Consider the following 53,730-nt stretch of genomic DNA (forward strand, 5'->3'; position numbering starts at 1 on the left):
TGCTTGGGTCGCCCCCGATCACATCGCGCAGCCAGTCGTCGAACGCGACCGACGGTTCGGCCGCGCCGGAGGTACGATAGGCGCGCATATTGTGGAAGCTCATCCCCGCGCCGAGGATCAGCACGCCCTCGTCGCGCAGCGGCCGCAGCGCGCGCCCGACCCGCCAGGCGAGGCCGGGATCGAGCTGGCGGTCGAGCGACATTTCGACCACCGGGACATCGGCATCCGGGAAGGCGACCTTGAGCGGCACGAAAACGCCATGATCAAGCCCACGCTCGGCATCGAGCCCCGCTTCGATCCCGGCATCGCGCAACAGCGCGGCGGCGCGATCGGCCAGCGCGGGATCGCCGGGGGCCGGATAGGTCAGTTCATAGGTGTGCGGCGGAAAGCCGTAATAGTCGAAGACCAGCGGGGGTTTGGACGCGGCGGTGAAGGCAAAACCCTCGGTCTCCCAATGGCCCGAGACGATCAGGATCGCCTTGGGCGCTTCGGGCAAGAGGCTGGGCAGCCCGCGCAGGAATCGCTCCATGCCGGTCCACGTCCCCGCCGGGTCCTCCATGAAGAAGCAGGGACCGCCGCCATGCGGAATGTAGAAGCTGGGTTGTCTGGTCATGATCGCTAGATCGGCCCGTGCCGCTGCGCTTTCAATCGCGCAAATCGAAACACACTGTTCGGCGGCGCAGCATAGCCTTTCCCCGCCGCCCGGCCTCCGATAAGGACCGACGCCAACATAGGAGAGACCCCCATCATGCTCGACCAGCTCGCCCCCATCGCGGCGGACATCGGCGCGGCGCTCAAGGCGCGCGGACAGAAGATCGCGGTCGCGGACGGCGCGACCGGCGGGCTGATCTCGGCCGGGCTGCTGACCGTTCCGGGCGCGACCGGCTTCTGCGTCGGCGGCGGCGTCGTCTATTCGTTGCAGGGTCGCGACATCCTGCTCGGGCTGAGCCGGGAAGAGCTCAGGGGCGCCGAATCGGTGACCGAATCCTATGCTGCGCTCCAGGCACGCGCGATCCGCGACCGGTTCGGTGCGGAGTGGGGGATCGCCGAAAGCGGCTCGGCGGGCCCCGGCCTGCATCCGCGCGGCGCGCCGACCGGACGAAGCTGGATCGCGATCGCCGGGCCCGGCGTTGACGTCGCGACGATGGTCGAGACCGGCAGCGAGGACCGGATCGCCAATATGCAGGCCTTCGCCCTCGCCGCGCTCACCTTCCTGCGCGACGTGCTGGACGGAAAAGCCGGGGGTTAACCCCCTATAGCGTCGCTGATCAGCTTCTTCGCCGGCGCGCCGTTCCAGTCCATCATGCCATAGACGCGCCACAGCTCCTTGCCCTGCGCGTCGTAGAAGACCGTCGTCGGCAGCGTCTCGGTGCCCAGCTCGGCCATCAGCACATTCTGCTGGTCGGCATATTGGGTCAGCGCCTTGAAGCCCTTCTCCTTGAAGAAGGGCGCGATCACCTTGGCGCCTTCAAGGTCCTGGCTGACGGTGATCAGGCGGAAGCGTTCATCCTCCTGCGCCATCTTCTCCAAGGTCGGCATCTCGGCGACGCACGGCGCGCACCAGGTCGCCCACAGGTTGACCATCAGCGGCTTGCCCCGAAACTGGGTCAAGGTCGCCGGGCCGCCCCCCGGCGCGGTGAACGGAATCGCGGGCATTTGCTTGCCGCGTTGCGAAATATCGACCCGGCCGACCGATTCGGCGGGCACGCCGCCTTGCGGCGCATCCTTGGGTTTACTATCGCAGGCGGCCAGCGCCAGCATGAGGAGACAGGCGATCAACGGCCGCACGGATAACTCCAACAAGATGTGGGGAGGGCGCTTCGCTGAAGGGCCCGCCGCGGTGATGCGTGAAATCAACGCCTCGTTACCCTTCGACAAGCGGCTCTGGCAACAGGACATCGCCGGATCGAAAGCGCATGTCGCGATGCTGGCCACGCAGAAGATCGTCACCGAGGCCGACGCCGCCGCGATCAGAGAGGGGCTCGACACGATCGCCGGGGAATATCGCACGCAGGGCGTGCCGATCGACCTCGCGCTCGAGGATATTCACATGGCGACCGAGGGCCGGCTCGCCGAGCTGATCGGCGCGCCCGCAGGACGGCTGCACACCGCGCGCTCGCGCAACGATCAGGTCGCGACCGACTTCAAGCTGTGGGTGCGCGACGCGATCGACGCGGTCGACGCCGGGCTCGCCGCCTTCCAGGCTGCGCTCGTCACCCGCGCGGGCGAACATGCCGCCAGCGTTATGCCGGGCTTCACCCATCTTCAGGTCGCCCAGCCGGTCACCCTCGGCCATCATCTGATGGCCTATTATGAGATGGTCTCGCGCGACCGCAGCCGCTTCGCCGACGCACGCGCGCGGCTCAACCTGTCGCCGCTCGGATCGGCGGCGCTCGCGGGCACCGGCTTCCCCATCGACCGGGACATGACCGCGCAGGCGCTCGGCTTCGACGGGCCGACCCGCAATTCGCTCGATTCGGTGTCCGATCGCGATTTCGCGCTCGATTATCTGATGGCCGCGACCCAGCTCAGCCTGCACCTGTCGCGCCTCGCCGAAGAGTTTATTATATGGGCGAGCCAGCCATACAATTTCGTCAAACTGCCCGACAGCTATTCGACCGGCTCGTCGATCATGCCGCAAAAACGCAACCCCGACGCCGCCGAGCTGGTGCGCGGCCATGCCGGGCGGATCGCCGGCTGCATGACCGCGCTGGTGATGACGATGAAGGGCCTGCCGCTCGCCTATTCGAAGGACATGCAGGACGACAAGCCGCCGGTGTTCGAAGCGCATGACCTGCTCGCTTTGTCGATCGCAGCGATGACCGGGATGGTCGAGAGCTGCGATTTCGTCGCGCCCCGGCTGCGCCAGGCCGCCGAAGCGGGCTTCTCGACCGCGACCGACCTTGCCGACTGGCTGGTCCGCGTCGCCGACATCCCGTTCCGCGAGGCGCACCACATCACCGGCACCGCGGTGAAGCTGGCCGAGCGCGAGGGGCTGGCGCTCGACAAGCTGCCGATCGACGCGCTCAAGGCGATCGACGAACGGATCGACGAGCGGGTCTATGCCGCGTTGTCGGTCGACGCCTCGGTCGCCAGCCGCGCCAGCTTCGGCGGCACCGCACCTGATCAGGTCCGCGCCCGCATCGCCGAGGCGCGGGCGGCCTTGGGATTGGAAGAGTGATGAAGACCCGCACGCTCCTCGCCGCCTGCGCGCTGCTCGCGCTCGCCGCCTGCGGCAAGCGCGACGCGCTGCGCCCGGCGGAGGGGCATAGCCTCCCGCCCAAGCCCGCGACCGCTGCGGCCCAGCCTAATGTCGACACGCTACTGACTCCGCCGATCGAAACCCGCCCCAATCGCAGCGACGACGTGCTGCGCCGGTCCGAAGAACGCCCGGACGACCGTTTCAACCTGCCGCCGCCGGGCTGAGGCACCTTCCCTCGCTTCGTCGTCATGCGGACACTGGGTGCGTCGTCCATCAACCCAGACTTCGTCACCCCGGACTTGATCCGGGGTCCCGCTTCTTCCCTCCGCCGCAGCCAAGAAAAGCGGGATCCCGGATCAAGCCCGGGATGACGGCCGATATATGCCGCCGGGTTGAGTGTTTCGGCCCGATAGTCCATGGGCAATCCCCGGAACGGTTGGGGGAAACGACCGCCAGGGCGCCGGTGGGGGCCGAGCCCGCGATTTCGGGGAAGACATGGATCATTTCGAGCTCAAGGACGGCGTCCTCCACGCCGAGGATGTGGCCCTGCCCGCGATCGCCGAGGCGGTGGGCACCCCGGTCTATGTCTATTCGACCGCCACGATCGAGCGGCATGTCGCGGTATTCAAGGTCGCGCTGGCCGATGTCGAATCGGGACCTGAAGGCCCGCTGATCGCCTTCGCGGTGAAGGCCAACCCCAATCGCGGCGTGCTGGCGACGCTGGCCAAGGCCGGGCTCGGCGCCGATGTCGTCTCGGGCGGCGAGTTGCTGCGCGCGCGCGCAGCGGGCATCCCCGCCGACCGGATCGTATTCTCGGGTGTCGGCAAGACCGCCGAGGAAATGCGTCTCGCGCTGTCCGAAGGCATCTTCCAGTTCAACATCGAATCCGAGCCCGAAGCCGAGATGCTGTCGGAGGTCGCAGTGGCGATGGGGCTGCGCGCGCCGGTCGCCTTCCGGATCAACCCCAATGTCGTCGCCGGCACCCATGCCAAGATCTCGACCGGCGGGTCGGAGGACAAATTCGGCGTCGCCTATGATCGCGCGCTCGCGGCCTATGCGCGCGCTGCCGACCTGCCCGGCCTCGATGTCCGGGGCGTCGCGGTCCACATCGGCAGCCAGCTGACCGACCTCGGCCCGTCGCGCGCGGCGTTCGGGAAGATCGGCGCGCTGATCGCCGATCTGCGCGCCGCCGGGCACGACATCGTCACCGCCGATCTCGGCGGCGGCCTCGGCGTGCCCTATGATCCCGCCAAGCCCATCCCGCCGCTTCCCGCCGATTATGGCGCGATGGTGCGCGAGGTGACGCAGGGCTGGAACGTGCGGCTGCTGTTCGAGCCGGGCCGGGTGATCGTCGGCAATGCCGGGGTGCTGCTCAGCCGGGTGATCCGGGTCAAGCAGGGCGTGACCGATCCCTTCGTCATCGTCGATGCGGCGATGAACGATCTGATGCGCCCCAGCCTGTACGACGCCTGGCACGACATCCGTAGCGTTTCGCCGGACGGTGCCGTAATGACGGCCAATATCGTCGGCCCCATCTGTGAAAGCGGCGATACATTCGCCAAGAAGAGGGTCATGGATGCTGTCGGCCCCGGCGATCTCGTCACCTTCATGACGGCGGGCGCCTATGGGGCGACGATGGCAAACACCTATAATTCGCGCGCGCTGACGCCCGAAGTGCTGGTGAGCGGGGACCAGTGGGCGGTCGTGCGGGAAAGGCAGCCGATCGAGGCGCTGATCGCGGCGGACAAGCTGCCGCCGTGGATATAGACCGGAATACCCATCGGGGGCGGCAAAATCGCTAGAAGGATGTTTTCTGCATGAAGCCTGTCCGCAAGGCCATCTTTCCCGTCGCCGGTTTCGGCACCCGGTTCCTTCCCGCCACCAAGGCCGTCCCCAAGGAGATGCTGCCCGTCGTCGACCGGCCGCTGATCCAATATGCCGTCGACGAGGCGCGCGCCGCCGGGATCGAGCAGATGATCTTCGTCACCGGCCGCAACAAATATGCAATCGAGGATTATTTCGATAGCGCGTTCGAGATCGAGAGCGATCTGTCCGCCAAGAACAAGACGAGTTTCCTCGACATCCTCGACAAGACCCGGCTTGCCCCCGGCAAGGCCGCCTTCGTCCGCCAGCAGCAGATGCTGGGCCTCGGCCATGCCGTCGCCTGCGCGCGCGATCTGGTCGGCGACGAGCCCTTCGCGGTGCTGCTGCCCGACGAACTGCTGTGGAATCCGGCGTCGCCCTGCCTCAAGCAGATGGCGGAGACCTATGATGCCAAGGGCGGCAATGTTGTCGCGGTGCTCGAAGTGCCCGAGGACCAGACCCACAAATATGGCATCGTCGATCCCGGCGCATCGGAGGGAGCGGTGACCGAGATCCGGCGCATGGTCGAGAAGCCCGCCGCCGGCAGTGCGCCGTCACGGCTCGCCATCGTCGGCCGCTATATCCTCCAGCCCGAGATCTTCGACCTGCTCGACAAGGGCGAGCGCGGCGCGGGCGGCGAAATCCAGCTGACCGACGCGATGGCCAAGCTGGTCGGCGTCCAGCCTTTCCACGCGCAGACCTTCGACGGCGAGCGGCATGACTGCGGCGACAATGCCGGCTTCATCCAGGCCAATATCGCACTCGCGCTCGAACGGCCCGAAATCGCCGGTTCAATTCGGGCATTCATCAAGACCCTGAAATAGGCCGGGGCCCGTGTTCTAAACGAACTCCTCGGTGGTCACGCTTGACTGGGCCGCGGCGTTGTAACGGCTGCCCGACACGGTGCGCCGGTTGATCAGCGCATCGGCGGCGGCGGCCTGCTCGGCGGTCAGCCTTATCTCCCCGGCCGCAATATTCTCTTCGAGATGGGCGATGTTCGCGGTGCCCGGGATCGTCACCAGATCGGGGTCGCGGTGGAGCAGCCAGGCGAGCGCGAGCTGGGCCGGGGTGCAGCCGATCTCAGCCGCCAGGGCATGATAACCGTCGAGCAACGCGAGGTTCGCCGTCACGTCGGGTTCGATGAAGCGCGGCATGCCGGTACGGATATCGCCCTCGGCATATTGATGGCCCGGGCCGATCGCCCCCGCCAGGAAGCCGCGCGCGACCGGCGAGAAGGCGACGAAGGCTATGCCCAGTTCGCGGCAGGCGTCGAGCACGGCGATCTCGGGGTTGCGGGTCCACAGTGAATATTCGGTCTGCAACGCGGTGATCGGATGGACGGCGTGAGCCCTGCGCAATTGGTCGGCCGAGATTTCCGACAAGCCGATCGTGCCGATCTTGCCCGCCTCCACCGCGCGGGCGAGCGCGCCGACCGACTCCTCGATCGGTACGCGCGGATCGGGCCGGTGGAGATAATAGAGATCGATATGATCGGTCTCGAGCCTTTGCAGGCTGAGGTCGAGCACCTCGGCTATGGCGGCCGGCGATCCGTCGATCACGCGCCCGCCCCCCGCCGCCGCAAAGCCGCATTTCGATGCCAGGACATATTCGGACCGGCGTCCCTTGATCCCGGCCAGAAGCGATTCGTTGCGCCCCGATCCGTAGAGCGCGGCGGTATCGAGGAAGTCATAGCCGATATCGAGCGCGCGGTTGAGCAGCCGCAGGCCCTCCGCAGCATCGACCGGGGGACCATAGGCATGGCTCAGACTCATACAGCCCAGACCAATGGGATTGACCGAAAACGGACCGACCTTGCGCTTGGAAACCACGGCTTTCTCCTTCTATCTGCTCCTGTGCCATGCGAAGGCGCTTGGCAAAAGCCCGGTCAGGGCCGACAAGGTCGGCCGATGCACAGCCTGCCGATCTTCCTCGACCTGAGCGGCCACACGGTCGTCCTGATCGGCGATGGTCCGGCAGCGGCGGCGAAGCGCCGCCTGATCGAGCGCGCGGGCGCCGCCGCCGTCGGCGAGGATGATCCGGGCGCGCGAATCGGCTTCATCGCCGTCGAGGATGAGGCCGAGGCCGAAGCGGCGGCGGCGCGGCTGCGCGCGCGCGGCCTGCTGATCAACGTCGCCGATCGCCCCGCCCTGTGCGACTTCACCCTGCCCGCGATCGTCGACCGCGACCCGGTGCTGATCGCGATCGGCACCGGCGGGCGTTCGGCGGGACTGGCCAAGGCGCTCCGTCAGCGGCTGGAGGTGCTGCTGCCGGGCGGGCTGGGGGCGCTCGCCAATGGCTTGTTCGCCGCACGCGATACGCTGCGCGCCCGCTTCGCCGATGCCGATGGCCGCCGCCGCGCGATCGACGCGGGGCTGGCCGAGGGCGGACCGCTCGATCCGCTGCGCGAGGGTAGCGCGGCCGCACTTCCGGCGTGGCTGGACGCGGCAGAAGCGGACGCGCCCGACCGGCTCGTCCCGATCCGCCTGCGCTCGCCCGACCCCGACGACCTCACCCTCGCCGAGGCGCGGCTGCTCGGCCAGGCGGACCGCGTCTTCCATCGCCCCGGCGTGCCCGCCGGCATTCTGGTCCGCGCGCGCGCCGATGCCGAGCGCATCGCCTGCACGGCTCCGCCTGCGGTGCCGGGCCCCGGCCTCTCGATCGATCTGGAGTGATCATGACACCGAGCTGGACCATCGGTGACAAACCCGAATCGCCCTTCCGCTGGATTCACATCGATGGCCGCGACGTCGAGGCGATGCACTGGCTCGACGGTGACGCACACGGCCTGCCCGAAACCGCGCGCTTCAACCTGACGACTGCGGAGACGCGGCCACGCTGCCAGCCGCTCGGCGACGGGGTGATCATCAACCTGCGCGGGCCCCGCAAGGACCAGAATGAGGATGGCGACGCGCTGGTGTCGATCCGCATCTGGGCCGAGCGCGGCCGGCTGGTTTCGGTGTCCTACCGCCGCATGGCAGGGCTCGGCGCACTGCGCCAGCGGATGGAGAAAGGCGAGTTCCTCGACCCCGGCGACCTGATCGCGGCGCTGTCGATGCAGATCGCCCAGCATCTCGATCCCGTCGTCGCCGATCTCGGCGACCAGGTCGACGATTGCGAACTCGCGCTCTCGGGCGACAATTATGCGCTGCGCCGTGAGATCGCCAAGGCGCGCTCGACGGCTATCAGCTATCGCCGCTTCGTCGTCCCGCAGCGCCAGGCACTCGAGGCAATGGCCCAGCTTCAATATGACTGGATCGAGGACGAGGACCGCATCCATCTCCGCGAAGCCGCCGACCGCTTCGCGCGCATGGCCGAGGAGCTCGAGGCGGTCCGCGAGCGGTCCGCGCTGCTCCACGAACAGATCACCGACCTGCGCGCCGAAAAGATCGACGGCCGTTCGCTGATCGTCGCGGTGGTCGCGCTGATCTTCCTGCCGCTGACTTTCGTCACCGGGCTTTTCGGAATGAATGTCGACGGCATCCCCTATCAGCACCACCCGCTATCCTTCTGGGCGGTGACCGGCTTCAGCGTCCTCGTCGGACTGCTGGTGGCGGGCTATTTCGTCGTGACCAACTGGTTCCGGAATTAGAGCAGATCGACATTCGGTTCAGGCCGAGCCGAAAATGATGGTTTTCTGCGACCCGGCGCCCAGCGTACTCAAATGTAGGCGAGCACCGGAAACAGGGGAAATTGCAACTTGCAGGTCGGAACGGGCTTAATGTCGATCTGCCCCAGGGTGGTTCAGTCGGGAAAATGCTCGACATGCGTTTCCCCGGTCCGGCCCCAGTAGAGAGCCCGGCGGCCCGAAAAGGATACCAGATACCCCGCACATCCCGCTGTCATCGCCTTCATGCTGAACCTGGCATAGCTATAGTCGGGGCCGTTGGCCTGAGCCTCGGTGATAGCGGCCCGCAAGGCGATGACGTCCAGACGCTCGCCGATCACCGCGTCGATGCGGTTCGCGGATAGTTCGACACTCTCGCCCGACGGCAGATAATAGAAGGCGGTCGCGCGCGCATAATCGATCGCATAACGCTCGAAGCCTGCTGCCAGCAGGCGTCCGACCCCATCGGGAAAGGCGATGCTGTCGTCCTCGGCCCCGCGTAAACAGGCGAGCGCAACGGCTTTCTGCTCCTCGGTCATCCTCGCGATCCAAACAGCGCCGTCCCTACCCGGACATGCGTCGCGCCCAGCATCACCGCGGTCTCGAAATCGGTCGACATGCCCATGCTGAGCCCGGCCAGCCCGTGCCGCTTCGCCAGCTTGGCGAGCAGCGCGAAATAAGGCGCGGCTTCCACATCGAGGGGCGGAACCGCCATCAGCCCGGCAACCGGCAGACCGGCATCCTGCGCCCGCTTCAATATCGCGGGCAGGTCGGCGATCGCGCAGCCGCCCTTCTGATCCTCCTCGCCGATATTGACCTGGATGAAGCAATCGGGCCGCTTGCCCGCCGCATCGATCGCCTTCGCCAGCGCGTCGATCAGCGATGGCCTGTCGACCGAATGGATTGCATCGAACAGCGCTACCGCTTCGCGCGCCTTGTTCGACTGCAACTGACCAACGAGATGGAGCTTCACGGGCTTTTCGGCGAGCAGCGCCGGCCACTTGCCCTCGGCCTCCTGAACCCGGTTCTCGCCGAAGCTCGCCTGCCCCGCCGCGATCAGTGGCGCGATGGCGGCGGCGTCATGGGTCTTGGAGATCGCGATCAGTTCGACCTCGCCCGCCTTTCGCCCGGCTAGCCCCGCCGCATGGGCGATACGGGCATTGATGTCGGCCAGGCGGGCGGCGGCTGCGGTGTCGATATCGGACATGGGCTTCGCTATAGGTGCAGCGATGCCGCCCCGCCACCCCGAGCTTCCGCACCTGTGGATGATGACCGACGAGCGGCAGGGCGAGCGGCTATGGGCCGCGATCCGCAACCTCCCCCCCGGATCGGGAATCGTCTTCCGCCACAAGGCGACGGACAAGGCCGAACGGCGGCGGTTGTTCGACCGGGTCCGCCGGATCGCTCATGCCCGCGGACTCGTCGTCCTGCTCGCGGGCAAGGACCGCAAGGCGCGCCGCTGGGACGCCGATGGCGCGCATCATCGCCGTCCGCATGCGCCGCGCTACGGCACCGCACCGGCGCACGACCTGCGCGAGCTTCGCGCCGCCGAACGCTCGGGCGCGGCGGCGATCTTCCTGTCGCCGCTCCACCCGACCCGCTCGCATCCCGGCGCTCCCGCGCTCGGCCGGATGCGCTTCGCCGCGCTCGCACGCGCCACCCGCCTCCCCGTGATCGCGCTGGGTGGGATGGATCGAACGCGCGGTTATCAGGCGATGTTGATCGGTGCTTATGGCTGGGCCGCTATCGATGCGTGGAACGCCTAGCCAAGCACGAAAGACTGGCCGGGGATTTGGCTCAGGCTGTGGCGAAAATGGTGATTTCTGAGAACCGGAGCGCAGCGTACTTCAGTACGTGAGCACCGGAAGCGGAAGAAAGCGCCATTTGCAGCCCAGTCTGGGCCAAATCCCCGGCCAGTCTTAGAAGCGGAAGGCGGTTCCGATGTAGATCGCCTGGCTATCCCGGCGCTGATCGCTCTGCATGTCGAGGCGCTCGCGCTGCGACTTGTAGCGCAGGCCGCCCGACAGTTCGAGGTTCCGGGTGAGCGAATAGGAGCCGCCGAGGTCGACCGACAGCGCCTCGTCGGGACCGCCGATATTGCTCTGGCCGGTCGCGCGCTCGGCACCGAACAGCAGGCGGGTGCTCCACTTCGAGCCCGAATAGCTCACGCCGATATCGGCGAGTTCGCGGTTATCCGGCACCACGCCGCCATCGATCTTCGAGAAATCACCCGACAGCGCGAAATGCTTCCAGCCGAGCGACGCGCCCAGGCTATAGGCCGATGGCGCGAGGCCCGCATAGATGGTCGAGGGGTTGACCGCGACCATCGCCGCCGGGGCATTTCCGCCACGGTTGGCGCGCGCGCGGATCGCCACGGTGACGGCGCGCTTGCTGACGCCGCCGGAGGGCGTGAAGCGGAAGCTGGGTTCGGCAAAGCTGCCGCCGACGCGATCGAACAGCGCGGCCTGGCGCGGATCGGCGGCGACGGGCGCGAAGAAGCCGATCCCCTTAGCTTTCTTGCGGTCGATCTTGACCTTCGCCGCAGGTGCGGGCTTCGCGGCCAGGGTAGGCGAGACGAGCAGAAGCGATGCTGCAAGCGCAGCACCGATCAGCCTGATCTGAACCCCCTTAACCATCATCCTGCGTAACTCATTCTATTCTATGTAGTTGCCCGTAGCACCGCCGGTGAGTCGTTGCCATAGGCCTTTCGGCGAAAAACCGCGGTTGTTGCCCAAAACCCACAGGACTCACCAGGTGCGATAACGCAGCATCGTGCGAATCGCTTCATGACGTGCTTGCGGGGGCGGGCGGTACGTCTATAAACGGCGCACAAAGCCGAAATTGAGCTCCAAGGACCGCCCGAAAATGATCAGCACCCTTCGCACCGCGACTGCCATCGCCCTCGTCGCCGCGCTGGCGGGCTGTGGCGGCGGCAAGAACCGGGCGCAGCTCGCCTCCGACGTCGCGGCAGCCAAGACCACGACGATCGGCGTCAACGCCTATCTATGGAAGGCCTCGCTCGAGACGCTGAGCTTCATGCCGCTGCTCCAGAGCGATTCGAACGGCGGCGTCATCGTCACCGACTGGTATGTGAATCCCAACCAGCCGGCCGAGCGGATGAAGCTCACCGTCACCATCCTCGACGCCGATCTGCGCGCCGACGCCGTCCGCGTCGCGGCGCAGCGCCAGGTGCTCGCGAACGGCAACTGGGTCGACAGTGTGGTCCAGGCCGCGACCACCCAGAAGCTCGAGGACATCATCCTGACCAAGGCGCGCGACCTACGCCGCGCCACCATCGCCGGGTAGCACTTGTTTACCGCGATTTCCGAGTCGGCAGATGGGGTCCATCTGCCTCGAAATCGCTTGGGAGTTCCACCATCACCGTGAACGCGCGTTTCAACCATGTGAAGGCCGACGCGCACTGGCAGGGCATCTGGGAAAGCCAGGGCACCTTCCATGCGCGCGACGACAGCCCCAAGCCCAAAAGCTATGTGCTGGAGATGTTCCCCTATCCGTCGGGGCGCATCCATATGGGCCATGTCCGCAACTATACGATGGGCGACGTGCTCGCCCGTTTCCGGCGGATGCAGGGGCATGAAGTGCTCCACCCGATGGGTTGGGACGCCTTCGGCATGCCCGCCGAAAATGCCGCGATGGAAAAGAAGGTTCATCCCGGCGACTGGACCCGCGCCAATATCGCGGCGATGCGCGAGCAGCTGAAGCGCATCGGCTTCGCCCTCGACTGGAGCCGCGAGCTCGCCACCTGCGAACCCGATTATTATGGCCAGGAACAGGCCCTGTTCCTCGATCTCTATGCGGCGGGCCTCGTCTACCGCAAGGAATCGGCGGTCAATTGGGATCCGGTCGACATGACCGTGCTCGCCAATGAGCAGGTGATCGACGGGCGCGGCTGGCGCTCGGGCGCGCTGGTCGAGCGGCGCAAGCTCAGCCAGTGGTTCCTCAAGATCACCGATTTCGCCGACGATCTGCTCGACGGGCTCAAGACGCTCGACCAGTGGCCCGAAAAGGTCCGCACGATGCAGGAGAACTGGATCGGCAAGTCGCAGGGCCTGCGCTTCACCTTCCAGATGGACGCGCCGGCGGGCGATATCGACAGCTTCGAGGTGTTCACCACCCGCCCCGACACGCTGTTCGGGGCGAGCTTCGCCGCGATAGCCGCCGATCATCCGATCGCGCAGGCGCTGGCCGCCGGCAATGTCGCGCTGCAGGACTTCATCGCCGACTGCAAGCGCACCGGTACCGCCGCGGCCGAGATCGAGACCGCCGAGAAGAAGGGCTATGATACCGGCCTGTCGGTGGTCCACCCGCTCGACCCGAGCTGGAAGCTGCCGCTGTTCGTCGCCAATTTCGTACTGATGGACTATGGCACCGGCGCGGTGTTCGGCTGCCCGGCGCACGACCAGCGCGACCTCGATTTCGCCCGCAAATATGCGCTGCCGGTCAAGCGCGTCGTCGCCCCCTCGCCCGAGGACGCGGCCACGCCGATCCAGGACGAGGCCTATGTCGGCCCCGGCAAGCTGGTAAACTCCGCCTTCCTCGATGGCATGGCGGTTGAGGAGGCCAAGGCCGCGGTGATCGGCATCGCCGAGGAGAATGGCTGGGGCACCGGCACCACCGTGTGGCGGCTGCGCGACTGGGGCGTTTCGCGCCAGCGCTATTGGGGCACCCCGATCCCGATCATCCATTGCGAGGAATGCGGCCCGGTCGGCGTGCCCAAGGACCAGCTTCCCGTCGTCCTGCCCGAGGATGTCAGCTTCGACATCCCCGGCAACCCGCTCGACCGCCATCCGACCTGGAAGCATGTCGATTGCCCGAACTGCGGTAAGCCGTCGCGGCGCGAGACCGACACGCTCGACACCTTCGTCGATTCCTCCTGGTATTTCATCCGCTTCGCCAGCCAGCCCGACGACAAGCCGTTCGATCGCGCGGTCGCCGAAAGCTGGATGCCGGTGGGGCAATATATCGGCGGGGTCGAGCATGCGATCCTCCATCTGCTCTACGCCCGCTTCTGGACGCGCGCGCTCGAACGGATCGGCAAGATCGGGATCAAGGAGCCCTTCACCGGCCTGTTCACCCAGGGCATGGTGACCCACGAAACCTACAAGTCGCCCGATGGCCAGTGGCTGAGCCCCGACGAAGTGTCCGGCGGCAAGGTCATCGCCACCGGCGAACCCGTGACTCTGGGCCGCATCGAGAAGATGTCGAAGTCCAAGAAGAATACCGTCGATCCCGGCCCGATCGTCGATCAATATGGCGCGGACGCGGTGCGCTGGTTCATGCTGTCGGATAGCCCCCCCGAGCGTGATCTCGAATGGACCGAGAGCGGCATCGAGGGCTGCTGGCGCTTCGTCAACCGGCTTTGGCGCATCACCGATGCCTTGGAGGCGGGCGAAGGCGTCGACAAGGATCTCGACCGCAAGCTCCACAAGGCGATCGCCGGCGTCGCCGCCGATATCGAAGCGCTCGGTTTCAACCGCGCCGTCGCCAAGATCCATGAGCTCGCCAACGCGATCGAGAAGGCCGCGCCGTCGGCCAGCCGCAGCGCCGCCGCGCGCACGCTGGTTCGCCTCGTCGCGCCGATGGTGCCGCATCTCGCCGAGGAAGCCTGGGCGCGCCTGGGCGAATCCGGCCTCGTCGCCAATGCCGCTTGGCCCGATCATGATCCGGCGCTGCTGGTCGATGACGAGGTGACGATCGCGATCCAGGTCAACGGCAAGCTGCGTGACACGTTGACCGCGCCCAAAGGCATGGCCAAAGATGCGCTCGAAGCGATGGCGCTGCAGTCCGAGAAGGTCGCGAAGCTGCTCGAAGGCGCCGCCCCGAAGAAGGTGATCGTCGTGCCCGACCGGCTGGTGAACATCGTCGCATGAAGCGCCTGCTGACCTTGCTCGCGCCGGTCGCGCTGATCGCCCTGCTCCCGGGCTGCGGCCTGCGCCCGCTGTACAGCAGCGGCGGCGACGGCCCCGTCGCCAATGCGCTCAGCTCGGTCGAGGTCGCGCCGATCGGCGGGCAGCGCGGCTGGCTGGTGCGCAACGCGCTCAACGACCGGCTCCACCGCCAGAGCGAGGGCAATGCCCGCTACCGGCTCGAGGTCGAACTCGACGACAACATCATCGGCTTCGGCGTCCGGCAGGACAACAGCATCACCCGCGAGCGCCGCATCCTGCGCGCCCGCTATCGCCTGCTCGACGCTGCGACCGGCAGCGTGCTGCTCGACCAGAGTGCCGCGGCCGACGCCGGGATCGATGTCGCGGGGTCCGAATATGCCACCGCCGCCGCCGAACAGACCGCGCTCGAACGGCTGACCGAGACCCTCGCCGACCAGATCGTCGCGCGCCTCGCCACCTATGCGGGCCGCAGTGCGGGGCAGTGACACCCTGATATGAAGGCGGATGCGGGCCAGATTGCGCGCGCGCTCGACAAGCCAGATCCGGGGACGCGCCTATATCTACTTTATGGCCCCGATGAATCGGGCTCGCGCGCGCTCGCCGCGCGGATGGACAAGGCTCTCGGAGCCGATGCGGAGCGTATCGACCTGTTATCGAGCCAGCTCAAGGGCGACCCCGCCCTGCTCGCCGACGAGGCCGCCTCGATCTCGCTGTTCGGCGGCGCGCGGCACATCCGCGTCGATCCGGCCGGGGACGAGATCATCGAAGCCGTCGAGGCGCTGATGGAGGCGGCTTCGGCGGGCAATCCGGTGGTGATCGTCGCGGGTAATCTCCGCAAGGACGCCAAACTGGTGAAGCTCGCGCTGGCCTCACCCGCCGCGCTCGCCTTTGCCTCCTATCTGCCCGAGGGTCAGGCTGCCGATCGCGTCGCTGCCGATATCGCGCGCGACCATGGCCTGCGGCTCGAACCGCGCGCGGCGCAGGCGCTGGTCGCGGCGACCAATGCCGATCGCGGGCTGATGCTCCGCGAGATCGAGAAGCTCGCCTTGTTCCTCGACGCCTCGCCCGAAAATCCCAAGCCCGCCGACGCCGATGCGCTTGGCCAGATCGGCGCGGCGAATGACGAGAGCGACCTCAGCGCGATCGTCGACGCGGTCATGGGCGGCCGCCCCGAGCGCGCCGCCGCCGAACTGTCGCTGATCGGGGCCACCGAGGCGATCGGCGTCGTCCGTGCGCTGCTTCGCCGTCTGGCGCAGATCGCGCCGCTGCGCGCCGAGGTCGCGGGCGGGCAGAGCGTCGACGCGGTGATGGCGGGCGCGGGCCGGGGTATTTTCTGGAAGGATCAGAAAGTCGTAGCCGGGCTTCTTCAGCGCTGGACCCCCGACCGCATTGCCACCGCTACCACCCGCCTCGCCGCGCTCGAACGCGCATACAAACGTTCAGGAACCGCCGGTATGGTGTTGATCGGCGAGGAACTTCTCACCATCGCGCGGGCTGCCGCAGCCACCCGCCGCTAACCGTCAATGCGCCACTCAGCCTGCGCTGGGTGACGCAAATGAAGAAGTTCAGACGGGCTCGCAGCTTCCTGAGACGCCGTCTCAGATCGGCTCGCCGCTCAGCCGCTGGCAGACCAGGTCGAGCTGGTCGAGGGTCGAGTAGCTGACGCTGATCCGTCCCCCCCTATCGCCATGCTCGATCACGACCTTGAGACCGAGGATGTCGCCGAGCTGGCGTTCGAGCGCCTCGACATCGGCGTTGCCGCCGCCCGATTGCACTGTAGCTGCCGCCGGCTTCGCGGCCTTGTCCGGCGCCCTGCCCTCGCGCGCAAGGCGCTCGGTTTCACGCACCGACAGGTCGCCATCGACCACCTTCACGGCGAGCCCAACCGGATCGGGCGCGGTGATCAGCGCGCGGGCGTGGCCCATCGACAGCCGCCCGTCGGCGACCATGTCGCGCACCGGTTTCGGCAGGTCGAGCAGCCGGAGGAGATTGGCAATATGGCTGCGCGATTTCGCTACCAGCTTGCCGATGGCCTCCTGGGTGTGGCCGAAATCCCCGATAAGCCGTTGATAAGCCTCAGCTTCTTCGATCGCATTAAGATCCTGTCTCTGGATGTTCTCAACGATTGCGAGCTCGAGCGTGTCAGCGTCCGACAGCTCGCGGACGATGACCGGCACCTCGTGAATCTGCGCGCGTTGAGCAGCGCGCCAGCGGCGTTCGCCGGCGACGATCTGATATGCGCTGCTGTGCGGACTCGGGCGCACGACGATCGGCTGGATCAGCCCGCGCGCGGCGATCGACGCGGCCAGCTCGTCGAGCGCGGCATCGTCGAAATGGCGGCGCGGCTGTTTGGGGTTGGGCTCGATATGCCCGACCGAGATCAGCCGGACGCCTGCGGTGCGCGGCGCGGCGGGATCGATCGGTTGCTCGACCGCAGTCTCACCCATCAGTGCCGACAGGCCGCGTCCCAACCCGCGGCGGGGCGTATCAGCGCTCATGCTGCCTGCGCCGTCTTGGTGAGGCGGGTAATGCATTCGCGGGCGAGCGCGATATAGGCTTCGGAGCCGGGGCAGCGATGGTCGTAGATCAACGCCGGCACGCCATGGCTCGGCGCTTCGGACAGGCGCACATTGCGCGGAATCACCGTTTCGAACACCACATCCCCCAATACCGCGCGGACATCCTCCGCTACCTGTTCCGACAGCCGGTTGCGCCGGTCGTACATTGTCAGCGCCACTCCCAGGATCGACAGCCCCGGGTTGAAGCGCGCGCGCACCCGCTCGATCGTGGTGAGCAGCTGGCTCAGCCCTTCGAGCGCGAAGAACTCGCACTGCAGCGGCACCAGCATCATGTTCGCCGCGACCAGCGCGTTAACTGTGAGCAGGCCAAGCGATGGCGGGCAATCGATCAGGCAGACGTCCCAGCGCTGCTCGTCCTGCGCCAGTGCATTGTGCAGGCGATGGGTGCGGCGCTCGACCTCGATCAGCTCGATTTCCGACCCCGACAGGTCGACCGTCGCGGGCACTATGTCGAGCCGCGGCACCTTTGTCGGAATCACCGCCTCGGTCAGCGTGCAATCGTCGCGGAGCAATTCGTAGCTCGACTTGGCGCGCTGCGACTGGTCGATGCCGAGGCCGGTCGAAGCATTGCCCTGCGGATCGAAGTCGACAAGCAGCACGCGCCAGCCCGTCGCCGCCAGTGCGGTGGCGAGGTTGATCGCGGTGGTCGTCTTGCCCACCCCACCCTTCTGGTTGGCGATGGCGATGCGGATCATCGGCGGTCCCTCTTGGCCCTGGGCTGCACCTGCGACGCGGCGATGATCGCCGCTTCGGGATCGGTCAGGCTCTGCACGATCCGGAAGTCACCCTGCCATGAACCCGTGGCGGCTTCCAGTTCGGATGCTGCACTTCGCCCCTTCGGGAGCAGCCAATGGGTCCCGCCATGCGAAAAACGATGCGCCAGTGGCAGCAGCCGGTCTAGCGGAGCGAAGGCGCGCGCGCTGATCACGTCCTGCGCGCTGGCGTCGAGCATCTCGAGCCGCTTGCCTGCTACCGTCACCCGGTCGGCGATGTCCAGCGAATCGGCGATATACTGGAGGAAATCGATCCGCTTCCGCCGCGATTCGACCAGGGTCATGTGGAGCCCCGGCATCATCAGCGCGACGACGATACCAGGAAAGCCCGCCCCCGATCCAAGGTCGATCCAGCGCGTTGCATCTTGGGGGGCGAGCGGCACAAGCTGTGCCGAGTCGACGATGTGCCGTGCCCAGATATGATCGGCGGTCGACGCCGCGATAAGGTTCTGGCGGCTCATCTCGTCGATGATCAGATCGACGAGATGTTCAAGCCGATCCAATGTTCCACGTGGAACATGCGGCTCGAGCCAGGCGCGCGCTTCATCCTCGGTCATGCTGCGACGCTGCGGCGGGCGTGGACCATGATCGCGGCGAGCGCGGCCGGAGTGATGCCCCGGATGCGGCCGGCGGCGGCGAGATCGGCAGGCCGGGCACCGTTGAGGCGCTCGACCATTTCGTTCGACAGCCCGCCGATCGAACGATAGTCGGCGATCCCCGCCAGGCTGATCGCCTCGTCGGCGCGGAGCCGGGCAATCTCCAGATCCTGGCGGATGAGATAGGGCGCGTAGCGGCAATCCTGAATGATCTCATCAAGGACTTCGCGCGGTGATTCGGCAAGTTCGGGAAGCAGACTCACCACATGCTCGGCCCCGACTTCGCCGTAGCGCAGCCAATCCGACAGCGAACGCTTGGCGTGATCGGCCGCCACGGCCGCGCCCGTCCCCGCCATCTCGGCGGCCGTGATCGATCGCCCGTCAAGCGCGGCCCCGATCCGGGTCCGCGCCGCTTCCCACGCGACATGTACCGCGCGCCGCGCGGGAGAGATCGCGCCCAGCGCATCGGCCCAGCCCGTCAGCCGCGTATCCGCATTGTCGGCGCGGAGGCGGAGGCGATATTCGGCGCGTGCGGTGAGCATGCGATAAGGTTCGGAGACACCCTGCAAAGTAAGATCGTCGACCATCACCCCGATATAGCTCGTCGCCCGGTCGAAATGGATCTCGTCGCGGCCGGCGGCATGGGCCGCTGCGTTCATCCCGGCAACCAGCCCCTGTGCCGCCGCTTCCTCATAACCGGTGGTCCCGTTGATCTGCCCCGCGCAGAACAACCCTGGCAGCGCGCGCAGCGCGAGCCCGGCGGTCAGTGCCCGCGGATCGATATAGTCATATTCGACCGCATAGCCAGGCTGGACGATCTCGACCCGTTCGAGTCCCGGCACTGTTCGCAACATCGCGAGCTGGACGTCTTCGGGAAGCGAGGTCGATACGCCATTGGGGTAGATCAGATGATCGTCCAGGCCTTCGGGTTCGAGGAATATCTGATGGCCATCACGATCGCCGAACCGATGGACCTTGTCCTCGATCGATGGGCAATAGCGCGGCCCGACCCCTTGGATCATCCCCGAGAAAAGCGGCGAACGATCGAGCCCGGCGCGGATGACGTCATGGGTCGCCTGATTGGTGCGGGTAATCGCGCATGCGAGCTGCGGCACGGTCCGTCCCTCGGACATTGCCGAGAAGGTCCAATCGCTATCATCCGACGGCTGACGGTCGAGCGGCGCCCAATCGATCGTCCGCCCATCGAGGCGCGGTGGAGTGCCTGTCTTGAGCCGTGCGATCGGCAGATCGAGGGCGCGAAGCTGGTCGGCCAAGCCGACCGCCGCCGCCTCCCCTACGCGACCACCATCGCGGCAGTCCATACCGAAATGGAGCTTGGCGTTGAGGAAGGTCCCGGTCGCCAGCACCACCGCCCGCGCGGCCAATTGGCGGCCGTCGGCGAGGACGAGCCCCTGTGTTCCACGTGGAACATTACCGATGAGCAACCGCTCGGCCGAGCCTTCGATGATCTCGAGCATCGGCAACTCGGCGAGAAGGTCGTGGATCGCGGCTTTGTACAATTTGCGGTCGGCCTGGACGCGCGGACCCTGAACCGCTGCGCCCTTGCTGCTGTTGAGCATACGATAGTGGATCGCGGCCCGATCGGCCGCCCGAGCGATCAGTCCGTCGCAGGCATCGACCTCCCGAACCAAATGTCCCTTGCCGAGTCCGCCGATCGCGGGGTTGCACGACATTGCACCGATCATGTCGCGGCGCATGCTGACGAGCGCCACCCGCGCGCCCATACGCGCCGCCGCTGCCGCCGCCTCACAACCGGCATGGCCGCCGCCGACCACGATCACATCAAAGCTATCCGCCATGCGTGGGCGCTATCCCACCAGGCGATTTGAGTCAAAAATGTTCCACGTGGAACATCGTCATTTGCCGATGCAGAACCGTCCGAATAAGCCGTCTAGCATGTCCTCGGTGCCGGCCCTGCCCGTCAGACGATCGACCGCCGCGCGCGCCAGTCTCAAGGCTTCGGCGACCAGCACAGGATCTCGCTCGGTCTTGGCCAGCGTCAGAGCCTCGGCCGCTGCATCGATCGCCTCGCGCTGGCGCAGCGACAGAGCGGCTTCGTCTTCGCCGGGTAGCAGGTCAGCGGCGCGGCGCAGTAACAGCGCAATCAGCGCATCCATCCCTTCGCCACTGGCCGCGGATAACAGCAGGTCGTGCGCGCTCGGCGGGTGATCGACCCGATCACACTGTGCCCCGATCTTCAGCGCGCCTGGCGGCGCGTCATCAGGTTCACCAAGCCACAATATCATGTCCGCCGCCGCTATCGCCTGGGCAGCGCGATCGATGCCAATCCGCTCGACCTCATCATCGCCGCCATCGTGGAGACCGGCGGTGTCGATGAGCAGGAAAGGAACCCCGCCGAGCGCGACCGGCGCCTCGATCAGGTCGCGGGTCGTCCCGGCGATCGGGGTCACGATCGCCGCCTCGCGCCCGGTCAGCGCATTGAGTAGGGTCGACTTGCCCGCATTGGGCGGCCCAGCCAGGACGACCCGGATGCCGTCGCGGAGGCGCTCGGCCGAGGGCCGTCCGCGCCAGCGAGCGATGTCGGCAGACAGCGCTACGAGTTCGGCGGCGAATCCCGGATCAAGGGGCGCGACATCCTCTTCGTCGGCGAAATCGAGCTGGGCTTCGAGCCGCGCCGACAGCGACAGCAGCGTCATCTGCCAACCCTCGATCGCGCGGCTGAGGGCACCATCGGCGAGCAGCATTGCATTGCGGCGCTGCGCTTCGGTCTCGGCGGCGAGCAGGTCGGCCAGCCCCTCGGCCTCGTTGAGATCGATCCGGCCGTTCTCGAAGGCGCGGCGGGTGAACTCTCCGGCTTGCGCCGCGCGCAGGCCAGGGAGCCGCGCAAGCGCGCCGAGGACCGCGCTTGTCACCGCCCGGCCGCCATGGAGATGAAGCTCGGCCATGTCCTCTCCGGTGGCGCTGCCCGGGCCCGGTAGCCAGAGCAGCAGCGCACGATCGAGGGCCAAGCCGCTGTCGGGATCGGCGAGAGTTCGCAGGCTGGCCCGGCGCGGCGCGGGCCGCTTCCCCGCTGTCAGCCGGTCGAGCGCAGGTCCGGCGTCGGGCCCGCTGATCCGGACGACCGCCACCCCGGCGGGCGGTGCGCCGCTCGACAGGGCAAAGATCGTCGCGGGTTTACTTGCCGCCGCCGGAGGCACGGCTCATCTGATCGAACATGGTGCGCCACAGGTTCATCCCGGCCTCACCCATCGGATTCCAGTTACGCATCATCGTCTCGACATTGTCGGGAGTGATGCCTTCATCGATCATCTTCTTCAGCTTGTCGGTATAGGCCTCATGGACTGCGGTCATGTCGGGCAGCCCCATGAAGCGGCGCGCCTCCTCGGGCGTGCAATCGACATCGACCGTGACCTTCATGCCCGCCTCCGGAGAGATTGAAACCTGCGACACCATGGCTAGAGTCTCGGGCAGCGCGCGTCCATGACAAAAGCACTTATCCCCTCGCCGCTCGGGCCGGTCGTCATCGACGATGACGGTGCCCGGCTGCGATCGATTCACATCCTTGGCGATGGCGAAGCGTCCCCCATCGGGCTGGACGATCCCGCGACTGGTTCACTGGCCGCCGAGGCGGTTCGCCAGCTCTACGCCTATTTCGACGACAGCGATTTCCGCTTCGATCTCCCGCTCACCCCGGCGCCGAGCCTGCGCGGCGCAGCGCTGCGGGCGGCGATCGCCGCTATCCCGTCCGGCGAGACGCTCAGCTATGGCGCGCTGGCTCGCATCGCCGGCTCAGGCCCGCGCGCGATCGGCCAGGCCTGTGCGCGCAATCCCTTTCCCATCGTCATCCCCTGTCACCGGGTGGTAGGCAGCGGCGGCGCGATCGGCCATTATTCGGGCGGGCGCGGAGTCGTGACCAAGACATGGCTGCTCGACCATGAGCGTAGAGGAGGTTTGCTATGAAAAGTTTCACAGAAATCAATGTGTTGGATCATGGCGGTGAGGAATTTCTCGCTTATACTTCCCAGCCCGTTTCGACGCCCAAGGCTGCGATCATCGTCATCCAAGAGATCTTCGGGGTGAACGAGGGCATCCGCGCCAAATGCGACGAATGGGCGTCAAAAGGCTATCTCGCGATCGCGCCCGACCTGTTCTGGCGGATCCGCCCCGGCATCGAGCTGGACGCCGACGTTCCCGATCAGCTGCAGGAAGCTTTCGGCCTGTTCGGGCAGTTCGACCAGGAAGCCGGCATCCGCGACATCGAGGCAACGATCCGCGAAGCGCGCAAGATGGTAGATGGCGGCAAGGTCGGCGCGGTCGGCTATTGCCTTGGCGGGCGGCTTGCCTTCATGACCGCCGCACGTACCGACATCAACGCTTCGGTCGGCTATTATGGCGTCGGCATCGACGGGTTGCTCGGCGAGAGCCACGCCATCGCCCACCCGCTGCTGCTCCATATCCCGCAGGAGGATCATTTCGTCGGACCCGATGTGCAGGAAAAGATGCATGACGGGCTCGACGGCCATCCCAAGGTGACGCTTTACGACTATCCGGGGCTCGACCATGGCTTTGCCGCGCAGATGGGCAAGCGCCGTGACGAAGCGGGCGCCCAGCTCGCCGACAGCCGCACCGAAGCATTCTTCGCCCAACATCTCGCATGAGCGACTATCGGCTGATCGTCCGCGCCTTCGGCGGCCCCGAGCTGATCGAGGCCGAACCGATCACCGCCGGGCCCCTCGCGCCCGGCCAGGCGCGGGTCCGCCATAGCGCGGTCGGGGTCAACTTCATCGACACCTATCACCGCACCGGTCTGTATTCCCAGCCGCTTCCGGCGGGCCTGGGGGTAGAGGCCGCGGGCGTGGTCGAGGCGCTGGGCGAGGGCGTGACCGGGCTCAGCGTCGGCCAACGGGTCGGCTATGCGGTTGCGATGACGGGCGCTTATGCCAGCTGGCGCGACATCAGCGCCGAACGGCTCGTGCCGCTACCCGACGCGGTGAGCGACGAGATCGCCGCCGCCGTCCTGCTCAAGGGCATGACCGCGCATGCGCTGATGTTCGGCTGCGCGCGGATCGAACCGGGGCAAAGCGCGCTCGTCCATGCCGCCGCTGGCGGGGTCGGCCGGCTGCTGGTCCAGTGGCTCGCGGCGATCGGGGTCGACGTCATCGCGCATAGCGGCTCACCCGAAAAGGCGGCGATCGCCACCGGCCTCGGCGCGCAGCTGTCGCTCGTTTGCCCGCAGGAGGAGCTGGCCAAGGCGGTACGTGATGCGACCGGAGGGCGCGGCGTCGATGTCTCCTTCGACGGCGTTGGGGCAGCAAGCTTTTCGGCCTCGCTCGACGCGCTCGCGCCGCGCGGTCATCTCGTCAGCTATGGCAATGCCTCGGGCCCGGTGCCGCCGTTCACCCCGCTCGAGCTCGCCTCGCGCGGTTCTCTGTCGCTGACCAGGCCGCGGCTGTTCGACTATATCGCGACCCGCCCTGAGCTGGAGGCGACCGCCGCCGCCCTGTTCGCGATGATCGCCGCGGGCAAGCTCGACGTCGAGATCGGACTGCGCCTGCCGCTGCGGGACGCCGCCGAGGCGCATCGCGCGCTGGAGGGACGGCGGACGACAGGGTCGATCATCCTCACCCCGTGATCGTCGGGCCGCTGACGGCACTGCGCGGTTGGGCGCGGGCGCTGAAGAGGGATGTCGTCGCGCTCTGGATCGCCGCGCGCGACCCGCGCACGCCATGGCGCGCCCGGCTGCTCGCCGGGGCGGTCGCCACCTATGCGCTGAGCCCGATCGACCTCATCCCCGACGCGATTCCGGTGCTCGGCGTGCTCGACGACCTGCTGATCGTCCCCGCTGGCCTGTGGCTCGCGCTGCGCTGGGTGCCGCCCGCGCTGATGGCCGAATATCGTGCCGCCGCCCTTGACCGGGATAGGCCACGCAGCCGGATCGCCGCAGCGGTAATCATCCTGCTCTGGCTGGGCGCGATCGGCATCACCCTATGGTGGTGGCGCGGGCGCTGATCCCAAAAGAAAAGGCCCGCTCGCGCGGGCCTTTCCTCATTCGATCATTCACCCGAGAGGGTTCAGGCCATCTGAACGGCGAGAACGCGCTTCTCGCGGCGGCGCAAGCTGAGGCCGACCAGGCCGAAGCCGAGGATCAGCATCGCCCAGGTGGAGGGCTCCGGCGCGGTCGACACCACCGATCCGCCGACGCTCGACAGGTCGCCTTGGAAGGGCACGTTGTGGATCTCGCCATTGGCCTGTTGGGTCACGCTGTTACCGATCACGGTGCCGTCGATATTGCCCGAATAGCCACCGGTGACCGCCGCGTTGACCGCGAGGATCGAGCCGCTGAACTGCCGCATGACGTCGACCGTGGTCGCTTCGTAGAAGTTGAACAGCACGTTGCTCATATTGGTGAAGGTGTTGAAGTTGCGGTTGAAGTCGATATCGGTACCCGCGACGTTGACGACCAGCGTCGCGCCCGACGGAATCGTCACCTGCAGCTGCTGATTCTGGTTGCCCTCGAACATCGCCTCCGACCAGTTGAGCACCTTCAGGCCGGTGCCGGAAACGGTGATCGACTGGTTGTTGCTGTCGCCGCCGACGGTGACGCCGCTGGTGTTGGCGAGCGCGGCGAGGTTGGCGCTGAGACTGGTCAGCGAGGCCTTGATGTCGGCCGCCTGACTGATGATCGTGTTGGTGAAATTGGCGCCCTGGTTGCCCTGGACCGAGAAATTCTGCTGGCTCTGGGCGGTGCCGCCGGCCTGGACCGCGCCGCCGCCATTATTGTTGAAGTTGCCGGTCAGGTTGCCGCCGACCTGCACACCAGCGCCGTTGACGCTGGCGTTGCTGAAATTGGCGTTGCCCGCGACGGTGACCGCCGAGGTGCCGTAGGTGCTGTTCCCCGTGCCGGTGCCGTTCATCGCGACCACGCCGTTGGTGACGTTCAGATTGCCGCCGACGAGCGTGCGACCGCCGACATGGTTCGCGGTCGAGAAATTGTTGAACGAAACGACGTTCCATTCCTTGAGCGCGGCGATACCGGTGCTGATCGACTGACCGACGAGCGCAGCCGACGCCGCCCCGGCGTTCGTCACCGTCATCAGACCTGCCACGACCAGCGGCAACATACGGACCATACGCATCGCATAACCCCACAAACGACATCACTGCTCCGCCACAGGCGGAAGACCTCATATGCCGGCTCTCTACCACAATATAGGGAAACATCCAGTAAAAATTGATAAAATGACTGGGGGCACGGTCCTTTACATCATCCTATGATTGTAAAAAAAACCGACACTGAATTAACGTAAAGTAAAATTGAAAGTAATGATGGTATTGTTGACGAGATATATTAAAGTAATTTCTTGTAAAAGAACGTAAAATGCGACAACAGGTCTCACCGGAAAATCGCATAGGATTCCGCCGCTCCGAAGACCGGTTGTGCTACGCGAAAAGGAAATAATGCGCGGCTCGCCGCGCGAATCAGGTGAGAATCGGGACGAGCTGATGCCCGCCCTCCCAAATCATCTTGAGCGCGACATAAAGGATAACCGCAAGGCCAACATAGGCGATCCAGCGATAGCGCTCGATATAACGGGCGATCAGATTGGCGGCGATGCCCATCAGCGCGACCGACAGCAGCAGGCCGATCACGAGGATGCCCGGATGCTCGCGCGCCGCCCCCGCCACCGCAAGGACGTTGTCGAGGCTCATCGAGACATCAGCGAGCGCGACCGCCCAGGCCGCACCGAGGAAGCTCTTGGTCTGCGGAATCCCGTCATGCTCGGCCGGGTCGTCGCCCGCTGCCATCCCGGCATGGCGGATTTCGCGCCACATGCGGAAAGCGACCCAGAGCAGCAGCAAACCGCCCGCGAAGACCAGTCCGACGATGCCCATCAGCGCGCTGACGAACAGCGCGAAGATGATGCGCAGCACCAGCGCGGCGATGATGCCGATCAGGATGACCTTGCGCCGCTGGTCGGCCGGCAGCCCCGCCGCCAACGCACCGACGACGATCGCGTTGTCGCCAGCCAGGACGATGTCGATCATCAATACTTGCAGGAAGGCCGCCATGGCCGACGGACTGCCGATGTTCGCGAAGTCGGCGACGATATGATTCCACAGGTCGAGCATGAAGCCGTCCTAGCCGAACGCGCGGACTTGTCGAGGATGTTACCGTGGCGGCCCGGATGAATCTCGGCGCCGCGCGGCGCAAACCGCATGTCCGCCCCTCTCCCGCAGCGGAAGAAGGGCGTGACCCGCTTACTGGTTCATCGAGTCGAAGAAGTCCTCGTTGGTCTTCGAGTCCTTCATCTTGTCGAGCAGGAACTCCATCGCGTCGATCGTGCCCATCTGCATAAGGATACGGCGCAGCACCCACATCTTGCTGAGCTTGCCCTTGTCGACGAGCAGTTCTTCCTTGCGGGTGCCCGACTTGCCGACATCCATCGCCGGGAAGATGCGCTTGTCGGCCACCTTGCGGTCGAGGACGATTTCGGAATTGCCGGTGCCCTTGAACTCTTCGAAGATCACCTCGTCCATGCGGCTGCCGGTATCGATCAGTGCGGTCGCGATGATCGAGAGCGAACCGCCTTCCTCGATGTTGCGCGCGGCGCCGAAGAAGCGCTTCGGACGTTGCAGCGCATTGGCGTCGACACCGCCGGTCAGCACCTTGCCCGACGAGGGGACGACGGTGTTGTAGGCGCGGCCGAGACGGGTGATCGAGTCGAGCAGGATCACGACGTCCTTCTTGTGCTCGACGAGGCGCTTTGCCTTCTCGATCACCATTTCGGCGACCTGGACGTGGCGTTGCGCGGGCTCGTCGAAGGTCGAGGAGATGACCTCGCCCTTCACCGAACGCTGCATGTCGGTGACTTCCTCGGGCCGCTCGTCGATCAGCAGCACGATCAGGAAGACCTCGGGATGATTGTCGGTAATCGCCTTGGCGATATTCTGCAGCAGCACCGTCTTGCCGACGCGCGGCGGCGCGACGATCAGCGCGCGCTGGCCCTTGCCCTGCGGCGAGATGATGTCGATGACCCGCGACGACTTGTCCTTATTGGTCGGATCGAGCGAGTCGAGGTTGAGCTTCTCTTCGGGGTAGAGCGGGGTCAGATTATCGAAGTTGACGCGGTGGCGAACGACGTCGGGATCGTCGAAATTGATCGAGACCAGCCGGGTCAGCGCGAAATAGCGCTCGCCATCCTTGGGGCCGCGGACCTCGCCCTCGACGGTATCGCCGGTACGCAGGCCGAACTTGCGGACCTGGTTGGGCGAGACATAGATGTCGTCGGGACCGGCGAGATAATTCGCCTCGGGGCTGCGCAGGAAGCCGAAGCCGTCGGGCAGCACCTCGATCGTGCCCTCGCCCATGATCTGCTCGCCATTCTCGGCCTCGACCTTGAGGATCGCGAACATCAGGTCCTGCTTGCGCATCGTCGACGCGCCCTCGACGCCCAGCTCTTCGGCCATGCTGACCAGATCGGCGGGGCTTTTCTTCTTGAGGTCCTTGAGATGCATCGAGGGATTCCTGGGTCTTTACCGGGTCTTGGGAGAAATGAGCGGCGCTGGATGCGCTTGGCTTTGGAATGTGGTGAGAGAAAAGGGACCCGGCTCGAACGGCGGGCCTGTTCTGCCTTGCGAGGTAAGCGCGGCAGGGATTCAAGTCAAGCGGCTCGCGATGGGAAACACCATCTGTCTCAACCGTCATACCGAACTTGTTTCGGTATCCACCGAGAGACGGGAGCAGCGTTCTGGTTCTTGCGGCGACAGCTTCGCAAGACCCGAAAATATCCTCGTGCGGCCGAGTGGATGCTGAAACAAGTTCAGCATGACGCAGAAAGGAGGGACGCCCGTGCCTAGAACGGCCGCACGATCACCAGGATGACGATGATCGCCGTGGCGATGCCGGGAATCTCGTTCATGAAGCGCAGCGCCTTGTCCGAGGGCGCGCGATAGCCCGCCGCCATGCGCTTGCCATAGCCCACCGCCCAGCCATGGAATCCCGACAGGAGGAAGACGGTGGCGAATTTCGCCTGGAACCAGGGAACGCCCCACAGATCCTGATCGAAGGCGAGCATCAGCCCGAACAGCCAGACGAAGCCCATCGCCGGGGTGATGATGATCGAGCGCAGCCGCCGCTCGCGTTCGATCCAGGCGCGGTCCTCGGCCGATCCGGGGGCGGCGGCGTGATGATAGATGAAGAAACGCGGCAGCATGAAAAGCCCCGCCATCCAGAAGATGACAAAGATCAGGTGCGCCGCCTTCACCCAGGGATAGGCGCTGCCGAGAAAACCCATCATGACCGGTCAGCCTCTCAAACGTGCGAGCAGCTGTTCGACATGCGCGATCGGCGTGTCGAGCAATATGCCATGTCCCAGATTGAACACATGCGGGCGCTGCGGAAAAGCCCCCCTGATCGCGTCGATCGCTTCGTCGAGGCGCGCGCCACCGGCGATCAGCGCGAGCGGATCGAGATTCCCCTGCACCGGCAGATCGGCAGGCAGGTTGGCATCCGCCCAGACCGGATCGACCGTCTCGTCGAGACCCACCACGTCGGCCCCGGTTTCGCGGGCATAGGCCGGCAGCTTGCCGCCCGCGCCCTTCGGAAAGCCGATCACCGGTACGCCCGGGTGGCGGGCATGGATGCGATTCACCAGCTCGACCGTGGGCGCGATCACCCAGCGTTCGAACTCCTTCGGCGCCAGGCTTCCCGACCAGCTGTCGAACAGCTGCACCGCGTCGACTCCGGCCTCGATCTGCTTCGACAGATAATCGGCGGTGTGATCGACCAGCGCGTCGATGATCGCGCCGAAAGCCTGCGGGTCGCGATAGGCCATGCGCCGCGTCTCGGCCTGTTCCTTACTGCCCCGCCCCGCCACCATATAGGTCGCGACGGTCCAGGGACTGCCCGCGAAGCCGAGGAAGGTCGTTGCCGCCGGCAGTTGCGCCCGGACCCGGCGGATCGTGCCGTAAATCGGTTCCAACCGCTCAGGGACTGCGGTGAGGCTGTCCAGCGCATGATCGACCAGCGTCGGGCTCAGTCGGGGCCCCTCACCCGCCTCGAAGCGCAGATCCTGGCCCATCGCATGCGGGATGACGAGGATGTCAGAGAACAGGATCGCGCCGTCGAAGCCGAAGCGGCGGATCGGCTGGAGGGTGATCTCCGCCGCCGCGTCGCTGTCATAGGCAAGCTCGAGGAAACCGCCCTTCTGTGCCCGCAGCGCGCGATATTCGGGAAGATAGCGTCCCGCTTGCCGCATGAGCCAGACCGGGGGCGGATCGCGACGCTCGCCCCGGAGCACGGCAAGCAGGGGGCGCGTCTCGGCGGAGGGAACAGCCATTATCTTCCTTATAGTGATTCTTAAAAAAGGAACTGAAGTAGGTAGTAGGGCGTTGGGAGCCGGGGTTTATTCACAGTTGGCGTGATTGCCAACAGCTTGACTCATGCGGAATCGCGGCGTGCTTCCGAGTCCCTTTCGCCATTCCCATTATCCACAGCCTGTGAACCATTGCATGTGCTTGTGGATGAATCGACTGACATCGGCACGGCGAGCGGGGATGAATCCGCCGCTTGAAAGCGTGCCCAAGGTTCCGCTAGCCCCATCCGCATGGTTTTCCACAGCACCGTCCCCATACGCTTCGTCATCCTGAGCTTGTTTCAGGATCCACCGCGCCACGGGAGCGGCGCTCGTGCTGAAGAGTGGATGCTGAAACAAGTTCAGCATGACGATGGGAAAAATCGCCAGTGATCCGCCTCCACCTCCACCTACTTTCGGATTCGACGGGCGAAACGCTGGAAAACATCGCCAAGGCGGGGCTCGCCCAGTTCGAAGGGGTCGAGACGATCAAGCATTTCTGGCCGATGGTGCGCAGCCAGGGCCATCTCGACCGCATTCTCCTCGAAATCGCCCAGCGGCCCGGGCTGGTCATCTTCACCCTGGTCAACAACGACATTCGCAAGCGGCTTGAATCACGCTGCCACGCGCTCGGCCTGCCCAGCGTCTCGGCGCTCGATCCGGTGATCGACGCGCTGTCGCAGCTGCTGGGGCAGCAGGCGCTCGCCCGCCCGGGCCGTCAGCATATCCTCGACGCGGCCTATTATGCGCGGGTCGAGGCGATCCAATATACGATCGCGCATGACGACGGGATCGGATCGGATGACTGGGAAGAGGCCGACATCATCCTGACCGGCGTGTCGCGATCGTCGAAGACCCCGACCGCCATCTATCTCGCCAACCGCGGCTACAAGGTCGCCAATGTGCCGCTGGTGATCGAATCTCCGCCGCAGAAGAGCCTCTATTCGCTGGTTCATCCGCTCGTCGTCGGGCTGACGACCAGTCCCGACCGGCTGATCCAGATCCGCCGCAACCGGCTGCTGACGCTTAACCAGTCGCCGGAGACCGCCTATGTCGACCATGAGGCGGTGGTCTCCGAACTCACCTTCGCGCGGCGCATCTTCTCCGACCATGGGTGGCCGGTGATCGACGTTACCCGCCGCTCGATCGAGGAGACCGCCGCGGCGATCATCAATCTGGTCAACGAGCGCTCGCCGCAGGGCGACCCGAGCGCGTGATGGCGGGCTGCATCAAGATCCTCCCCGGAACGGGGAGGTGGACCGCAAAGCGGTGGAGGGGGGCCGCCACCAGCGGACCGTTCGACGCCTTCCCCCTCCACCACCTTCGGTGGTCCCCCTCCGCGTGCCGGGGAGGAATTGTGTTGTCATGCTGATCCTCGCCTCGCAATCGGCGTCGCGGCGGGCGATGCTCGATGCCGCCGGAGTCCCGCACCAGGCGATGACGGCCGGGGTCGACGAGGAGTCGATGAAGGCCGCGCTGCGCGCCGAGGGGACCGGCGCGCGCAACCTCGCCGATGCGCTCGCCGAGTTGAAAGCCACCAAATTGTCGCGCCGCCATCCGACCGACCTCGTCCTTGGCTGCGACTCGACGGTGGTGCTCGACGACGGGACGATGCTCGACAAGGCGGAGAGCCGGGAAGAGCAGCGCGATCTGCTCCGCCTGATCGCGGGCAAGCGCCATAGCCTCTACAGCGCTGCGGTGATCTGCGAGGGCGGCGCAGCCGTGTGGCGGCATGTCGACGTCGCGCGCCTGCACGTCCGCCCGTTGAGCGACGCCTTCATCGATGCCTATCTCGACCAGGAATGGCCGGCGGTCGGCGGTTGTGTCGGCGGCTACCGCATCGAAGGCCCGGGCGCGCAGCTTTTCGCCAAGGTGGAAGGCAGCCAGTTCACCATTTTGGGCCTGCCCCTCCTGCCCCTGCTCGACTATCTGCGGATCAGGGGAGTGCTGCCGACATGAGCGAACTGCCATTTGCCGAGGTGATCGGCGATCCGATCGCCCAGTCCAAATCGCCGATGATCCACAAATTCTGGCTGGAACAGGCTGGAATCAAAGCGGATTATCGAGCTTCTCATGTGAAGCCTGAAGATCTTGCCAGCTTTTTCGAGGAACGCCGTAGAAACCCTTCATGGCGCGGCTGCAATGTCACGATTCCGCACAAGCGGGCGGTGATGGCGCTGCTCGACCGGATCGATCCGGCGGCGGAGCGGATCGGCGCGGTCAACACGGTGGTGCCCGAAGATGGCAAGCTCACCGGCTATAACACGGATTATAGTGGCTTTCTTGAACCGTTGCAGCCGCTGCTGCGGCAAACCCACCTGTTCCGGATGGCGCGGATCATCGGCGCCGGCGGCGCGGCCAAGGCGGTCGCGCTCGCGCTCCACGACCACGGCTTCACCAACGTCATCATCGCCCGCAACCTCGATCAGGCGCGCGCGCTGCGCGAGAGTTTCGAGCCCGACGACCGGCTGGTCGCGCCGCTCGACCTGTTCGCCACCCCGACCGACTTTCCGTTCGACGATCGCGAAGGGTTGCTCGATCTCGTCGTCAACACCACCTCGCTGGGCATGACCGGGCAGCCGCCGCTGCTGCTCGATTTCACGCATGTTCCGCCCAACGCCGTGGTCTACGACATCGTCTACGCCCCGCTCGAGACCCCGCTGCTCGCCGAGGCGCGGGCGCGGGGTCTGCGTGCGATCGACGGGCTCCACATGCTGATCGGCCAGGCCGCGGCGGCGTTCGAACGCTTTTTCGGCGTTCCCGCCCCGCGCGGCCGCGACGCGGAGCTGCGGGCAAAGCTCACCGGATGATCGCGCGGCGATGATCATCCTCGGCCTCACCGGATCGATCGGCATGGGCAAGTCGACCGTCGCGAAGATGTTCGCGCGCGCCGGGGTGCCGGTGTTCGACGCCGATGCCGAAGTCCACCGCCTCCAGGGGCGGGGCGGCCGGCTGGTCGCGGCGATCGAGGCGGCGTTTCCCGGAACCTCGGGGCCGCACGGAATCGATCGGGCGGTGCTCGGCAAGGTCGTGCTCGGCGACCGCGCCGCACTGCATCGACTCGAGCGCATCGTCCATCCTGCGGTGGCCGAGTCGCGCTATCGATTCCTGCAAAGGCACCGCGCCCACAAGCTGGTGGTGCTCGATATCCCGCTGCTGTTCGAGAAGAAGGGCTGGCGGCAGGTCGATGCGGTCGCCGTCGTCTCCGCCCCCGCGTGGAAACAGGCGCGCCGCGTGTTGGCAAGACCCGGCATGAACCCGTTGAAATTGCACCATATCCGGTCGCTGCAGACCCCCGACCATGTCAAGCGCGCCCGCGCCGACTTCGTGATCGACAATGGCGGCTCGATCGGACGCACCCGCGCCGCCGTCCGTCATCTCGTCTCTTGCCTCCGCGCGCATGGAGTCCGATATTGCCGGCATGCGTGAAATCGTTTTCGACACCGAAACCACCGGCCTGAACCCCGCGACGGGCGACAGGCTGGTCGAGATAGGCTGCGTCGAACTGCTCAACCGGGTCGAGACCGGTCAGGTCTTCCACTGCTATTTCAATCCCGAACGGGCGATGCCGATCGAGGCCGAACAGGTCCACGGCCTGTCGGACCGCTTCCTCAGCGACAAGCCGCTGTTTGCGCACAAGGTGCACGAACTGCTCGAATTCATCGGCGACAGCCCGCTCGTCGCGCACAATGCCAGCTTCGACTTCGGCTTCCTCAACTGGGAGCTCGCCGCCTGCGGCCATCCGCATGTCGATCTCGGCCGGATGGTCGACACGCTGGCGCTGGCGCGCAAGGCGCATCCGGGGGCCAAGCACAGCCTTGATGCGCTATGTACCCGCTACGGCATCGACCGCAGCCACCGCGTCAAGCATGGCGCGCTGCTCGATGCCCAGCTGACCGCGCAGGTCTATGTCGAACTGACCGGCGGCCGACAGATCGGCCTGTCGATCGGCGAGGCGACCGTCGAGGAGACGATCATCGTCGCAGCCCCGACGCTGGTTGCAGCCACCCGCATCATCCGGGCAATCCGCCCCCATTTCGCAAGCGAGGAGGAACTGGAGAGACACAAGGCCTTTGTTGAGAAGCTCGACGCGCCGCTCTGGATGGAGGGTGCCGCGGGCTGAGAAAATTATCCGTGTTTGTGCGGATGGCGCCCTCCTTCACGGAGTCGCACCTTCGCCGGATCAAGAGTGGAGAAGAGCTATGGAAATTCGTGTTTCGGGACATCAGGTAAATACGGGCGACGCGCTCCGGACCCATGTCGAGGAACGGCTCCACGCGATCGCGGACAAATATTTCTCACGAAGTCTCTCCGCGCACGTCACTTTCGGCCGCGGCCAGCACGGCAACGGCTTTTCCTGCGACATCGTCGCCCATGTCATGCACGGCGTGATCCTGAAGGGCAGCGGCCATGCCATGGACGCGCACCCCAGCTTCGATCAGGCCGCCGACCGGATCGAGACCCAGCTGCGCCGCTACATGAACCGGCTGAAGTCGCGCAACGGCGCGCAGGCGGCAGCCCCTGCGCTCGAAGCGATCGACGACAATGCCGGCTATACGGTGTTCGAAGCGCCCCGCGACGAGGAGGTCGTCGATGGCGACGCACCTGTGATCGTCGCCGAGACTCGGGTCGACGTGCCCGACGCCAGCGTGTCCGATGCGGTGATGATGCTCGACCTCAGAAATACGACCGCGCTTCTTTTCCGAAATTCTGGTACCGGCGCCTTCAATATGGTGTATCGGCGCACCGACGGCACGATCGGCTGGGTGGAGCCGAGCCGGGTCGCCTGAATAGGAATAAAGAATCCCGTCGAATGACTGACAGCAAATCGATGGACGACCTGGGTGACCTGCTGTCGCCTCAGGCGGTGCAGGCCGCCCTCGCCGTTCCGAACAAAAAGGCGCTGTTCCAGCAGCTTGGCGGGATCGCCTCGAAGCTGGTGGAGACCGATGCGCGCATGATCGTCGACCGGCTGGTCGAACGTGAGCGGCTGGGCTCGACCGGCTTTGGCGGCGGCATCGCCATCCCCCATGGCAAGATCGAGGGGCTCGACCGAGTCGTCGGCCTGTTCGCGCGACTCGCCCAGCCGATCGACTTCGCGGCGATCGACGACCTGCCGGTCGATCTCGTCTTCCTGCTGCTGTCGCCGGCCGACGCCGGGGTCGAGCATCTCAAGGCGCTTGCCCGGGTAAGCCGGCGGATGCGCGACAAGGCCTTCGTCGCCAAGCTGCGCGGCGCCGGATCGGACGACGCGCTCTATGCGCTGTTCGCCACCGGCGAGGCCCGCCACGCCGCCTGACGCGTGAGCGGCGACGCTCTCGCCGGGCATGCGCCTTCGGGCGCCGAGGCGCATTTCCGCGCCCTCGAGTCGCTCTACGCCGCAGCACCGATCAACGCGATGTTCCCGTCGCGGCTGGAGATCACCGGCGAAGGCACGTCGCGGATCAGCTTCCTGATCGAGCCCGAGCATTTCCACGCGGCGGGGGCGGCGCATGGTACCACCTATTTCAAGATGCTCGACGATGCTGCCTTCTATGCGGCGAACAGCCTGGTGAATGATTTCTTCTTGCTCACCACAGCCTTCAACCTGCTGCTGACCCGGCCGCTGCCTGCCGGACCGGTCACCGCCGAGGGCCGCTGGGTCAACGGCCGCCGGCGCGTTCTCGTCGCCGACGCGCGGTTGATAGACTCTGAAGGCGAGGAGGTCGCGCGCGGTACCGGCACCTTCATGCGCTCGCGGATTCCGCTCGCGAGCCTCGCGGGATACGCGCGGGGATGACCGAGCCCCGGCCCGCATCGGGGCTGCTCGTCTCAGCTTTGATTCGACGCATCGAGGCCGAAGGCGGCTCGGCGATGGTGATCAACAGGGGCGATGCGATCGCCGGAGCGATGCTGCTGCTGCTCGCTGATCGCGGTGTGCTGAACGGCATCGTCGAACGAGTGTGGCGCTTCGAAGGTGGTCATGGCCTGGAGCGGGTCGGTCCCGCCGAACCGAACGAGCCGGGTGTCGCTGGCGATTATGTCGCGCGACGGCGGAGATCGGACCCCGACTTGTGGGTGGTCGAGGTCGATCATCCCGAAGCAGGGCGGATCGCAGCCGAGCTGCTCCTCTGATCTTCCGCGTCCTGGGGAGGAATTGAAACCGTTCCCGTCTTGTTCTATCGTCGCCTCATGGCCACCGCCTCTGACTCGTTCGAACCGATGATCGCCGCCGATGTCGCGCGGGGTGTGGCGCGGCTGTTCCTGCGGGCGGAGATGACGCCGCTGCCGGAGGTGCCACTGGGCAATGGCCGCCGCGCCGACATCATGGCGATCGACGCCAGGGGCTGCATCACCATCGTCGAGATCAAGGTGTCGCGCGCCGATCTGCTCGGCGATGGCAAATGGCCGGACTATCTCGATTTTTGCGATCGTTTCTTCTGGGCGGTGCCCGGCGGCTTCGATCTGTCGCCGTTCGAGACCGATCCCTTCCGCCCCGACTGCTGCGGCCTGATCGTCGCCGATCGCTATGATGCGGCGATCCTGCGCGAGCCGCAGCATCGCCCGCTGTCGGGCGCGCGCCGCAAGGCCGAGACGCTGCGCTTCGCGCGCCGCGCGGCGCGGCGGCTGTGGGGCGATCTCGATCCCTTTCCGGAGAGCTGCGTCTAGCCCCCTGAAATCGGCGACGTCTTTCCGATCGAAAAGCGCATCCTACATGGGATGCGTTCCGGCTTGCGAGAGGACGACATGAAGACCAGCGGCAACACCATTCTCATCACCGGCGGCGGTTCGGGCATCGGCCGGGCGCTGGCGCAGCGCTGGCACGACCAGGGCAACAAGGTCATCGTCGCGGGGCGCCGGCGCGCCGCGCTCGACGAGACGATCGGGGATCGCGCCGACATGGTGGCGGTCGAACTGGACATGGAGGACGCGGCCGATATCGGACATGTCGCCGCGCGCATCGTCGCCGACCATCCCGATCTCAATGTCGTCGTGAACAACGCCGGGATCATGCGCAGCGAAGCGCTGGACGCGCCGCGCGACCTCACCGATGCTGCCGCGACGATCCTCACCAATCTGCTCGGGCCGATCCGGCTGATCGACGCGCTGGTCGATCATCTGGCAGGCCGCCCCGACGCGGCGATCGTCACCGTATCCTCGGGTCTCGCCTTCGTGCCGCTGGTGTTCGCGCCGACCTATTCGGCCACCAAGGCCGCGATCCACAGCTACAGCCTGTCGTTGCGCGAGCAGCTGCGCGGCAAGGTCGAAGTGATCGAACTGGTGCCGCCGGGGGTGCAGACCGGCCTGACCCCGGGCCAGGAGACCCGCGACGGCTATATGCCGCTCGACGATTATATCGACGAGGTGATGGCCTTATTCGCGCAGGTGCCAACGCCGCAGGAGATCGCGGTCGAGCGGGTCAAGTTCCTGCGCAACGCTGAAGCCGAGGGGCGGTTTGCTGACACCCTCACGACCCTGACCGAGCGCTCGCGTCCGAAATAACGGGCCTAGAGCCCCGGTCCGGACATCTTGGGCTTGGGCTTCGTAACGGCCGGGGCGTCGTTGATGATCTTGAGCACCGCCGCGCCGCGCGGGTCGTCCGCCGCATAGTCGCGTGCCGACTTGCCGGCGATCCGGTCGGCCAGCTTGGGGTCCGCGCCATTGTTGAGCAGCAGCCGGACCATCGGCACGTTGCGCTGCTGGACGGCGATGATCAGCGGGGTCTCGCCGCTGTTGTTGGCGAGGTTGACGTTCGCCTTCTGGCCGAGCAGCAGTTCGGCGCCCTCCGCGAAGCCGAGCAGCGCCGCCACGTGCAGCGGGCCGTTGCCCTGCGTATCGCGGGCATTGGGGTTCGCGCCCTTGCCGAGCAGGAAGCTAGACCAGGTCAGGTCGCGGCGCTTGATCGTGATCATCAGCGCGGTCTCGCCGGTCGAATAGTCGCGGGTGTTGATCAGCGTCGATCCATTGCCCTGCAACGCCTTGGTCGCCTTTTCGCCATCCGCCTGGCGGACCGCGTTGAGGAAATTATAGCTGTCGGAGAACTGCGCCATGGCCGGAGTGGCGGCGACCGCCAGCGCGGCGGCGGCGATAATGATGTGGCGGCGAACCATCTTGCCTGTCATGTCCCTGTTCTGAAACGCCCTTGCATGGGCGGCAATAGCAAAGCATGGCTGGCCGCACCATGAACAATCCGCGCCTTCCCCGCCGCTGGGCCGCCATCGCGGCTTCGCTGTCGATCGCCCTGTCGCCGCTCGCGCTCTCTGGCTGCGGCGGCGGCACAGCCGAAACCCCGCCGCTGGCGGGCAGCAAGATCGGCGGCCCCTTCACCTTGACCGACCAGGACGGCCGCAAGGTCAGCGACAGCGCCTTCGCCGGCAAATATCGGCTAATCTATTTCGGCTATACCTGGTGCCCGGATGTCTGTCCGGTCGATGTCCAGAATCTGATGAAAGGCTATCGCAAGGTCGAGAAGGACGATCCTGCGCTGGCGGCGAAGATCCAGCCGATCTTCATCACCGTCGATCCCGCGCGCGATACCCCGGCCGCGCTCAAGCAGTTCGTCAGCGCCTTCCATCCCAAGCTGATCGGCCTGACGGGAACCGAAGCGGAGATCTCCGCCGTCGCCAAGCAGTTCGCGATCTATTATGCGAAACAGCCGCCCCGGCCCGACGGCAGCTATTTGGTCGATCATGCCCGCCAGGCGATGCTGTTCGGCCCCAAGGGCGAGCCGCTCGCGCTGATCACCCAGGACAAGGGCGCCGACGCGGCGGCGGCGGATATCGAGCGCTGGGTGCGGTAAGCGATATCGTCATCCCGGACTTGATCCGGGATCCAGCTTTTCTTGTCGCCGATGGAGGAAGAAGCGGGATCCCGGATCAAGTCCGGGATGACGGAGAAAGTGGATGCTGAAACAACTTCAGCATGACGCTGGATAGTAGAGTATGATCTGCCCGATGACCGAACAGCGCCCTTTCTGGGAAACCAAGCGCCTCGACCAGATGAGCCGGGCCGAATGGGAGTCGCTGTGCGACGGCTGCGGCAAATGCTGTCTGCACAAGCTGGAGGACGAGGAGACCGGCGAGCTGATGGCGACCAACGTCGCCTGCCGCCTGCTCGATCGCCGCACCGGGCTGTGCAAGGATTACAAGCATCGCCGCACCTTCGTCCCCGAATGCGTGCGGCTGACGCCCAAGGTGCTGGCCGAGATCGACTGGCTGCCCTCGACCTGCGCCTACCGGCTACTCGATGAGGGCAAGCCCCTGCCCGACTGGCATCCGCTGAAGACCGGCGATCCCGACTCGGTCCATCGCGCCGGAGTTTCGGTGCGTGGCTGGACGGTTTCGGAGGACGATGCAGGCGATCTAGAACATCATCTCGTCGATCGTGATATATAGGCCGCTGCTATCATTGTGTCCGCTCATCCTGAGGAGCCGCTGAGCTTGTCGAAGCGGCGTCTCGAAGGACGATCGGTCCTTCGAGACGGGTCTTCACCTTCGTTCAGCCCCTCCTCAGGATGAGCGGTTAGGGGTATGCTTCTCACCATGCTTTTCCGCAGAACCAAACCTGCTGCCGAAACCGAACTCGTGTTCGAAGCGGGCGGGCGCAGCCGGCCGCTGATCGTCCGGCGCATGGCGCAGGCGCGGCGGATGCGGCTCAGCGTCGATCCGCGCGACGGCGGGGTGCGGCTGGTGATGCCGAGCCGCGCCTCGCTGCGGGCCGCGCTCAAATGGGTCGAAAGCAAGCGCGGCTGGATCGAGGCTGCGCTCGACGCGCTGCCCGACGCCCGGCCGATCGCCGACGGCATGACGATCGAGGTGGCGGGTGAGCCGCTGCGCATCGAGCTCAACGACCAGGGGCGTATCGTGCGGCGCGTGGACGGGCGGCTGATCGTCCCCCAACCCGCCGACCTGCTCGCCGCGCGGGTGACGCGCTGGCTGCGCAAGCAGGCGCTCGAGCGGCTGGAGGCGGAGACGATGCGCTTCGCCGCGCTGGCGGGGGTCACGATCGGCCGGGTGACGGTCGGCGATCCACGCGCGCGCTGGGGCAGTTGCTCGGCCAATGGCGACATACGCTATAGCTGGCGGCTGATCCTTGCCCCGCCCGAAGTGCTCGAAGCGACGGTCGCGCATGAGGTCGCCCACCGGCTGCACATGGACCATAGCCGCGAATTCCACATCGCCGTCGAACGGCTGCTCGGCCGTGATCCGCTGCCCGAACGCAACTGGCTGCGCGAGCATGGGCGGCATCTCTACTGGCTGGGGCGCGAGTCGTAGGATCACCCTTCCGCTCATCCTGAGTAAGGGCTGAGCGAAGGCGAAGACCGCATCGAAGGACGCACCGATCCTTCGAGACGCCACTTCGACAAGCTCAGTGGCTCCTCAGGATGAGCGGGAAAGAGCTAATTGGAAGGTTTGCGTGGTTTCTGCGGGTCGACCCCGCTCAGGAAATCCGAACCGAGCGACGTGCGCGGCTGGGCAGCAGGAGCTGGCTGGCGCACGGCCGGGGGCGTCGCGGGTTGCGGCGCGCGGGCGGCGGCCGGCGGCGCGGCTTGCGGTTCGAAGCCGTCGCCGGGATCGGCGGGCGGCTCGCTGCCATCCTCGATCGGCAGGCCGTTGGGGTCGACGAAGCCATCGTCGGGCAGACCATAGGCCTCGTCGTCGGGCTCGATCATGAATTCGGGCAGGGTGACCGCGGTCTCGAACTGCTCGACGGGGCGCTTGGCCACCGCGACCTTCATGAACTGCGCAAAGGCGCGCGCGGGCGCGCGGCCGCCTTGCAGGCCGGCGACGGTCTTGGCATCGTCGCGCCCCATCCACACGCCGGTGGTGATCCCGCTGGAGAAGCCGAGGAACCAGCCGTCCTTGTTCGACGAGGTCGTGCCGGTCTTGCCGGCGACCGGGCGGCCGATCTGCGCGGCCCGCGCCGTGCCGGTGTTGACCGCGGTCTGGAGCAGGTCGGTCACCTCGGCGGCGACCCAGGGCGCGACCAGCACGCGATTGTCGTCGTTGCGATGTTCGTAGAGCAGGTCGCCCTTGCCGGTCGTCACCTTGACGATGCCATAGGGCACCACCGCGATGCCCTTGCGCGCGACCGCCGCGAAGGCGCGGGTCATGTCGATCAGGCGGACGTCGGAGGTGCCGAGCACCATCGACGGGTGGGTATTGAGCTTGCTGCCGATGCCGAAGCGATGCGCCATGTCGGCGATGGTGTCGAAGCCGACCTGCTGGCCGATCTTGGCGGCGACGGTGTTGATCGAAAAGGCGAAGGCGGTACGCACGTCGATCGCGCCCGCATATTCGCGGTTGCTGTTGCGCGGGCTCCAGCCGTCGATATCGACCGGCTCGTCGGTCACCGGCGTGTCGGGCTTCATCCCCGCTTCCATCGCCGCCAGATAGACGAACAGCTTGAACGACGATCCGGGCTGGCGCTCGGCCTGGGTCGCGCGGTTGTAGATCGACGAGACATAGTCGCGGCCGCCGACCATCGCGCGCACCGCGCCGTCGCGGTCGAGCGCGACCAGCGCGCCTTGCGCCCCATCGGGCGCATTGGCGCGGATCGCGGCGTCGGCGGCTTTCTGCATCACCGGGTCGATCGTGGTCCACACGTCGATCGGTTCGACCTGCTCGTCGACGACCTCGTCGAGCTGGGCAAGCGCCCAGTCGGTGAAATAGCGCACCGCATTCTGATCGCGCTCGGGGGCGAGGTTGACCTTGTCGAGGTCGACCGCCCCGGCCTCCGAGGGGGTGAGCGCGCCGGCGTCCTGCATCACCTCGAGAACGACCTTCGCGCGGTCGATCGCGGCCTGGCGGTCGGCGGTCGGCGAATAATGCGACGGGGCTTTCACCAGACCCGCGATGATCGCGCTCTCGCCCAGATTGAGCGTCGCCGCGCCATGGTCAAAGAATTTGCGGCTGGCAGCATCGATGCCATAGGCGCCGCCGCCGAAATAGACGCGGTTGAGATAGAGTTCGAGGATCTGCTGCTTGGAGAATTTGCGCTCCATCGCCAGCGCCAGGATCACCTCGCGGAATTTACGGCCGAAGCTGTAGGCGTTGGTCAGGAAGATGTTGCGCGCCAGCTGCTGGGTGATCGTCGACGCGCCCTGCAGGCGGCGGCCCTCGCCCTTGCGCTGCCACGCGACCCAGGCGGCGCGCCCCATACCGATGGGATCGATGCCGGGATGCATGTAGAAGCGCCGGTCCTCGACCGCGACCATCGCCTTCTTCATATTCTCCGGAATCTGCTGCGACGGCAGCCAGTCGCCATAGCTCGGGCCCAGCGAGACGATCACTGACCCGTCGGCGGCGCGGACGCGCACCATCTGGCCGTTGGGGCTCGACTTCAATTCCTCGAAACTTGGCAGCGATGCCATCGCGATCAGCACCGCGACGATCAGTGCACCGAGACCGGCCAGCGTCGCGAACAGCGTGAATTTCGCCAGGGTCCTGAGCCAGCCCATGCGCTTAGTCTTTTCCGGAGAGGGTTTGGCCGTCGGCATCTGAGACCGCCGACTTACAAGCTATCCCGATCGCTGCCAAGCGGTGCGCCATGTTTTTAGCGGGCCTCAAGCGCCAGCGGTCGCATCCGCGACCTTGGCTATCCTCGCATAAGCTCGGGCGCGCGTTCGCGCTTGCGGACCTTGTGGGTCCGGACTGTCCTTTCCCCTATCGTCATGCTGAAACAAGTTCAGCATGACGAAGAGAGGCGGGCGGCTTCCCTACAAACTTCACTCCTTATCGAAGTCAATCGATGCGGAATTGATGCAGTAGCGCAGCCCCGTCGGCCCAGGCCCGTCAGGAAAGACATGGCCCAGATGCCCCTCGCACTTGGCGCAGCGGACTTCGGTACGGATCATGCCGTGGCTGGCGTCGCGATGCTCGGTCACCATCGCCTCGTCGGCCGGCGCGGTGAAGCTGGGCCAGCCGCAGCCCGAGTCATATTTGCTGTCGCTGGCGAACAGCTGCGTTCCGCAACCGGCGCAGTGATAGCTGCCATCCTCATGATTGTTCCAATATTTGCCGGTGAAGGCGCGCTCGGTGCCCGCCTGGCGCAGCACATGATATTGTTCCGGGGTCAGCCGGGCGCGCCATTCGGCATCGGTGAGATCTAGCTTGTCCATGGCCCGAAATGTGGTGGCGGGCCGCGTCAAGGTCAAGGCGGAGCGGGTCCGCCGCGTAACCTGCCGCCTGCGCCTTTTCAGAAGCTGTGACGCGCATCACTGCGACGCCCCGTTAACCATATTATCCGGGCCTCCGACGTTGCATGGCGTTCGAGTGGTTGCGTCGGCTTATGGGGGCGCAGGGGAATCGCCCCCAATCTTGTGCGTGGCGTCGGCCCGGCGTTTCTGGAGGAGCGCCGGGCCGTTGCGCATCAGGCCCCTGCCGTTTCGCGCGCGTCCTGCCGCCAGCGATCGAGCTGGTCCCTGACCATCAGCTTCTGTTTCTTGAGCCGGGTGATTTCGAGATCGTCCGGCCGCGGCCGCCTGCTTTCCGCGGCGATCAGCGCTTCGAGCCGGGAATGCTCGCGTTCGAGATAGGTGAAGAAACGGTTCGACATGCCGGCCCCCGCTGTCACTGATCGAGCGATTTGAACGCCGACAGCACGTCGTCGACGGGGACGGCGCGGCCGGCGGCCCTGGGTTTGCGGAGATGGGGCTTGTTCCTGACCGCGGCGGCGTCGGAGGCCCATGACGCCAGGATGGCGCGCTTGACCTCGGGCTCGAGCGTCGGATGTTTGGCGATGTCGAACGGATGTCGGAAATGGGAGAGGGACATGGCTGCTTGCCTCCTTTCTTCCAGTCACTCCTTTCCATGGGCGGATTCGCCCGACGCTGATTTTGGGATAGCGTCGCGCGGCGTCAAGACCCTCAAGCCATTGGTCCGATACGACAAAAATTCTCGCACAGGTTTTTTTTGGGGTCTTGAAGCCATCGCGGCCGAAACTATCTCGTCCAGCGCCGGGCGCCGCAAAGGGCCCGGCGGGAACGAGAGAGCGCCGGCTCTTTCCGGCGTTTCTCATGCTCAGATTGCTCAGAAGAGGATTTGGATATGAGGACCAATTTTGACTTTTCCCCCTATCGCCGTTCGACGGTCGGCTTCGACCGCTTGTTCGACATGCTCGAAACCGGCGTCCGCACCGATCTCGGCGATGGCTTTCCGCCTTATGATCTCGAAAAGGTGAGCGAGGACAGCTATCGCATCACCCTGGCGGTCGCGGGCTTCCGCCCCGACGAGATCGAGATCACCGCGCAGCAGAACCAGCTGCTCGTCAGCGGCTGCAAGGCGGACGAGGCGGGGTCCGATCAGGGCCGCTATCTCCATCGCGGCATCGCCAACCGGGCGTTCGAACGGCGCTTCCAGCTGGCGGACTTCATCGAGGTGCAGTCGGCACGGTTCGACAATGGCCTGCTGACGATCGCGCTGAAACGCGAAATCCCCGAGGCGATGAAGCCGCGCCGGATCGAGATCGGCGCACCCGCCAACGATCGGAGCGGCGGCCTACTGCCCAAGCTCAAGGGCAAGGCCAAGGCGGCCTGATCCGCACGAGGCCGGCGGTCGCGGAACCGCCGGCCTTTTCGATCATCCGATCGTGATCGCCATCGTGAAGCTGCGGCTCACCCCGGGCGCGATCGTCACCATGCCTTGCTTCTCGTCGAGTGAGCCTTCGAAGCCGGCCGGGTCGGAAAAACCCTGCCAAGGCTCGATACACAGATAGCCAGCGCCCGGCTTCATCCACAGGCCCAGATACGGCATCCCCTCGAAATCGACCGCTACACGCGCACCGCCGGGACCCTGATAGGTCAGCGCGCGGCTCTCCAGGCGATCGAATATCAGTGCGTCCTCGGCGAACAGCGTGTCGTCGAGGCGGAGAATATCGCCTTCTACCGGAGTCGGGCGTGGCGCAGGGTCGAGCAGCCCGTCACCGCCCAGGCGGCGGATCGGCGCGGGCTCGGCCTTGGCGAAGCGGATGCTGTGCCCCGCCTTGCCGGGCGTACCCGGCAGCGGCCAGCGCAGCGCGGGGTGGAAGCCGAAGCTCGTGGGCATCGGCCCGTCGCTGTGATTGGCGATCCGCCCGGTCATCGTCAGCGTTGCGCCGCGCACCGTGAAGATCATGTCGAGGGTGAAGTCGAATGGCCAGGCGGCGCGGGTCTCGTCGTCCGATTCCAGGCGAAGGATCACGCCGTCACCGCCCTGCTCGACCAGCGTAAAGGTTCGGCGGCGGGCGAAGCCGTGGCGCGGCAGGTGATAGTCGCGCCCCTGCCAGCGGAATTGGTCGTCGCGCAGCGTCCCGACGATCGGGAAGAGCACCGGTGCGCGCCCCGCCCAGAAGGCGGGATCGCCGTCCCACAGCCAGTCGCGGCCGGCGCCATCTGTCAGCCGCCGGAGCTCGGCGCCATCGGGCGAGATCTCGGCGGTCAGGCGGTCCGATGCGATGCGGAACGCCATCGGCTATTATCCTTCGGTGCTCTCGGCGGCGTCCTTCAGATAGGGCTCGACCGGCCCGCTCAGCTTGATCGTCAGCGGATTGCCCTTGCGATCGCGGGTGTTGCCCACCGAGACGCGGATCCAGCCCTCGCTGATGCAATATTCCTCGACATTGGTCTTTTCGACACCCTTGAACTTGATGCCGATGCCGCGCTCGAGCAGCTCGCCGTTGAAATGCGGGCTGGCCGGGTTGATCGAGAGACGGTCAGGGAGAGTATCGGTCATAATGGCTTCCGGATGCTGGGACTGGCCGCCTCTTAGCCAGCTTTGCGGCGAACCGCTACGCTCTCGTCGACGATCACGCCGTCATCCACGGCGGCTTGAGGAAGGCGGCGGCGAGGAAGTCGATCAGCACCTTCACTCGCGCGGGCCGCATCGCGGTCGGCGGGGTGACGACATAGAGCGCGCGGTTGGCGTTGGCGGTCCAGTCGGGTAGCACCTCCTCCAGCCGCCCGTCGGCGAGGCAGCGCCAGGCGAGGAAATCGGGCAGCGGCGAAATGCCGGTTCCGGCGATCAGCGCGTCGAGGAGCACATCGGCATTGTTGCTGCGTATCGGGCCTTTGACCTCGACCGCGACCTCACCCTGTTCGGCATGGCGGAAATACCAGCGTCCCGCAGTGCGGGTGTGGGTGTAGAGAAAGGCGGGATAGCGGGCGAGGTCCTGCGGATGCTCGGGCCGGCCCAGCCGGTCGAACAGCGCCGGCGCGCCGACCAGCGGCAGCCGCACTGGGAACAGCCGGCGCGCCTTCAGCGCCGAATCCTCGAGTTCCCCGATCCGCAGAGCGATGTCGAAGCCCTGCTCGATCAGGTCGATCCGCTCGTCGGACAGATGAACCTCGACCGATACGTCCGGATAGGCCTGGTGGAAAAGTGGCAGGATCGGCCCGAGATGGGCGATGCCGAACGACATCGGCGCGGCCAGCCGGACCAGGCCGCGCGGTGCGGCGCCGCGTTCGGAGATCGCGTCTTCGATCGCCTCGCCATCGGCGAGCAGCTGGGCGGCGCGCTCGCGGGCGACCTGGCCACTGTCGGTGAGCGACAATTTGCGCGAGCTGCGGTGGAAGAGCGGCGCGGCGAGGCGCTGTTCGAGCCGCGACACCGCCTTCGAGATGGTGGCCTTGGACAGCGCCAGCTCGTCGGCGGCAGCGGAAAAGCTGCCCAGCTCGGCGACCTTCGCGAAGATCGCCCAAGCTTCGAAATCGGGAAGATGCGCCATCGGAATGCCGCCATTTTTGGAAACGATAGGTTTCGATCATCTCCATTTATTTGCCGGCGTGCAAGCCTAGATTGCTCCCAACGGCCGCTGCGGCGGCAAGCAAGGAGCAACTGAGATGATCGAAGTCCGTCCCTTTTCCACGCTCGGCGGCGCCAACCATGGCTGGCTCAACGCCAAACATCATTTCTCCTTCGCCGATTATCGCGATCCGGCCCGGGTCCATTGGGGCGCGCTGCGTGTCTGGAACGACGACGCGATCGCCCCGCACACCGGCTTTGCGCCGCATCCGCACAACGACATGGAGATCATCACCTATGTCCGCAGCGGCGCGATCACCCATCGTGACAGCCTGGGCAATGAAGGCCGCACCGAGGCGGGCGACGTCCAGGTGATGTCGGCGGGCACCGGCATCGTCCATTCGGAGAAGAATGAGGAGGATATCGAAACCACCCTCTTCCAGATCTGGATCATCCCCGACAAGCAGGGCGAAAAGCCCAGCTGGGGTGCCCGGCCCTTCCCCAAGGGCGACCGCGCCGGCCGTTTCGTCACCCTGGCGAGCGGGATCAAGGGCGATGGCGATGCGCTGCCGATCCGGGCCAATGCCCGGGTGCTGGGCGCGACGCTGAACGCCGGAGAGAGTGTCGATCAGCCGATCGGCCGCGACCGCAAGGCCTATCTGGTGCCGACGCGCGGCCGCATCGAGGTCAATGGCGTCGCGGTCAACCCGCGTGACGGGGTCGCGATCTCGGATCTCGACACGATCCGGATCACCGCGAACGACGAGGCCGAAATCGTCCTGGTCGACGTGGCGTAAGTCAACTTTTCCGCCCCGGGCCAAGGCTCGGGGCGGTCCTTTCCGTCAATGCCTATCGGAGTAACCACCATGTCCAAGATCCTCGTCCTCTATTATTCGACCTACGGCCATATCGAGACGATGGCCGACGCCATTGCCGAAGGCGCGCGCAGCGCCGGGGCGCAGGTCGACGTCAAGCGCGTGCCCGAGACGGTGCCGCTGGAGATCGCCCAGAAGAATCACTTCAAGCTCGATCAGAAGGCCCCGGTCGCGACCGTCGCCGAACTGGCCGACTATGACGCCATCATCGTCGGCACCGGCACCCGTTTCGGCCGGATGTCGAGCCAGATGGCGGCCTTCCTCGACGGCGCGGGCGGGCTGTGGGCGAGCGGCGCGCTCAACGGCAAGGTCGGCGCGGCCTTCACCGCGTCGGCGACCCAGCATGGCGGGCAGGAGACCACGCTCTTCTCGATCATCACCAACCTGCTCCATTTCGGCATGACGATCGTCGGCCTGCCCTACAGCTTCCAGGGCCAGATGGGCGTCGACGAGGTCAAGGGCGGCGCGCCTTATGGCGCGACCACGATCGCCGACGGCGACGGTTCGCGCCAGCCCAGTGCGACCGAGATCGAAGGTGCGAAATTCCAGGGCCGCCATGTGGCCGAGATCACAGCGAAGCTGTTCGGTTGAGCCGATAAGCAGGATGACATTGGAGGAAGTCATGACGATGCCCGCGCAGAGCCGCTCCGCAACCCAAGCCGCGACGCCGACCCTTTCGGCGCTCGAGTGGAAGGTCGTGAGCCTGGCGATGCGCGAGGCGGAATCGGGCTCCATCGAGCGCCGCGGCTGGCTGAGCCGGTGGATCGAGGGCAGCACGGGCATCCGCCCGAAACTGCCGCTGGCCGATCCCCGGCTGGAAACGCTGCGCCGCTTCGTCGGACGGGTGCGCGCCCGTGCCGACGTCTCCGATCTCAAGAACCGGCTGGTCGAGTTCGGTTTCGATCCCGGCCAGATCTCGGCGGTGGCGCTGATCGCCCGCTGATCGTCCTTTCCGCCGCGGACGCTACCCCCCTAGTCCGTGGCAAGCGCCGCCCGTTCCCCTTCGCGGGGAGCGGGCGGTTTGCTATCGGGAGCCTTTCGATCATGAAGGACGCATGATGACCGCTACCACGCTCCACACCGCCGCGATCCCGCCCGTGCGCCGCGCGCTGGTCAATCTGCGGGGGTGCCTGGCCAAGACGGCCGATCATTTCGCGGCGCAAGGAACGGCTGAAGCGGACTGGCTGGACGGCAGGCTCGCCCCCGATATGTTCGCGCTGACCCGCCAGATCCAGACCGCCAGCGATGCCGCCAAGAATCTCGCGGCGCGGCTGTCGGGCGGCGAGGCGCCGTCGATGCCTGACACCGAGAGTGGAGCCGCCGAACTTCTGGATCGGCTCGATCGGACGATCGCCTATCTCGACAGCGTTCCCCCGTCGGCGATCGACGGGCGCGAGGATGTCGAGATCGTTCTGAAGCTGCCGACGATCACCTTGCGCTTCACCGGAGCGAGCTATGTGCGCGATTTCGGCCTGCCCAATTTCTTCTTCCATGCCGTCACCGCCTACGGAATCATGCGGCATCTGGGCGCGCCGATCGGCAAGCTCGATTATCTCGGCCCGATGGACCTGACGCGCCCGGGCTGAAGCGCGAAAAGGGGGAAGATGATGCGGCGGTTCGGAATGATATGGGCGCTGGCGCTCGGGCTGGGCGCGCCGGCGGCGGCCGAGGTCAAGGCCGCCGCGACCGAAGGCTTCCACGTCGCCACGACGCTGGTGATCGCTGCCCCGCCCGAAAAGGTCTGGGCGGCGCTGCTGACGCCGGGCCGCTGGTGGAACCCGGAGCATAGCTGGTCGAAGGACAGCGCCAATATCCGGCTCGAACCCGTGGTCGGCGGCTGCTTCTGCGAGACGCTGCCGGCGAGCAAGGGTGAGGTCGAGCATATGCGCGTCATATTCGTCCAGCCTGGGCAGGTGCTGCGCCTGCGCGGCGCGCTCGGCCCCTTTCAGACGATGGGCGTCTCGGGCGCACTCGAATGGACGATGAAGCCGGTGCCGGGCGGCACCCAGATCAACCAGAGCTATGCGGTCGGCGGCTATATCCCCGGCGGCGGGGCGGCGATGGCGCCGGTCGTCGACGAGGTGATGGGCGGTCAATTGAACCGGCTCAAGGCGTTCGTGGAGAAGAAGTAGGGATTCCCTCTCTCCGTCATGCTGAACTTGGTTCAGCATTCACCGGGAGGCGGGAGAATGCCTTGAGGCTCCTGCGGCCAACGCCCGAACCATCGTCTGGCTCGTCCCGAGCGGCCCAGTGGATGCTGAAACAAGTTCAGCATGACGGCCTATTCATGGTTTTGGAAAAACCCGCCGCCCCTTCACCACCGCTTCGTCGAGCACTTGAAGGAAGCGTGAACGGTCCGCCTTGCTGAACGGGGCGGGGCCGCCGATCCCCTCGCCTACCGCGCCCGCTCGCAGATCGGCCATGATCGCCCGGGTTGCGACAGCCACGCCGATCGAGTTGGCGGTGAAGGGCTTGCCGGTGGGGGAGATCACCGCCGCTCCCGCCTTGATGCAGCGGTCGGCGAGCAGGATGTCCGCGGTGATCACGATAGCCCCCGGCCCGCTCGTCTCGGCGATCCAGTCGTCGGCGGCGTCGAAGCCGCTGCCGACGACCACCTTGCCGATCAGCGAATGCTCTGGGATGCGCAGATGCTGGTTGCTCACCAGCGTCACCGGCACTTCGTGCCGCCAGGCGACCTTGTAGATCTCATCCTTCACCGGGCAGGCGTCGGCATCGACGAGGATGCGCAGGCCGGATGTCGCGCCAGACGACATTGGATCAGACGTCGAGATTGGCAACGCTCAGCGCATTCTCCTGGATGAACTCGCGGCGCGGCTCAACGACATCGCCCATCAGGCGGGTGAAGATCTCGTCGGCCACGTCTGCCTGTGCGACCTCGACCTGGAGCATCGCGCGGTTGGCCGGGTCGAGCGTGGTTTCCCATAGCTGCTCGGCGTTCATCTCGCCCAGACCCTTGTAGCGCTGCACCGACATGCCCTTGCGGCCCGCCGTCAGGATCGCCTCGAGCAGTTGGGAAGGCTGGTGGATCGCAGTGCCGCGCGTATCGGCAACGGGTTCGTCCTCATCCTGATCGGACGGGGTGGCCGCCGCTGCGCTGCGCAGCGTGACGAGCCGGGCGCTCTGCTGATAGCTTTCGGCCTGCTCGGCGGCGAGGGCGTGGAGCTTGCGCGCTTCGGCGGAGCGGATGAAGGCCGGATCGATCAGGTGGACGTCGGTCACCCCGCGCCACAGCCGGCGCAGGTCATAGCCGCCATCCTCGGACAGATCGCCCGACCACACAGCCTCGGGATCGATCCGGCCCATCCAGGCGGCAACCGCCTTGGCCGAGGCGCGATGGCCTTCGTCGCCGGCCTGGGGGTCGAGCGCGCCGGTCAGCGCCAGCGCCTCGACGAGCGCGGCATCGTATCGCTTGGGCACGAAGCGCATCAGTGAGCGCATCCGGCGGGCATGGTCGACCAGCTGGCGCAGATCGTCGCCCGAGCGCGAACCGCCCGGCCCTTCGAGCATCATCAGGCCGAGGCCCGCGGTGACGAGATATTCGTCGAGCGCGGCGTCGTCCTTCAGATAGACCTCGGAGCGGCCCTTCGACACCTTATAGAGCGGCGGCTGGGCAATATAGAGATGGCCGTTCTCGATGATCGGCTTCATGTGCCGGTAGAAGAAGGTGAGCAGCAGCGTGCGGATATGCGCGCCGTCGACGTCGGCGTCGGTCATGATCACGATCTTGTGATAGCGCAGCTTTTCCAGGTTGAAATCGTCGCGGCCGATGCCGGTGCCCATCGCCTGGATCAGCGTGCCGACTTCCTTCGACGAGAGCATCCGGTCGAAACGCGCGCGCTCGACGTTCAGGATCTTGCCCTTGAGCGGCAGGATCGCCTGATAGACGCGGTCGCGCCCCTGCTTGGCGGAGCCGCCGGCCGAGTCGCCCTCGACCAGATAGAGTTCGCACTTGCTGGGGTCGCGCTCCTGGCAGTCAGCCAGCTTGCCGGGCAGCGAGGCGATGTCCATCACCCCCTTGCGCCGGGTCAGCTCGCGCGCCTTCTTGGCGGCCTCGCGCGCGGCGGCGGCGTCGATCACCTTCTGGATGATCGCGCGGCCATGCGCGGGATTCTCCTCCAGCCATTCGGCCAGCTTGTCGGCCATCAGGCTTTCGAGCGGCTGGCGCACCTCGGACGAGACCAGCTTGTCCTTGGTCTGTGAGGAGAATTTGGGATCGGGCAGCTTGACCGAGACGATCGCGGTGAGCCCCTCGCGCATGTCGTCGCCGGTCAGCGTGACCTTCTCCTTCTTCAACATGCCCGACTTGTCGGCATAATTGTTGAGGGTGCGGGTCAGCGCCGCGCGGAACGCGGCGAGATGGGTGCCGCCGTCACGCTGCGGGATATTGTTGGTGAAGCAGAGGACCTGCTCATAATAGCTGTCGTTCCATTCGAGCGCGACGTCGATGCCGACATCGTCGCGCTGCCCGTTGATCGCCACCGGCTCGGGCATCAGCGGCACCTTGGTGCGGTCGAGATATTTGACGAAGGCGGCGATCCCGCCCTCATAGAACAGCTCGACCTCCTTGCGCTCGGCATGGCGCTCGTCGGCCAGGAACAGGCGGACCCCCGAATTGAGGAAGGCAAGCTCGCGATAGCGGTGCTCGAGCTTCTCGAAGTCGAACTCGGTGATCTTGAAGGTCTCGGGCGATGGCAGGAAGGTGACCTTGGTACCCTTCTTTCCGTTGGCGGGACCGACCACCTTCAGCGGGGCGACCGCGTCGCCGCGCGCGAACTGCATGTAATGTTCTTCGCCGTCGCGCCAGATGGTGAGGTCTAGCGTGTCCGACAACGCGTTGACCACCGACACGCCGACGCCGTGCAGGCCGCCCGACACCTTGTAGGCATTGGCGTCGTTGGTGTTGTCGAACTTCCCGCCCGCATGAAGCTGGGTCATGATCACCTCGGCGGCGGAGACGCCTTCCTCGGCATGGATGCCGGTCGGAATGCCGCGGCCATTATCCTCGACCGAAACCGATCCGTCGGGGTTCAGCGTGATGATGATCCGGTCGCAATGCCCGGCCAGCGCCTCGTCGATCGCATTGTCCGACACCTCGAACACCATATGGTGGAGGCCCGATCCGTCGTCGGTATCGCCGATATACATGCCGGGGCGTTTGCGCACCGCGTCGAGGCCTTTCAGGACCTTGATCGAATCGGCGCCATAGCTGTTTGTGTTGGGGGAATTCTCGGTTTCGTTCGTCATGCCCAGCCTATAGCGGCGGCTGTCATAAAACCCAAGAAAAAGCGCTCGCGAAGATCGTCGCACGGGCGGCGGGCCGGGGCGGCTGCGGGGCGGGCGCGAACACCCGCAGGGTCAGGACGCGCCGAGTTGGCGAGTGCGGCCGATCACCATATTCCTGAGCGTGGCGCGACGGACCTTCTGGGTGCCGGTGTCGTTGCGCGGAAAATGGGTGAAATAGGAAAATCTGACGTCATAGCCGGCAAAGCGCTCCGCGGCGGCGGCCAGTGTCGCCCGGCTGGCATGCGCTGCCGCCTGCACCGCGACGAGGATCTCCTCGCGGCCGGATTCGCCGAGATGGGCGAACAGGCACACATCTTCGGCGTCGAGCATCCGCTGCAGGCTCTGCTCGATCGGCGCGACTGCGACCTTGTTGCCGCGCAGGTTGATCACGTCGGATACGCGGCCGAGAATGCGGATCCGGCCATCGGCGCGGCGGACGGCCATGTCGCCCGGATAGAAGCAGCCCGCCCGAAACACCGTTGCGCTGGCCGCGTCATTGTCGAGATAGGCCGATGCGTCGAGCTCGGTGATGCCGAAGCGCAGAAAGCCTTCCTCCCCGGCGGCGCAGGGCGCGCCATCCTCGCGCACCACCTCGGCCAGGCCGTTGTCGGCGGCGGCGAGCCAGGCGAGATCGTCCTTCCCGGTGAAGGTGGCGCGCAGCGGGGTGCGGGTCAGCTCGGTCGCGCTGTACAATATTTCGAGCCGGGGGGTGATGTCGCGGACGATCCCCTCGGCCAGCGCGAGCGGCAGGAAGCCCGAGCTGGCGAAGAGCTGCAGATCGGTGCGCGCCGCGCCGCCGCGCGGGAGTGCGGGCGAGGCCAGCAGCCGGCGGTACATGCCGGGCAGCAGCGAGGCGCCGTTGACGCCATGATCAAAGACATGGTCGATGAAGTCGGGGCGCTGATCGAATATGACCGCGCCGCCGACATGCCATAGCGCCGAAGGCTGCTTATAGCCCGCGCCGGTCCACAGCCCGAAATTGACCCCGTTGA

64 protein-coding genes (2 of these 64 only partly in view) are annotated in these 53,730 nt (G+C 66.2%); 36 read left to right on the forward strand and 28 right to left on the reverse strand.

Annotated elements, in window-relative coordinates:
• Positions 1-613 carry the 5' portion of a DODA-type extradiol aromatic ring-opening family dioxygenase gene (locus tag ASE00_RS18430; RefSeq protein WP_056383055.1) on the reverse strand. 176 nt of this gene lie to the left of the window's left edge, so 613 of the gene's 789 nt are visible here — the first part of the coding sequence; it begins with the start codon at positions 611-613; its stop codon lies beyond the left edge, outside the window.
• 135 nt (positions 614-748) lie between these two features.
• On the opposite strand from ASE00_RS18430, the gene ASE00_RS18435 reads away from it, so the two are divergent.
• The gene (locus tag ASE00_RS18435; RefSeq protein WP_056383057.1) at positions 749-1,249 is read left to right on the forward strand and encodes a CinA family protein; all 501 of its coding nucleotides are present in this window, start codon (positions 749-751) and stop codon (positions 1,247-1,249) included.
• Here the strand turns inward: ASE00_RS18435 and ASE00_RS18440 are convergent.
• A complete protein-coding gene (locus ASE00_RS18440) occupies positions 1,246-1,788 on the reverse strand; it encodes a TlpA family protein disulfide reductase (RefSeq protein WP_235538736.1) in 543 nt (180 codons plus the stop codon). The two genes, ASE00_RS18435 and ASE00_RS18440, sit on opposite strands and share 4 nt — an antisense overlap.
• A gap of 16 nt (positions 1,789-1,804) precedes the next feature.
• Between ASE00_RS18440 and argH the strand changes: the two genes are divergently transcribed.
• From argH to galU, 4 genes are all read left to right on the forward strand, one after another.
• A complete protein-coding gene (argH, locus tag ASE00_RS18445) occupies positions 1,805-3,181 on the forward strand; it encodes an argininosuccinate lyase (RefSeq protein WP_056383377.1) in 1,377 nt (458 codons plus the stop codon).
• Positions 3,181-3,426 carry a hypothetical protein gene (locus ASE00_RS18450; RefSeq protein ID WP_056383059.1) on the forward strand — a complete coding sequence of 82 codons (246 nt, stop codon included), beginning with the start codon at positions 3,181-3,183 and terminating at the stop codon, positions 3,424-3,426. The genes argH and ASE00_RS18450 overlap by 1 nt, the downstream gene beginning before the upstream one ends.
• Positions 3,427-3,697: 271 nt before the next feature.
• A complete protein-coding gene (gene lysA, locus ASE00_RS18455) occupies positions 3,698-4,969 on the forward strand; it encodes a diaminopimelate decarboxylase (RefSeq protein ID WP_056383060.1) in 1,272 nt (423 codons plus the stop codon).
• Positions 4,970-5,019: 50 nt separating this feature from the next.
• Entirely contained in the window at positions 5,020-5,889 is an 870-nt protein-coding gene (gene galU / locus ASE00_RS18460) for a UTP--glucose-1-phosphate uridylyltransferase GalU (protein ID WP_056383062.1), read from the forward strand.
• Between the two features lie 15 nt (positions 5,890-5,904).
• Here galU and ASE00_RS18465 read toward each other — a convergent pair whose 3' ends face one another.
• Positions 5,905-6,894: an aldo/keto reductase gene (locus tag ASE00_RS18465; protein WP_082594840.1), complete on the reverse strand. Its 990-nt coding sequence runs from the start codon at positions 6,892-6,894 to the stop codon at positions 5,905-5,907.
• Positions 6,895-6,972: 78 nt separating this feature from the next.
• On the opposite strand from ASE00_RS18465, the gene ASE00_RS18470 reads away from it, so the two are divergent.
• Together ASE00_RS18470 and ASE00_RS18475 are read left to right on the forward strand one after the other, a co-directional pair.
• The gene (locus ASE00_RS18470; RefSeq protein WP_056383066.1) at positions 6,973-7,737 is read left to right on the forward strand and encodes a bifunctional precorrin-2 dehydrogenase/sirohydrochlorin ferrochelatase; all 765 of its coding nucleotides are present in this window, start codon (positions 6,973-6,975) and stop codon (positions 7,735-7,737) included.
• A 2-nt stretch (positions 7,738-7,739) separates the two neighbouring features.
• Positions 7,740-8,654 (forward strand): zinc transporter ZntB, encoded by a 915-nt coding sequence (locus tag ASE00_RS18475; protein ID WP_056383068.1) that lies wholly within the window; start codon positions 7,740-7,742, stop codon positions 8,652-8,654.
• A 152-nt stretch (positions 8,655-8,806) separates the two neighbouring features.
• Here the strand turns inward: ASE00_RS18475 and ASE00_RS18480 are convergent, their stop codons facing one another.
• Together ASE00_RS18480 and ASE00_RS18485 are read right to left on the reverse strand one after the other, a co-directional pair.
• On the reverse strand, positions 8,807-9,208 hold the full coding sequence (locus ASE00_RS18480) for a hypothetical protein (protein ID WP_056383070.1): 402 nt from the start codon (positions 9,206-9,208) through the stop codon (positions 8,807-8,809).
• Complete coding sequence (locus ASE00_RS18485; RefSeq protein ID WP_056383071.1) at positions 9,205-9,876, reverse strand: YggS family pyridoxal phosphate-dependent enzyme; 672 nt, start codon at positions 9,874-9,876, stop codon at positions 9,205-9,207. Before ASE00_RS18485 ends, ASE00_RS18480 begins: the two co-directional genes overlap by 4 nt.
• A 22-nt stretch (positions 9,877-9,898) precedes the next feature.
• On the opposite strand from ASE00_RS18485, the gene ASE00_RS18490 reads away from it, so the two are divergent.
• On the forward strand, positions 9,899-10,435 hold the full coding sequence (locus ASE00_RS18490; protein ID WP_056383378.1) for a thiamine phosphate synthase: 537 nt from the start codon (positions 9,899-9,901) through the stop codon (positions 10,433-10,435).
• Between the two features lie 153 nt (positions 10,436-10,588).
• Here the strand turns inward: ASE00_RS18490 and ASE00_RS18495 are convergent, their stop codons facing one another.
• Positions 10,589-11,308 (reverse strand): porin, encoded by a 720-nt coding sequence (locus ASE00_RS18495; RefSeq protein WP_235538737.1) that lies wholly within the window; start codon positions 11,306-11,308, stop codon positions 10,589-10,591.
• A 226-nt stretch (positions 11,309-11,534) separates the two neighbouring features.
• Here ASE00_RS18495 and ASE00_RS18500 point away from each other — a divergent pair, with 226 nt between their 5' ends.
• The 4 genes from ASE00_RS18500 to holA all read left to right on the forward strand — a co-directional run bounded on the left by ASE00_RS18500 (position 11,535) and on the right by holA (position 16,095).
• Positions 11,535-11,975, forward strand: a complete 441-nt coding sequence (locus ASE00_RS18500; RefSeq protein ID WP_056383074.1) for a DUF3576 domain-containing protein — start codon at positions 11,535-11,537, stop codon at positions 11,973-11,975.
• 77 nt (positions 11,976-12,052) lie between these two features.
• Positions 12,053-14,560, forward strand: coding sequence for a leucine--tRNA ligase (gene leuS, locus ASE00_RS18505; protein WP_056383076.1), 2,508 nt, complete (start codon positions 12,053-12,055; stop codon positions 14,558-14,560).
• Positions 14,557-15,063, forward strand: a complete 507-nt coding sequence (lptE, locus tag ASE00_RS18510; protein WP_056383078.1) for an LPS assembly lipoprotein LptE — start codon at positions 14,557-14,559, stop codon at positions 15,061-15,063. Before leuS ends, lptE begins: the two co-directional genes overlap by 4 nt.
• A gap of 9 nt (positions 15,064-15,072) precedes the next feature.
• Positions 15,073-16,095 (forward strand): DNA polymerase III subunit delta, encoded by a 1,023-nt coding sequence (gene holA, locus ASE00_RS18515; RefSeq protein ID WP_056383081.1) that lies wholly within the window; start codon positions 15,073-15,075, stop codon positions 16,093-16,095.
• Between the two features lie 81 nt (positions 16,096-16,176).
• Here holA and ASE00_RS18520 read toward each other — a convergent pair whose 3' ends face one another.
• From ASE00_RS18520 to ASE00_RS18545, 6 genes are read right to left on the reverse strand one after another with little or no spacing between them, the layout of a single operon-like run.
• Complete coding sequence (locus tag ASE00_RS18520) at positions 16,177-17,076, reverse strand: ParB/RepB/Spo0J family partition protein (protein ID WP_056383084.1); 900 nt, start codon at positions 17,074-17,076, stop codon at positions 16,177-16,179.
• Positions 17,073-17,852 carry a ParA family protein gene (locus ASE00_RS18525; protein ID WP_056383086.1) on the reverse strand — a complete coding sequence of 260 codons (780 nt, stop codon included), beginning with the start codon at positions 17,850-17,852 and terminating at the stop codon, positions 17,073-17,075. Before ASE00_RS18525 ends, ASE00_RS18520 begins: the two co-directional genes overlap by 4 nt.
• Positions 17,849-18,487 carry a 16S rRNA (guanine(527)-N(7))-methyltransferase RsmG gene (rsmG, locus tag ASE00_RS18530; RefSeq protein WP_056383088.1) on the reverse strand — a complete coding sequence of 213 codons (639 nt, stop codon included), beginning with the start codon at positions 18,485-18,487 and terminating at the stop codon, positions 17,849-17,851. Before rsmG ends, ASE00_RS18525 begins: the two co-directional genes overlap by 4 nt.
• A complete protein-coding gene (mnmG, locus tag ASE00_RS18535) occupies positions 18,484-20,346 on the reverse strand; it encodes a tRNA uridine-5-carboxymethylaminomethyl(34) synthesis enzyme MnmG (protein ID WP_056383090.1) in 1,863 nt (620 codons plus the stop codon). The genes rsmG and mnmG overlap by 4 nt, the downstream gene beginning before the upstream one ends.
• 57 nt (positions 20,347-20,403) lie before the next feature.
• Entirely contained in the window at positions 20,404-21,705 is a 1,302-nt protein-coding gene (mnmE, locus tag ASE00_RS18540; RefSeq protein WP_056383092.1) for a tRNA uridine-5-carboxymethylaminomethyl(34) synthesis GTPase MnmE, read from the reverse strand.
• Complete coding sequence (locus ASE00_RS18545; protein WP_056383095.1) at positions 21,683-21,925, reverse strand: DUF6489 family protein; 243 nt, start codon at positions 21,923-21,925, stop codon at positions 21,683-21,685. Before ASE00_RS18545 ends, mnmE begins: the two co-directional genes overlap by 23 nt.
• 63 nt (positions 21,926-21,988) lie before the next feature.
• On the opposite strand from ASE00_RS18545, the gene ASE00_RS18550 reads away from it, so the two are divergent.
• From ASE00_RS18550 to ASE00_RS18565, 4 genes are read left to right on the forward strand one after another with little or no spacing between them, the layout of a single operon-like run.
• The gene (locus ASE00_RS18550; protein ID WP_056383097.1) at positions 21,989-22,468 is read left to right on the forward strand and encodes a methylated-DNA--[protein]-cysteine S-methyltransferase; all 480 of its coding nucleotides are present in this window, start codon (positions 21,989-21,991) and stop codon (positions 22,466-22,468) included.
• Entirely contained in the window at positions 22,465-23,166 is a 702-nt protein-coding gene (locus ASE00_RS18555) for a dienelactone hydrolase family protein (RefSeq protein WP_056383098.1), read from the forward strand. The genes ASE00_RS18550 and ASE00_RS18555 overlap by 4 nt, the downstream gene beginning before the upstream one ends.
• On the forward strand, positions 23,163-24,140 hold the full coding sequence (locus ASE00_RS18560) for a quinone oxidoreductase family protein (RefSeq protein WP_056383101.1): 978 nt from the start codon (positions 23,163-23,165) through the stop codon (positions 24,138-24,140). Before ASE00_RS18555 ends, ASE00_RS18560 begins: the two co-directional genes overlap by 4 nt.
• Entirely contained in the window at positions 24,140-24,517 is a 378-nt protein-coding gene (locus tag ASE00_RS18565; RefSeq protein WP_056383380.1) for a YkvA family protein, read from the forward strand. Before ASE00_RS18560 ends, ASE00_RS18565 begins: the two co-directional genes overlap by 1 nt.
• Positions 24,518-24,579: 62 nt before the next feature.
• On the opposite strand, the gene ASE00_RS18570 is transcribed toward ASE00_RS18565, so the two are convergent.
• The 5 genes from ASE00_RS18570 to hemE form a co-directional block, all read right to left on the reverse strand.
• Positions 24,580-25,644: a choice-of-anchor A family protein gene (locus ASE00_RS18570; protein WP_056383381.1), complete on the reverse strand. Its 1,065-nt coding sequence runs from the start codon at positions 25,642-25,644 to the stop codon at positions 24,580-24,582.
• A gap of 343 nt (positions 25,645-25,987) precedes the next feature.
• Entirely contained in the window at positions 25,988-26,638 is a 651-nt protein-coding gene (locus ASE00_RS18575) for a TerC family protein (protein WP_056383102.1), read from the reverse strand.
• Between the two features lie 129 nt (positions 26,639-26,767).
• Positions 26,768-28,024, reverse strand: a complete 1,257-nt coding sequence (gene rho / locus ASE00_RS18580; RefSeq protein WP_056383104.1) for a transcription termination factor Rho — start codon at positions 28,022-28,024, stop codon at positions 26,768-26,770.
• A 338-nt stretch (positions 28,025-28,362) separates the two neighbouring features.
• Entirely contained in the window at positions 28,363-28,803 is a 441-nt protein-coding gene (locus ASE00_RS18585) for a CopD family protein (RefSeq protein ID WP_056383382.1), read from the reverse strand.
• Positions 28,804-28,812: 9 nt separating this feature from the next.
• Positions 28,813-29,847, reverse strand: a complete 1,035-nt coding sequence (gene hemE / locus ASE00_RS18590) for a uroporphyrinogen decarboxylase (protein ID WP_056383106.1) — start codon at positions 29,845-29,847, stop codon at positions 28,813-28,815.
• Positions 29,848-30,251: 404 nt separating this feature from the next.
• On the opposite strand from hemE, the gene ASE00_RS18600 reads away from it, so the two are divergent.
• The 11 genes from ASE00_RS18600 to ASE00_RS18650 all read left to right on the forward strand — a co-directional run bounded on the left by ASE00_RS18600 (position 30,252) and on the right by ASE00_RS18650 (position 37,344).
• Entirely contained in the window at positions 30,252-31,079 is an 828-nt protein-coding gene (locus ASE00_RS18600) for a pyruvate, water dikinase regulatory protein (RefSeq protein ID WP_056383110.1), read from the forward strand.
• Positions 31,080-31,227: 148 nt separating this feature from the next.
• Positions 31,228-31,821, forward strand: coding sequence for a Maf family protein (locus ASE00_RS18605; RefSeq protein WP_056383112.1), 594 nt, complete (start codon positions 31,228-31,230; stop codon positions 31,819-31,821).
• On the forward strand, positions 31,818-32,672 hold the full coding sequence (gene aroE / locus ASE00_RS18610) for a shikimate dehydrogenase (RefSeq protein WP_056383114.1): 855 nt from the start codon (positions 31,818-31,820) through the stop codon (positions 32,670-32,672). Before ASE00_RS18605 ends, aroE begins: the two co-directional genes overlap by 4 nt.
• Before the next feature lie 10 nt (positions 32,673-32,682).
• Positions 32,683-33,291, forward strand: coding sequence for a dephospho-CoA kinase (coaE, locus tag ASE00_RS18615; protein ID WP_056383115.1), 609 nt, complete (start codon positions 32,683-32,685; stop codon positions 33,289-33,291).
• Positions 33,284-33,985 carry a DNA polymerase III subunit epsilon gene (gene dnaQ, locus ASE00_RS18620; RefSeq protein WP_056383118.1) on the forward strand — a complete coding sequence of 234 codons (702 nt, stop codon included), beginning with the start codon at positions 33,284-33,286 and terminating at the stop codon, positions 33,983-33,985. The genes coaE and dnaQ overlap by 8 nt, the downstream gene beginning before the upstream one ends.
• 79 nt (positions 33,986-34,064) lie before the next feature.
• Positions 34,065-34,652, forward strand: coding sequence for a ribosome hibernation-promoting factor, HPF/YfiA family (gene hpf, locus ASE00_RS18625; protein ID WP_056383120.1), 588 nt, complete (start codon positions 34,065-34,067; stop codon positions 34,650-34,652).
• A 23-nt stretch (positions 34,653-34,675) separates the two neighbouring features.
• Positions 34,676-35,161 (forward strand): PTS sugar transporter subunit IIA, encoded by a 486-nt coding sequence (locus ASE00_RS18630; protein ID WP_082594841.1) that lies wholly within the window; start codon positions 34,676-34,678, stop codon positions 35,159-35,161.
• A gap of 3 nt (positions 35,162-35,164) precedes the next feature.
• Positions 35,165-35,641, forward strand: coding sequence for a PaaI family thioesterase (locus ASE00_RS18635; RefSeq protein WP_056383122.1), 477 nt, complete (start codon positions 35,165-35,167; stop codon positions 35,639-35,641).
• Entirely contained in the window at positions 35,638-35,976 is a 339-nt protein-coding gene (locus tag ASE00_RS18640; RefSeq protein ID WP_056383126.1) for a DUF1491 family protein, read from the forward strand. The genes ASE00_RS18635 and ASE00_RS18640 overlap by 4 nt, the downstream gene beginning before the upstream one ends.
• 57 nt (positions 35,977-36,033) lie before the next feature.
• Positions 36,034-36,510: an MmcB family DNA repair protein gene (locus ASE00_RS18645; protein ID WP_056383129.1), complete on the forward strand. Its 477-nt coding sequence runs from the start codon at positions 36,034-36,036 to the stop codon at positions 36,508-36,510.
• A gap of 78 nt (positions 36,511-36,588) precedes the next feature.
• Entirely contained in the window at positions 36,589-37,344 is a 756-nt protein-coding gene (locus tag ASE00_RS18650) for an SDR family oxidoreductase (RefSeq protein WP_056383131.1), read from the forward strand.
• Positions 37,345-37,349: 5 nt separating this feature from the next.
• Here the strand turns inward: ASE00_RS18650 and ASE00_RS18655 are convergent, their stop codons facing one another.
• On the reverse strand, positions 37,350-37,964 hold the full coding sequence (locus tag ASE00_RS18655; RefSeq protein WP_056383133.1) for an ankyrin repeat domain-containing protein: 615 nt from the start codon (positions 37,962-37,964) through the stop codon (positions 37,350-37,352).
• Positions 37,965-38,008: 44 nt separating this feature from the next.
• On the opposite strand from ASE00_RS18655, the gene ASE00_RS18660 reads away from it, so the two are divergent.
• The 3 genes from ASE00_RS18660 (at position 38,009) to ASE00_RS18670 (ending at position 40,115) form a co-directional block, all read left to right on the forward strand.
• On the forward strand, positions 38,009-38,641 hold the full coding sequence (locus ASE00_RS18660) for an SCO family protein (RefSeq protein ID WP_056383134.1): 633 nt from the start codon (positions 38,009-38,011) through the stop codon (positions 38,639-38,641).
• 154 nt (positions 38,642-38,795) lie between these two features.
• The gene (locus ASE00_RS18665; protein WP_056383384.1) at positions 38,796-39,236 is read left to right on the forward strand and encodes a YcgN family cysteine cluster protein; all 441 of its coding nucleotides are present in this window, start codon (positions 38,796-38,798) and stop codon (positions 39,234-39,236) included.
• A gap of 147 nt (positions 39,237-39,383) precedes the next feature.
• Entirely contained in the window at positions 39,384-40,115 is a 732-nt protein-coding gene (locus ASE00_RS18670) for a M48 family metallopeptidase (RefSeq protein WP_056383385.1), read from the forward strand.
• A gap of 125 nt (positions 40,116-40,240) precedes the next feature.
• Here the strand turns inward: ASE00_RS18670 and ASE00_RS18675 are convergent, their stop codons facing one another.
• The 4 genes from ASE00_RS18675 to ASE00_RS18690 form a co-directional block, all read right to left on the reverse strand.
• Positions 40,241-42,301, reverse strand: a complete 2,061-nt coding sequence (locus ASE00_RS18675) for a transglycosylase domain-containing protein (RefSeq protein ID WP_235538738.1) — start codon at positions 42,299-42,301, stop codon at positions 40,241-40,243.
• Between the two features lie 267 nt (positions 42,302-42,568).
• Positions 42,569-42,961, reverse strand: coding sequence for a peptide-methionine (R)-S-oxide reductase MsrB (gene msrB, locus ASE00_RS18680; protein ID WP_056383137.1), 393 nt, complete (start codon positions 42,959-42,961; stop codon positions 42,569-42,571).
• 251 nt (positions 42,962-43,212) lie between these two features.
• A complete protein-coding gene (locus tag ASE00_RS18685) occupies positions 43,213-43,398 on the reverse strand; it encodes a YdcH family protein (RefSeq protein ID WP_056383140.1) in 186 nt (61 codons plus the stop codon).
• A gap of 14 nt (positions 43,399-43,412) precedes the next feature.
• Positions 43,413-43,616 (reverse strand): hypothetical protein, encoded by a 204-nt coding sequence (locus ASE00_RS18690; protein WP_056383142.1) that lies wholly within the window; start codon positions 43,614-43,616, stop codon positions 43,413-43,415.
• Positions 43,617-43,889: 273 nt separating this feature from the next.
• Here ASE00_RS18690 and ASE00_RS18695 point away from each other — a divergent pair, with 273 nt between their 5' ends.
• A complete protein-coding gene (locus ASE00_RS18695) occupies positions 43,890-44,378 on the forward strand; it encodes an Hsp20 family protein (RefSeq protein WP_056383144.1) in 489 nt (162 codons plus the stop codon).
• Between the two features lie 42 nt (positions 44,379-44,420).
• On the opposite strand, the gene ASE00_RS18700 is transcribed toward ASE00_RS18695, so the two are convergent.
• The 3 genes from ASE00_RS18700 to ASE00_RS18710 form a co-directional block, all read right to left on the reverse strand.
• Positions 44,421-45,287: an aldose 1-epimerase family protein gene (locus ASE00_RS18700; RefSeq protein ID WP_056383146.1), complete on the reverse strand. Its 867-nt coding sequence runs from the start codon at positions 45,285-45,287 to the stop codon at positions 44,421-44,423.
• A 6-nt stretch (positions 45,288-45,293) separates the two neighbouring features.
• Entirely contained in the window at positions 45,294-45,551 is a 258-nt protein-coding gene (locus ASE00_RS18705; protein WP_056383148.1) for a DUF3297 family protein, read from the reverse strand.
• Positions 45,552-45,624: 73 nt separating this feature from the next.
• Positions 45,625-46,542, reverse strand: coding sequence for a LysR family transcriptional regulator (locus ASE00_RS18710; protein ID WP_056383150.1), 918 nt, complete (start codon positions 46,540-46,542; stop codon positions 45,625-45,627).
• 115 nt (positions 46,543-46,657) lie between these two features.
• Here ASE00_RS18710 and ASE00_RS18715 point away from each other — a divergent pair, with 115 nt between their 5' ends.
• From ASE00_RS18715 to ASE00_RS18735, 5 genes are all read left to right on the forward strand, one after another.
• On the forward strand, positions 46,658-47,356 hold the full coding sequence (locus ASE00_RS18715; RefSeq protein ID WP_056383152.1) for a pirin family protein: 699 nt from the start codon (positions 46,658-46,660) through the stop codon (positions 47,354-47,356).
• 69 nt (positions 47,357-47,425) lie between these two features.
• Positions 47,426-48,025: an NAD(P)H:quinone oxidoreductase gene (gene wrbA, locus ASE00_RS18720; RefSeq protein ID WP_056383154.1), complete on the forward strand. Its 600-nt coding sequence runs from the start codon at positions 47,426-47,428 to the stop codon at positions 48,023-48,025.
• A 31-nt stretch (positions 48,026-48,056) separates the two neighbouring features.
• Positions 48,057-48,377 (forward strand): hypothetical protein, encoded by a 321-nt coding sequence (locus ASE00_RS18725; protein ID WP_056383156.1) that lies wholly within the window; start codon positions 48,057-48,059, stop codon positions 48,375-48,377.
• 115 nt (positions 48,378-48,492) lie between these two features.
• A complete protein-coding gene (locus ASE00_RS18730; protein WP_056383386.1) occupies positions 48,493-49,020 on the forward strand; it encodes a DUF1993 family protein in 528 nt (175 codons plus the stop codon).
• A 21-nt stretch (positions 49,021-49,041) separates the two neighbouring features.
• Positions 49,042-49,566 carry an SRPBCC family protein gene (locus tag ASE00_RS18735; protein ID WP_235538739.1) on the forward strand — a complete coding sequence of 175 codons (525 nt, stop codon included), beginning with the start codon at positions 49,042-49,044 and terminating at the stop codon, positions 49,564-49,566.
• Between the two features lie 153 nt (positions 49,567-49,719).
• Here ASE00_RS18735 and ASE00_RS18740 read toward each other — a convergent pair whose 3' ends face one another.
• The 3 genes from ASE00_RS18740 to ASE00_RS18750 form a co-directional block, all read right to left on the reverse strand.
• The gene (locus ASE00_RS18740) at positions 49,720-50,208 is read right to left on the reverse strand and encodes a YaiI/YqxD family protein (protein WP_235538740.1); all 489 of its coding nucleotides are present in this window, start codon (positions 50,206-50,208) and stop codon (positions 49,720-49,722) included.
• A gap of 4 nt (positions 50,209-50,212) precedes the next feature.
• Positions 50,213-52,699, reverse strand: a complete 2,487-nt coding sequence (gyrB, locus tag ASE00_RS18745; RefSeq protein WP_056383160.1) for a DNA topoisomerase (ATP-hydrolyzing) subunit B — start codon at positions 52,697-52,699, stop codon at positions 50,213-50,215.
• Positions 52,700-52,810: 111 nt separating this feature from the next.
• On the reverse strand, positions 52,811-53,730 hold the 3' portion of the coding sequence (locus ASE00_RS18750; RefSeq protein WP_056383162.1) for a class I adenylate-forming enzyme family protein. The gene runs 559 nt beyond the window's last position; the window shows 920 of its 1,479 coding nt (coding positions 560-1,479); the start codon falls outside the window, past its right edge; the stop codon is at positions 52,811-52,813.

The organism is Sphingomonas sp. Root710 (assembly GCF_001429065.1).
GTDB lineage: Bacteria > Pseudomonadota > Alphaproteobacteria > Sphingomonadales > Sphingomonadaceae > Rhizorhabdus.

Excerpts from the sequence above, each read along its gene's own strand:
- ASE00_RS18480 (WP_056383070.1), bottom strand. The coding sequence starts at position 9,208 with ATGACCGAGGAGCAGAAAGCCGTTGCGCTCGCCTGTTTACGCGGGGCC.
- ASE00_RS18710 (WP_056383150.1), bottom strand. The coding sequence starts at position 46,542 with ATGGCGCATCTTCCCGATTTCGAAGCTTGGGCGATCTTCGCGAAGGTC.
- lptE (WP_056383078.1), top strand. The coding sequence starts at position 14,557 with ATGAAGCGCCTGCTGACCTTGCTCGCGCCGGTCGCGCTGATCGCCCTG.
- ASE00_RS18490 (WP_056383378.1), top strand. The coding sequence starts at position 9,899 with ATGCCGCCCCGCCACCCCGAGCTTCCGCACCTGTGGATGATGACCGAC.
- ASE00_RS18550 (WP_056383097.1), top strand. The coding sequence starts at position 21,989 with ATGACAAAAGCACTTATCCCCTCGCCGCTCGGGCCGGTCGTCATCGAC.
- ASE00_RS18520 (WP_056383084.1), bottom strand. The coding sequence starts at position 17,076 with ATGAGCGCTGATACGCCCCGCCGCGGGTTGGGACGCGGCCTGTCGGCA.
- ASE00_RS18630 (WP_082594841.1), top strand. The coding sequence starts at position 34,676 with ATGACTGACAGCAAATCGATGGACGACCTGGGTGACCTGCTGTCGCCT.
- aroE (WP_056383114.1), top strand. The coding sequence starts at position 31,818 with ATGAGCGAACTGCCATTTGCCGAGGTGATCGGCGATCCGATCGCCCAG.
- ASE00_RS18485 (WP_056383071.1), bottom strand. The coding sequence starts at position 9,876 with ATGTCCGATATCGACACCGCAGCCGCCGCCCGCCTGGCCGACATCAAT.
- hemE (WP_056383106.1), bottom strand. The coding sequence starts at position 29,847 with ATGGCTGTTCCCTCCGCCGAGACGCGCCCCCTGCTTGCCGTGCTCCGG.
- ASE00_RS18655 (WP_056383133.1), bottom strand. The coding sequence starts at position 37,964 with ATGACAGGCAAGATGGTTCGCCGCCACATCATTATCGCCGCCGCCGCG.
- ASE00_RS18645 (WP_056383129.1), top strand. The coding sequence starts at position 36,034 with ATGGCCACCGCCTCTGACTCGTTCGAACCGATGATCGCCGCCGATGTC.
- gyrB (WP_056383160.1), bottom strand. The coding sequence starts at position 52,699 with ATGACGAACGAAACCGAGAATTCCCCCAACACAAACAGCTATGGCGCC.
- galU (WP_056383062.1), top strand. The coding sequence starts at position 5,020 with ATGAAGCCTGTCCGCAAGGCCATCTTTCCCGTCGCCGGTTTCGGCACC.
- ASE00_RS18475 (WP_056383068.1), top strand. The coding sequence starts at position 7,740 with ATGACACCGAGCTGGACCATCGGTGACAAACCCGAATCGCCCTTCCGC.
- ASE00_RS18660 (WP_056383134.1), top strand. The coding sequence starts at position 38,009 with ATGGCTGGCCGCACCATGAACAATCCGCGCCTTCCCCGCCGCTGGGCC.
- ASE00_RS18695 (WP_056383144.1), top strand. The coding sequence starts at position 43,890 with ATGAGGACCAATTTTGACTTTTCCCCCTATCGCCGTTCGACGGTCGGC.
- ASE00_RS18665 (WP_056383384.1), top strand. The coding sequence starts at position 38,796 with ATGACCGAACAGCGCCCTTTCTGGGAAACCAAGCGCCTCGACCAGATG.
- ASE00_RS18740 (WP_235538740.1), bottom strand. The coding sequence starts at position 50,208 with ATGTCGTCTGGCGCGACATCCGGCCTGCGCATCCTCGTCGATGCCGAC.
- ASE00_RS18735 (WP_235538739.1), top strand. The coding sequence starts at position 49,042 with ATGCGGCGGTTCGGAATGATATGGGCGCTGGCGCTCGGGCTGGGCGCG.
- wrbA (WP_056383154.1), top strand. The coding sequence starts at position 47,426 with ATGTCCAAGATCCTCGTCCTCTATTATTCGACCTACGGCCATATCGAG.
- ASE00_RS18705 (WP_056383148.1), bottom strand. The coding sequence starts at position 45,551 with ATGACCGATACTCTCCCTGACCGTCTCTCGATCAACCCGGCCAGCCCG.
- ASE00_RS18730 (WP_056383386.1), top strand. The coding sequence starts at position 48,493 with ATGACCGCTACCACGCTCCACACCGCCGCGATCCCGCCCGTGCGCCGC.
- ASE00_RS18545 (WP_056383095.1), bottom strand. The coding sequence starts at position 21,925 with ATGAAGGTCACGGTCGATGTCGATTGCACGCCCGAGGAGGCGCGCCGC.
- ASE00_RS18685 (WP_056383140.1), bottom strand. The coding sequence starts at position 43,398 with ATGTCGAACCGTTTCTTCACCTATCTCGAACGCGAGCATTCCCGGCTC.
- ASE00_RS18470 (WP_056383066.1), top strand. The coding sequence starts at position 6,973 with ATGCACAGCCTGCCGATCTTCCTCGACCTGAGCGGCCACACGGTCGTC.
- rho (WP_056383104.1), bottom strand. The coding sequence starts at position 28,024 with ATGCATCTCAAGGACCTCAAGAAGAAAAGCCCCGCCGATCTGGTCAGC.
- ASE00_RS18555 (WP_056383098.1), top strand. The coding sequence starts at position 22,465 with ATGAAAAGTTTCACAGAAATCAATGTGTTGGATCATGGCGGTGAGGAA.
- ASE00_RS18690 (WP_056383142.1), bottom strand. The coding sequence starts at position 43,616 with ATGTCCCTCTCCCATTTCCGACATCCGTTCGACATCGCCAAACATCCG.
- ASE00_RS18525 (WP_056383086.1), bottom strand. The coding sequence starts at position 17,852 with ATGATCCGCATCGCCATCGCCAACCAGAAGGGTGGGGTGGGCAAGACG.
- ASE00_RS18450 (WP_056383059.1), top strand. The coding sequence starts at position 3,181 with ATGAAGACCCGCACGCTCCTCGCCGCCTGCGCGCTGCTCGCGCTCGCC.
- hpf (WP_056383120.1), top strand. The coding sequence starts at position 34,065 with ATGGAAATTCGTGTTTCGGGACATCAGGTAAATACGGGCGACGCGCTC.
- msrB (WP_056383137.1), bottom strand. The coding sequence starts at position 42,961 with ATGGACAAGCTAGATCTCACCGATGCCGAATGGCGCGCCCGGCTGACC.
- ASE00_RS18570 (WP_056383381.1), bottom strand. The coding sequence starts at position 25,644 with ATGCGTATGGTCCGTATGTTGCCGCTGGTCGTGGCAGGTCTGATGACG.
- ASE00_RS18670 (WP_056383385.1), top strand. The coding sequence starts at position 39,384 with ATGCTTTTCCGCAGAACCAAACCTGCTGCCGAAACCGAACTCGTGTTC.
- ASE00_RS18675 (WP_235538738.1), bottom strand. The coding sequence starts at position 42,301 with ATGGGCTGGCTCAGGACCCTGGCGAAATTCACGCTGTTCGCGACGCTG.
- ASE00_RS18575 (WP_056383102.1), bottom strand. The coding sequence starts at position 26,638 with ATGCTCGACCTGTGGAATCATATCGTCGCCGACTTCGCGAACATCGGC.
- coaE (WP_056383115.1), top strand. The coding sequence starts at position 32,683 with ATGATCATCCTCGGCCTCACCGGATCGATCGGCATGGGCAAGTCGACC.
- lysA (WP_056383060.1), top strand. The coding sequence starts at position 3,698 with ATGGATCATTTCGAGCTCAAGGACGGCGTCCTCCACGCCGAGGATGTG.
- ASE00_RS18715 (WP_056383152.1), top strand. The coding sequence starts at position 46,658 with ATGATCGAAGTCCGTCCCTTTTCCACGCTCGGCGGCGCCAACCATGGC.
- mnmG (WP_056383090.1), bottom strand. The coding sequence starts at position 20,346 with ATGGCGGATAGCTTTGATGTGATCGTGGTCGGCGGCGGCCATGCCGGT.
- ASE00_RS18640 (WP_056383126.1), top strand. The coding sequence starts at position 35,638 with ATGACCGAGCCCCGGCCCGCATCGGGGCTGCTCGTCTCAGCTTTGATT.
- ASE00_RS18700 (WP_056383146.1), bottom strand. The coding sequence starts at position 45,287 with ATGGCGTTCCGCATCGCATCGGACCGCCTGACCGCCGAGATCTCGCCC.
- argH (WP_056383377.1), top strand. The coding sequence starts at position 1,805 with ATGTGGGGAGGGCGCTTCGCTGAAGGGCCCGCCGCGGTGATGCGTGAA.
- rsmG (WP_056383088.1), bottom strand. The coding sequence starts at position 18,487 with ATGACCGAGGATGAAGCGCGCGCCTGGCTCGAGCCGCATGTTCCACGT.
- ASE00_RS18560 (WP_056383101.1), top strand. The coding sequence starts at position 23,163 with ATGAGCGACTATCGGCTGATCGTCCGCGCCTTCGGCGGCCCCGAGCTG.
- ASE00_RS18500 (WP_056383074.1), top strand. The coding sequence starts at position 11,535 with ATGATCAGCACCCTTCGCACCGCGACTGCCATCGCCCTCGTCGCCGCG.
- holA (WP_056383081.1), top strand. The coding sequence starts at position 15,073 with ATGAAGGCGGATGCGGGCCAGATTGCGCGCGCGCTCGACAAGCCAGAT.
- ASE00_RS18495 (WP_235538737.1), bottom strand. The coding sequence starts at position 11,308 with ATGATGGTTAAGGGGGTTCAGATCAGGCTGATCGGTGCTGCGCTTGCA.
- dnaQ (WP_056383118.1), top strand. The coding sequence starts at position 33,284 with ATGCGTGAAATCGTTTTCGACACCGAAACCACCGGCCTGAACCCCGCG.
- ASE00_RS18605 (WP_056383112.1), top strand. The coding sequence starts at position 31,228 with ATGCTGATCCTCGCCTCGCAATCGGCGTCGCGGCGGGCGATGCTCGAT.
- ASE00_RS18435 (WP_056383057.1), top strand. The coding sequence starts at position 749 with ATGCTCGACCAGCTCGCCCCCATCGCGGCGGACATCGGCGCGGCGCTC.
- ASE00_RS18585 (WP_056383382.1), bottom strand. The coding sequence starts at position 28,803 with ATGGGTTTTCTCGGCAGCGCCTATCCCTGGGTGAAGGCGGCGCACCTG.
- ASE00_RS18725 (WP_056383156.1), top strand. The coding sequence starts at position 48,057 with ATGACGATGCCCGCGCAGAGCCGCTCCGCAACCCAAGCCGCGACGCCG.
- ASE00_RS18650 (WP_056383131.1), top strand. The coding sequence starts at position 36,589 with ATGAAGACCAGCGGCAACACCATTCTCATCACCGGCGGCGGTTCGGGC.